We start from the raw sequence: 42,800 nt of genomic DNA on the forward strand, positions 1-42,800 counted from the left end.
CTCGGCGTCGCACTCGACCGGGAGAAGCTCGCCGCCCTGCACGCGCGCTGGCTCGACGACGACTTCCGCGCACTGCGGGAGCGCGACGACGCCGCGGCGATGCGGGCCGCCGACCCGGAATGGACGACTCCGGCCGTGCCGCGCTGGTAGGTCCACGACCGGTAACCGCGAGCCCCGGCAGGCATCGTCCGTTACGTTGCCTGCATGGTCGTACCCGTACAGCCCACCGTCGACCCGCTGAAAGCGGCCCGCAGAGCCGGGGATCCGGACTGCGACGTCTACCTCACCGGCACGGTCTTCCTCGACATCATCTTCACCGGCCTCGACTCGGCGCCCGTGCGCGGGACCGAGTCCTGGGCCCGCGGCATGGGATCGAGCCCCGGGGGCGTCGCCAACATGGCGACCGCCCTCGCCCGGCTCGGCCTGCACACCTCGCTCGCCGCGGCCTTCGGGGACGACCACTACGGGGAGTACTGCTGGGACGCCCTCGAACAGGGAGAGGGCATCGACCTCACCCCGTCACGCACCGTGCCCGGCTGGCACTCCCCGGTGACCGTCTCCATGGCGTACGAGGGCGAACGCACCATGGTGAGCCATGGCCACGAGCCGCCGCCGGACGCCGACGCCCCCGACGGAGGCGCCCCGTCCTGCCCGCCCCGCGCGCGTGCCGCCGTCGCCTCCCTGACGCCCGGCGCCCGCGCCCCCTGGATCGCGCAGGCCGCACGCAGCGGCACCCGCATCTTCGCCGACGTCGGCTGGGACGACACCGGCCGCTGGGACCTCGCGGCCCTGCCCGACCTGGCGCACTGCGAGGCGTTCCTGCCCAACGCGGAGGAGGCGATGCGCTACACCCGCACCTCCTGCCCCCGCGCGGCGGCCCGCGCCCTCACCGACCACGTGCCGCTCGCCGTGGTGACCCTCGGCGCGGAGGGCGCGTACGCCGTGGACGGGCGGACCGGCGAGACGGCGGAGGTCCCGGCCATCGAGGTCGAGGCGCTCGACCCCACCGGCGCCGGAGACGTCTTCGTCGCCGGGTTCGTCACCGGCACCCTCGCCGAGTGGCCCCTCGCGGACCGGCTCGCCTTCGCCGGCCTCACCGCCGCGCTCTCCGTCCAGGAGTTCGGCGGCTCCCTGTCGGCGCCCGGCTGGGCGGAGGTGGGCGCGTGGTGGCGCCGGGTCCGCGAATTCGACGACCAGGACCCCCTGGCCCTGCGGCGCTACGCCTTCCTGCAGTCCCTGCTGCCCGCCGCGGCGCGCCCGTGGCCGCTCCGCAGGGCCGTGCCGACGATCGGGTTCCGGTCGGCGTAGCGGAAGAGCTGAGGCGGAAGGGGGGAAAAGGCCTACGGCCTGTCCCGCGCCGCGTCGTACTCTTGGGAGAGCAAGGCTGTCGAGCGGCCACCAAGCCCCGCACGAGGAGGATGAGCAGGCCTACAGAGCCGGCCCATGACTCAGACACCCACGACTCACACCGACGCGCAGGACAGGGCCCGAGCCCACTTCGCCGTCCCGGCCAACCACCCGATGGTGACGGTTCTCGGCTCCGGCGACGCCCTGCTGCGGGTGATCGAGAAGGCCTTCCCGGCGGCCGACATCCACGTCCGGGGCAATGAGATCAGCGCCGTGGGCAGCGCCCCCGAAGTCGCTCTCATCCAGCGCTTGTTCGACCAGATGATGCTGGTGCTCCGCACCGGTCAGCCGATGACGGAGGACGCAGTGGAACGCTCGATCGCCATGCTGAGGGCGGACGAGAACGGCAACGGCGCGGAGGAGACCCCCGCCGAGGTCCTCACGCAGAACATCCTCTCGTCCCGCGGCCGCACCATCCGCCCCAAGACCCTCAACCAGAAGCGGTACGTCGACGCGATCGACAAGCACACCATCGTCTTCGGCATCGGGCCCGCGGGCACGGGCAAGACCTACCTGGCCATGGCCAAGGCCGTGCAGGCCCTCCAGTCCAAGCAGGTCAACCGCATCATCCTGACGCGTCCCGCGGTCGAGGCGGGCGAGCGGCTCGGCTTCCTGCCGGGCACCCTGTACGAGAAGATCGACCCGTACCTCCGCCCGCTCTACGACGCCCTGCACGACATGCTCGACCCCGACTCCATCCCGCGCCTCATGGCGGCGGGCACCATCGAGGTCGCCCCCCTCGCGTACATGCGCGGCCGGACGCTGAACGACGCGTTCATCATCCTCGACGAGGCGCAGAACACCAGCGCCGAGCAGATGAAGATGTTCCTGACCCGCCTCGGCTTCGACTCGAAGATCGTCATCACCGGCGACATCACCCAGGTCGACCTGCCGGGCGGCACCAAGAGCGGTCTGCGCGAGGTGCAGCGGATCCTCGACGGCGTGGAGGACATCCACTTCTCGCGGCTCACGTCCAACGACGTGGTCCGGCACAAGCTGGTCGGCCGTATCGTCGACGCGTACGAGCAGCACGACAGCCGCAGCAGCGGCAACAACGGGAAGTAGACCAGCAGCACCATGTCGATCGACGTCAACAACGAGTCCGGAACCGAGGTCGACGAGCAGGCGATCCTCGACATCGCCCGCTACGCCCTCGCGCGGATGCGCATCCACCCGCTCTCCGAGCTCTCGGTGATCGTCGTGGACACCGACGCCATGGAGCAGCTGCACATCCAGTGGATGGACCTGCCGGGGCCCACGGACGTCATGTCCTTCCCCATGGACGAGCTGCGGCCGCCCATGAAGGACGACGAGGAGCCGCCGCAGGGCCTCCTCGGCGACATCGTGCTCTGCCCCGAGGTCGCCACCCAGCAGGGCAAGGACGCCCCGACGCAGCACTCCATGGACGAGGAGCTCCAGCTCCTCACCGTCCACGGCGTCCTGCACCTGCTCGGGTACGACCACGAGGAGCCCGACGAGAAGGCCGAGATGTTCGGCCTCCAGGCCGCGATCGTCGACGGCTGGCGCGCCGAGAAGGGCCTCACCGGCCCGTCCCCGGCGCCCACGGTCTCGTAGCGCCATGAACCCTCAGCTGATCGCCGGCGCGGTCGCCCTGGTCGTCGTGGCCTGGCTCGCGGCGTGCGCCGAGGCGGGCATCGCCCGGGTCTCCAGTTTCCGCGCGGACGAGGCGGTCCGCTCCGGGCGGCGCGGCAGCGCGAAGCTCGCGCAGGTCGCCGCCGACCCGACGCGGTACCTCAACGTGGCGCTGCTCGTGCGGGTGGCGTGCGAGATGGCCGCGGCGGCCCTGGTGACGTACGCCTGCCTCCAGGAGTTCGACGAGACCTGGCACGCCCTCGCGGTCGCCATCGGCGTGATGGTCCTGGTCAGCTATGTCGCCGTGGGGGTGTCCCCGCGCACGATCGGCCGTCAGCACCCGCTGAACACGGCGACCGCCGCGGCGTACGTCCTGCTGCCGCTGGCCCGCGTCATGGGCCCGATCCCGCCGCTCCTGATCCTCATCGGCAACGCGCTCACGCCCGGCAAGGGCTTCCGGCGCGGCCCGTTCGCCTCCGAGGCCGAGCTGCGCGCGATGGTGGACCTCGCCGAGAAGGAGTCGCTGATCGAGGACGAGGAGCGGCGCATGGTCCACTCCGTCTTCGAGCTCGGCGACACGCTCGTACGGGAGGTCATGGTCCCGCGCACGGACCTGGTAGCCATCGAACGGTTCAAGACGATCCGCCAGGCCCTGACCCTCGCCCTGCGCTCCGGCTTCTCGCGCATACCGGTGACGGGCGAGAGCGAGGACGACATCGTCGGCATGGTGTACCTGAAGGACCTGGCCCGCAAGACGCACATCAACCGGGACAGCGAGTCCGAGCTGGTGTCGACGGCGATGCGCCCGGCCACCTTCGTCCCGGACACGAAGAACGCGGGCGACCTGCTGCGCGAGATGCAGCAGGAGCGCAATCACGTGGCCGTGGTCATCGACGAGTACGGCGGCACGGCCGGCATCGTGACCATCGAGGACATCCTCGAGGAGATCGTCGGCGAGATCACCGACGAGTACGACCGCGAGCTGCCGCCCGTCGAGGAGCTGGCCGACGGCTGCTACCGCGTGACGGCCCGCCTAGACATCGGCGACCTCGGGGAGCTCTTCGGGGTCGACGAGTTCGACGACGAGGACGTGGAGACCGTCGGCGGCCTCCTCGCCAAGCAGCTGGGCCGCGTCCCGATCGCGGGGGCCTCCGCGACCGTGCCGCTGCCGGACGCGCGCGAGCTGAAGCTCACCGCGGAGTCCGCCGCGGGCCGCCGCAACCGCATCATGACGGTGCTCGTGGAGCCCGTGGCCGCCGGTGCCGGGGCGGAGAGGGCGGGGGAGACCGGGTGACGCCCGAGGGCCTGCGCGCGTTCTGCCTCTCCTTCAACGGCGCGGTGGAGGACTTCCCGTTCACGCCGGAGACGTCCGTCTTCAAGGTGGCCGGGAAGATGTTCGCGCTCACGGCCCTCGACGGACGCCCGCTCACCGTCAATCTGAAGTGCGAGCCGGACATCGCCGCCCGGCTGCGGGCGGCGCATCCGGAGATCGTGCCGGGCTGGCACATGAACAAGCGCCACTGGAACACGGTGACCGTCGACGGCGGCCTGCCCGACCGGCAGGTCCGGGAGCTCGTCGAGGACTCGTACGACTTGGTGGTCGCGAAACTGCCCCGGGCGGAGCGGCTGCGGCTCGACCGTCCCTGAGGGGCGTGCGCGGCGCGGGAGCGCACCCGGCGAAGTGTCCCAACAGGCCCTCGCCATCGGGGTGGTGGGACAGGCAGAATGGAGTGACAGGCGGATCCGAAAACGCTCCCACTCCGGGCTGCCGGCCAAGGAACTCGGAGTGGAAACGTCTGTGCGATGGCGTCCGCCGCAGCTGGCCCCGGCCTCAGGCCGGGGTCAGTTCGCGTTCACACGTGGGGCAGCACCCACCTGTCGATGATCTCCTGGATCATCACCAAGAGGCTCACCCACGGGGCCGACAGTGCGGCCCGTTCGGTCCACGTGCGGATGGTGCGGCGCCCGTCAGGCTTTTCGGCCATCGGGCTGTACTCCTTCCTGGTTCCACGCAAGTCGTGGATACCGCGGCGAGCCACGAACGGGTGGCGCCAGGAAGGGGGAAATCAGCGGTGCCGACGGCACTCGGTGGAGTGGGTCCGCACCTGATCGGCTCTGTTCCCAACCTCCTTGCGACGACGGTCAGTTGAGCAGGCTACCCTCTGCCATATCGTAGCCTGGACGTGGCGACATGGGTAGTACTGTCGGACACGTTGCGCATCGTGGGCTCGCCAAGTGCGATATAGCTACTCGGCAACTGTCGGCCTCGGCTCCGCCGCTGCGGTTGCGCGTGCGTGCGCTACGAGGTCTCCTGGCAGTGGCGTGAACTGTCGTCCCGGAAGGTCTCGATGAGTAAGCTGCTAGTCTGCTATGTTGCACCTCGCACGGTCCGGTTGGGGGTGGAGCCATCATGAGCGCGCCAAGTGCGGCACTTCAGCGGCTGCGGCTGCGCACCGAGCTCCGAAAGGCGCGGACCGCCGCGCGTCTCACACAGCGGCAGGTCGCCGCGAAGATGGAGTGGAGCCCCTCCAAGCTGATCCGGATCGAGGCTGGCGAGGTCGGCATCTCCGTCAACGACCTGCGCCCCCTCCTGGACGCGTACGGGATCCGGGACCGCCGCAAGATCGAGGAACTGCTCGACCTCGCGCGGGGCAGCCGCAAGATGCCGTACACGGAGTACCGCGACCTGTACAGCAAGGAGTTCCTGCAGTTCCTGGCGCTGGAGTCGTCGGCGTCGATCGTGCGGGCGTACAACTCCCTCCAGGTGCCGGGTCCTTTGCAGACCGAGGAGTACGGCCGCGCGATCATGCGGGCGTACGACAAGGGGATCGACAACGAGGCGGTCGAGCGCGCCATCGAGGTGCGCCTTTCCCGCCAGGACACGCTGACGTCGGGTGACCGGGAGATCTTCTACATCCTCGACGAATCGGTCGTGCGCCGTCAGGTCGGCGGACGTGGCGTCATGCGGGCCCAGTTGGAGCGCCTCGCGGAGCTCGCCTCGCTGCCGAAGGTGAGCATTCAGATCCTCCCCTTCAGCGTCGGCGCGCACCCCGGTATCCAGGGCCCCTTCACGCTCTTCGAGTTCGAGGCGGACGAGATGCCGGACTCGCTCTACCTGGAAAACCCCCGGGGTGACTCCTACACCACCAACTCCCCCGAGGAGAGCGGGCGTTACCTGGAGAGGTTCTGGGAGCTGGAGGATCTCGCCGTCAAGGAGCGCAACGTCGACATGCTGCGGATGCTGGCGGCGCGGGCCGAGGAGGGTGCCGACGAACTGGAACGGCTGCTTTCGCCGGTCGAAGCCGCCTGACGCATCATCAATCCCACGGCACGCAACGGACCTTGGCGGGAAACCGGTCGTTCATATATGTATGTCGCGCCGTTATCCTGGAAGAGGTGCTACGTCCCTCTGCACCAGCCGTGCTGGGCCGGCTGGCCTTCCGCACCCGGGGTGGAGGAGAAGCGTGGTCAGCACATGGTCATGGCGCAAGAGCAGTGCGAGCGGGGATCCCCGAGAGGACTGCGTGGAGATCGCCTGGACCGGCAGGACGGTCCTGATCCGCGACTCCGCACGCCCGCGGGGCGCGGTCGTCGCGGTGGGCCCGGACACCTGGGTCGCCTTCCTGTCCTCGGTCGTCCGAGCCCCGATTCCGACGCGTGACGTGACGGCGGCCCGGCCCTGACGGGGCTGGGCCGGGTCACACCGGTCCGCGGGGCTCACGCGCGCTTGCGCCCGCCGAGCCCGACCGCCACCGCGGCCGCCGTCACGAGCACCACCGCCGCGTCGATCGCCAGGACCGTCCGCGTGCCCGACAGCAGGTCCGAGCCCGTCGTCGCGAGGACACCGAGCACCGGTATGCCGACGGTGAGGCCCACCTGCTGCGTGGAGGTGACCAGGCCCGTCGCCAGGCCCTGCTCCTCGTCGGGGACGCCCGACGTGACCGTCACGCCGTACGACACGATCGCGCCCAGGTGGAACATGCTCGCCACCGACACGGCCGCCGTGGCCAGCCACACCGACCGGCCGCCCTCACCGATGCCGAGCAGCGCGGCCCCCAGCAGGCCCTGGCCGACCAGCGACCCGACCAGCGTGCGGCGTGCGCCGAAGCGGCCGATGACCCGGGGCGCGTACACGCCGGCGACCACCGACAGGACGCCCTGCGCACCGAAGATCAGGCCGGTCTCGAAGGCCGAGAGGCGCAGCACCTCCTGGAAGTAGAGGGTCAGCACGAACACGACCGTCGACATCATCGAGAACGTGACCAGACCGCCGAGGTTGCCCCACGCCACCGTGCGGCGGCGCAGCATCGGCAGCGACACGAGCGGGGACGCGGCGCGCGACTCGACGTATCCGAAGGCCGCGAGCAGGAGGACGCCCGCCACCAGCGTGACGATGACGTCCGTGCCGCCGAAGCCGCGCTGGGCCGCCGTGGACAGGGCGTAGATCAGGGAGAGCAGACCGCCGGTGACCGTCACGGCGCCGGGGACGTCCAGGCGCGGGCGGTCCGGGGTACGGGACTCGGGCAGCAGGCCCGGCGCCAGCGGCAGCACGATCAGCGCGAAGAGGGTCAGCAGGCCCATCGTGGAACGCCAGCCGAGGGTGTCGGTCAGTACGCCGCCCAGCACCATGCCGACCGTGAAGCCGAGCGAGAGCAGCGTGCCGGAGATGCCGAGCGCGCGGTCGCGCTGCGGGCCCTCGGGGAACGTGGTCGTCAGGAGGGACATGCCGGTCGGCACGATGGCCGCCGCGCCCACCCCCTGCAGCGCGCGCCCGGCGAGGAACGACGCCGGGTCCCACGCGAACGTGGCGAGCAGCGAGGCGAGGCCGAAGAGCGCGAGACCCGCGAGGAACAGCTTGCGGCGCCCGAAGAGGTCACCGGTCCTGCCGAAGAGGAGCAGGAAACCGCCGGACGGCAGCGCGAAGGCGGTCACCGCCCACTGGAGCGCGGAGTGGCTCATGCCGAGGTCGGGGCCGAGCACGGGCAGTGCGACGTTCAGTACGGAGAAGTCCAGCGCGACCATGAACTGCGCGGCGCAGAGCACGAAGAGGACGAGCTTGTCGCGGGTGGAGAGCTTCGGGCCGCGCGGCTGCGGCGCCGGTGGTGCGGCCTGGGGGGACGGGGCAGTGGTGGTGTCGATCGCCATGGTCAAGAGCTTGCGTCGGCCGGAATAGACGTGGGGAGCGGGAACTTATGCTGGTGGTCGGAACACCAGTCAGGGCTTGGGGGAGCGCCATATGGCGGCAGCGGAAGCGGCGGGCACGGCATCGATGACGGCGTCCGACGGCGGCGCGTCCAAGGCGCGGCGGCTCGGGGAGCTCCGGGAGTTCCTGATGAGCCGGCGTGCGCGGGTCAGCCCCGCGGAGGCCGGGCTTCCCGACGGCGGGGCCCGCCGCCGCACCCCGGGGCTGCGCCGCGAGGAGGTCGCCGTGCTCGCCGGGGTCGGGGCGTCCTGGTACCAGTGGCTGGAGCAGGGCCGCGACATCTCCGTGTCGCCGCAGGTCCTGGACTCCGTGGCGCGCGTGCTGAAGCTGAGCGGCGCCGAGCGGCGCCATCTGTACGTGCTTGCCGGGCTCAATCCGCCGCGGCCCGAGGTCGCCAGGGACGACCGGGAGATGTGCGAGGGGCTGCACCGGCTCATCGACACGTGGATGCCGCAGCCGGCGCACATCATGGACGCGTACTGGAACTGCGTCATGTACAACGACGCGGCCGCGTCGGTGCTCGGGATGCGCTCGGAGACGTCCGAGAACTGTCTGCTCACCTTCTTCACCGACCCCATCTACCGGGCCCGCGCGCGGAGCTGGCAGCGGAACGCGCCGCAGGTCGTGGCGATGTACCGGGCCGCGTGCTCGGAGCATCCCGACGACGACGGGTTCGCGGCGGTGATCGCCGAGGCGAAGACGGTGAGCCAGGACTTCGTGGAGCTGTGGGAGCGGCGGGACATCCTGCCCGGCGGGCAGGTCGCCAAGGAGATCGAGCACCCGGTGGTGGGGACGCTGTTCCTGGAGTCGACGCAGCTGAAGGTGCCGGCCAGGCCCGACCTCACCATCGTGCTGCACACGCCGATGCCGGACGCCGAGGTGGACACCGCGGGGAAGCTGGCGTGGCTGGCCTCGCCCGAGGGGCGGCGCGGGTCGATCTACCCGGTGGCCGGGTAGCCGGTCCATCCGGTGGCGGTCCCGCGGGGCGTGCTCCGTATGCTCGGGGCATGACTGAGAGCGCCGCGCTTGACCCCGAGGACCGCAAGATCGTCACCCTGGCCCGTTCCGCGAGGGCCCGCAACGGCGTGCCCGAGGGTGCGGCGGTGCGGGACGAGACGGGACGCACGTACGTGGCGGGGACGGTCGCTCTCGACTCGCTTCGGCTGTCCGCGCTGAGGACGGCGGTCGCCATGGCCGTGGCGTCCGGTGCGGAGTCGCTGGAGGCGGCAGCGGTCGTCTCCGGGGCGGAGGCGGTCGCCGACGAGGATCTCGCCGCGGTACGGGACCTGGGCGGGGCCGGGACGCCGGTGTTCCTGGCGGGGGCGGACGGCGAGGTCAGGGCGCGGGTCGAGGCGGGCTGAGCCCTCCGCCCACCACCCTCCGGGCGGGTCTCCGCCCCCGAAGACGGACTCCCGGGGCTCCCTCTTCGGGCCGGGCGGTGCGGCGGGGCTCCGGGGATCAGGGACAATGGGCGCCATGAGCGTTCGTACCCCGTCTTCAGCCGAGCCGTCCGAGGCCGTCCACCGCGCCGGCTTCGCCTGCTTCGTCGGCCGCCCCAACGCGGGCAAGTCCACCCTCACGAACGCTCTGGTCGGCAAGAAGGTGGCGATCACCGCCGACCAGCCGCAGACCACGCGGCACACGGTGCGCGGCATCGTGCACCGTCCCGACGCGCAGATGATCCTGGTGGACACGCCGGGGCTGCACAAGCCGCGCACACTGCTCGGCGAGCGGCTCAACGACGTCGTGCGCACGACGTGGGCCGAGGTCGACGTGATCGGCTTCTGCCTGCCCGCGAACGAGAAGCTCGGCCCCGGCGACCGGTTCATCGCCAAGGAGCTCGCCTCCATCAAGAAGACGCCGAAGATCGCGATCGTCACGAAGACGGACCTGGTCGACAGCAAGACGCTCGCCGAGCAGCTCATCGCCATCGACCAGCTCGGCAAGGAGCTGGGCTTCGAGTGGGCCGAGATCGTGCCGGTGTCGGCCGTCGGCGACCAGCAGGTCGGCCTGCTCGCGGACCTCATCGTGCCGCTGCTGCCGGAGGGCCCCGCGCTCTACCCCGAGGGCGACCTCACGGACGAGCCCGAGCAGGTCATGGTCGCGGAGCTGATCCGCGAGGCGGCGCTGGAGGGTGTGCGGGACGAGCTGCCGCACTCCATCGCGGTCGTGGTCGAGGAGATGCTGCCCCGCGAGGACCGCCCCGCCGACAAGCCGCTGCTCGACATCCACGCGTTCGTCTACATCGAGCGGCCCAGCCAGAAGGGCATCATCATCGGCCCGAAGGGCAAGCGCCTCAAGGACGTCGGCATCAAGTCCCGCAAGCAGATCGAGGCGCTGCTCGGCACGCCCGTCTTCCTGGACCTGCACGTGAAGGTCGCCAAGGACTGGCAGCGGGACCCGCGCCAGCTGCGCAAGCTCGGCTTCTGAGCGGCATCCTCACCGCACTCCCCTGATCCGCGTCACCAGCACCGACCCCGTCAGCCCGATCACCGCCGCCGTCAGGTACAGCGCCCGGTAGCCGCCCAGGTGGGTCACGATCGGGGCCGCCAGGGCGGGGGCCGCCACCTGGGGGAGGGAGTTGGCCACGTTGATGATGCCCAGGTCCTTGCCGCGGTCCGCCGCCGCGGGCAGGACGTCCGTCATCAGCGCGAAGTCCACCGACGTGAAGACGCCGAAGCCGATGCCGAGCACCGCCGCCGCGACGATCGCGCCGGGCCAGGTCTGCCAGAGGGCCAGCATCGCCGTCGCCACCGCCATGAGCGCGCCCGACCACATCACGAACGGTTTGCGGCGGGCCGTCCGGTCCGACCAGGCGCCGCCCACGACGACGGTGGCGAGCATCGTCGCGCCGTTCACCGCCGTGAGGACCAGCACGCCCTCGTCCGGATCGGGGCGGTGCAGGCGGTCGCGGAGGAAGTAGAGAAGGTAGAGCAGCACCAGGGAGTTGCTGACGTTCAGCAGGAACCGGGTCAGCCACGCCCACGCCAGGTCCGGGTGGCGGCGCGGGCTCAGGCGGAAGCCCGCGAGGAAGCCCCGCAGGGACCACGGCGGCCGGTCGGCGGCCGACAGGCGCAGGTCCCGGTGGTGTACGACGTAGGGCAGGACGCCCACCACCGTGAAGACCGCGCAGGCCGCGTACCCCGCGCCCGTCCCGCCCGCCGCCGTCGCGAGCCCCGTCCCCACCACCACGCCCAGCAGCTGCGCCGCGCCCAGCCACCCGCCCACCGAGCCCCGCTGCAGACGCGGCACACGGTCGGGCACGGCGGCCGTCACCGCCGCGAACGCGGCGTTCAGGGTGAGCTGGACCAGGCACCAGCCCACCGCCAGCCGTCCCACCGAGTCCGCCGAGGAGAGCAGGAGGAGCGAGAGCGCGCCGCCGGCCGTGCCCGCCACGATCCACGGGGTGCGCCTGCCCCAGCGGGACGTCGTACGGTCCGAGAGCGCGCCGAAGAACGGGTTCGCGGCGAGGGAGACGACCGCGCCGACGCCCGTCACCCAGGCGAGGACGGTCTCCTTGGACGTGCCCGCCGGCGCGAGGTCCTCCGCCTGGACGGCGAGCAGGATCTGCAGCGGCCCGTACCAGCCCACCCAGATCGCGCCGTTGGCGAGCGACAGCGAGGCCGTCCAGCCCCGGCCGACCCGTTCGGCCGGCTCCCGCAGCGCAATCGACGTCATGGGCGGCGCGCCCGCAGGACCTCGTGCAGCCAGTGGTACGACGCCTTGGGCGTGCGCACCTGCGTGGCGTGGTCGACGTGCACGAGACCGAACCGCTGCCGATACCCCTCCGCCCACTCGAAGTTGTCGATCAGCGACCAGATGAAGTAGCCACGCACGTCCGCTCCCGCCCGCAGCGCGCGGTGCAGCGCTCGTAGATGGCCGTCGAGGTAGGCGATGCGGTCCTGGTCGTCGAGTCCGTCGTACGAGCAGCCGTTCTCGGTGATGACGAGGGGCGGGAGCCGGTCGCCGTACCGGTCGCGGAAGGCGGTGAGGAGTTCGGGGAGGGCGTCGGGGACGACCGGCCAGCCGAAGTCCGTGACCGGGAAGCCGTCGATCCGCCGCGGTGAGAAGGGGAGTTCGGGCGGGAGCGTGACCCCCGCGAACTCCGTCGCCGTGCCCTCGGGGAGCGGCGCGCCCACCTTCGTCGGCTGGTAGAAGTTGATCCCGTACCAGTCCAGCGGCTCGGAGATCACCTTCAGGTCCGCCGCGAGGTCCTTTGAGGGCATCAGCTCCCCGATGCCCTCCGGGTAGTCGCCGAGGAGCAGCGGGTCCGCGACGAGGCGGTTGAGGAGCAGGTCGTAGAAGTCGGCGGCGGCCGTGTCGTCCTCGGTGTCGGACGCGGGCCACGTCGGGCCGTGCGAGTTGGCGATGCCGATGTCGCGGGCGCCGGCCGCACGCAGCGCCCGTACGGCGAGGCCGTGCGCGAGGAGCTGGTGGTGGGCGGCGGGCAGCGCGTCGAACAGGAGCCGTTCGCCGGGGGCGTGCTGGCCGAGGGCGTGGCCCAGCAGGGTGTGTTCCGCCGGTTCGTTGAGGGTGATCCACTTGGTGACGCGGTCGCCGATGCGGGCCGCGACCACCGCCGCGTACTCGGCGAACCGCTCGGCGGTGCGCCGGTTCAGCCAGCCGCCCGCCTGCTGCACGACGAGCGGGGTGTCCCAGTGGAAGAGGGTGGGGACGGGCCGTACGCCCGCCGCGCACAGCTCGTCGACGAGGCGGTCGTAGAAGTCCAGGCCCGCCGGGTTCACCGCGCCCGCCCCGGCGGGCAGCACGCGCGGCCACGAGACCGAGAAGCGGTACGCGTCCACGCCGAGGTCGCGGACGAGCGCCACGTCCTCGCGGTAGCGGTGGTAGTGGTCGCAGGCGACCGCGGCCGTCGAGCCGTCCTTCACGTTCCCCGGCACGGCCGTGAACGCGTCCCAGACGGAGGCGCCGCGCTCGTCGGCGGCGCCCTCGATCTGGTGGGCCGATGTGGAGACGCCCCACAGGAAGTCGCGGGGGAACTCAGGGAACGGTGGTCTCGCCGGTGCCGCGCTCGCTGCCATGGGCGGGATCTTCCGTACCGGCCAGTACGGAAGTCAATGGTCGTGCGCGGAAAAAGTGAACACCCCTCAAGTTTCTGTCGGGCCTATGGCTAGGCGCCCTCCTTCAGTACGCGCGAGATCAGCTTCCGCTGCGGCTCCGTCAGCCGCGGGTCCGAGCAGTACACCGTCTGCCCGTCCACCGTCAGCTGGTAGTTGAAGCCGTCCGGCACCCCTATCGGCGGGGCGCCCCGTCCCTCGGCCACGGCCTGTTCGGCCAGGGCGTGCCATTCCGGGGCATCGGCCAGCTCCGAGGTGTCCACCTCGGCATGCCGGTCGATGCCCGCGAATCCTCCGGTCCGCTTCACCTGGATACGCATGGGTCCTGTCTACTCCACCGGGCGGGCGGCCGGTAGCACGTCATCAGTCGGTCGCGGGGACCTTGACCGTGGACCACGCGTCGATGACGGCCTTGAGCTCGTCCCCGTCGCCGTACTTCGTGCGGGCGGCGGCCACCGTCAGCTTCGCGAAGTCGGTGAAGGAGGCGTCCTGCGCCAGCTCGCCGCCGGTCAGGACGGTGTACCAGATCTGTCCGGCCCGCTCCCACGAGTGACCGCCGAGGGCGTCGGCGACCAGGTAGAACGCCCGGTTCGGGATGCCGGAGTTGATGTGTACGCCGCCGTTGTCGCGGCCCGTGCGCACATAGTGGTCCATGTCGGCGGGCTGCGGGTCCTTGCCGAGCACGTCGTCGTCGTACGCCGTGCCGGGCTCCTTCATGGAGCGCAGCGCCTTGCCGGTGACGCGCGGGGCGAGCAGGCCCGCGCCGATCAGCCAGTCGGCCTCCTGGGCGGTCTGGCCCAGCGTGTACTGCTTGATCATCGAGCCGAAGACGTCCGCCATCGACTCGTTCAGGGCGCCCGGCTGGCCGAAGTACGTGAGGTTCGCCGTGTACTGCACCACGCCGTGGGTGAGCTCGTGGCCGATGACGTCCACGGGGATGGTGAAGTCCAGGAAGATCTCGTTGTCGCCGTCGCCGAACACCATCTGTTCGCCGTTCCAGAAGGCGTTCCCGTAGTCCTCGCCGTAGTGGACCGTCGCGTTCAGCGGCAGGCCGTTGCCGTCGATGGAATTGCGGTCGTACGACTTCTGGTACAGCTCGAAGGTCGCGCCGAGGCCCGCGTACGCGCGGTTGACGGTGGCGTCCTTGCCCGGCTTGTCGCCCTCGCTCCGCACCTTGCGGCCCGGGAGCTCCGTGCGGTGTTTGGCGTCGTAGATCGTGCGGTGCGGCTTGCCCGCCGTGGCCTCCTTGGGCGGGGTGGCGCCGGGCGCGCCGATGACGGTCGTCAGACGGCGGTGCGTGCGCTCGATGGAGTCCCGCTCCAGGGTGCGGCGGGCGGGTCCGGCGAGCGCGGGGTCCTGGCTCTGGGCGAGCGTGTCCAGGACGTGGGGCGGCACGATGGTGCAGAAGACGGGCTCGAAGGCTCGTGGGTTGACGGTCATGGCGGCAATGTGGCACTGGGTCATGCCACTGTCACTACCTGCGACCATGATTGCTGAAATAGAGGGATTGATCAGCACTAGGGGTTTATCCGGCCACGGTCCCGCATACTGATACGGGCCCGCGCGATCGAGCGCGGCTCGGCTAGGCTGCGGCACATCATGCGATTCGGGCTGCTTCTCCTTAGCTGCCGCGGCGAGGGCCTGTAGTCGAGGCCGACCCCCTCCCCGCGGAGTTCGGCGTTGCGCTAAGACCGTCGGCCGTCCTTCAGGACACTTCCGAGGAGCCCCGCACATGCCGAACTTCCAGCGCCCCACTTCCATGCCGATCCACAAGTACGGGCAGTACGAGCAGGTCGACATCCCCGACCGCACCTGGCCCGACCAGCGGATCACGGTCGCTCCCCGCTGGCTCTCCACCGACCTGCGCGACGGCAACCAGGCGCTGATCGACCCGATGTCCCCGGCCCGCAAGCGCGCCATGTTCGACCTGCTGGTCCGCATGGGCTACAAGGAGATCGAGGTCGGCTTCCCCTCCTCGGGCCAGACGGACTTCGATTTCGTACGGTCGATCATCGAGGACGAGAACGCGATCCCCGAGGACGTGACCATCTCCGTCCTGACGCAGGCGCGCGAAGAGCTCATCGAGCGCACGGTGGAGTCCCTGAAGGGCGCCCGGCGCGCGACCGTCCACCTGTACAACGCGACTGCACCCGTGTGGCGCGATGTGGTCTTCCGCGGCTCGCGGGACGCCGTGAAGCAGATCGCCGTCGACGGCACGCGCCTGGTCATGGAGTACGCCGACAAGCTGCTCGACGACCGTACGACCTTCGGATACCAGTACAGCCCCGAGATCTTCACCGACACCGAGCTGGACTTCGCCCTGGAGGTCTGCGAGGGCGTCATGGACGTCTGGCAGCCCGACGCCGACCGCGAGATCATCCTGAACCTGCCCGCCACGGTCGAGCGCTCCACGCCCTCCACGCACGCGGACCGCTTCGAGTGGATGTCGCGCAACCTGTCCCGGCGCGAGTTCGTCTGCCTCTCCATCCACCCGCACAACGACCGCGGCACCGCCGTCGCCGCCGCCGAGCTGGCCGTCATGGCCGGCGGCGACCGCGTCGAGGGCTGCCTGTTCGGTCAGGGCGAGCGCACCGGCAACGTCGACCTGGTGACGCTGGGCATGAACCTCTTCTCGCAGGGCGTCGACCCGCAGATCGACCTGTCCGACATCGACGAGGTCCGCCGCGTGTACGAGTACTGCACGCAGATGGAGGTCCACCCCCGCCACCCCTACGCGGGCGACCTGGTCTACACCGCCTTCTCCGGCTCCCACCAGGACGCCATCAAGAAGGGCTTCGACGCGCTGGAGGGCCGGGCCGCCGCCGCGGGCAAGACCGTCGACGACGTCGAGTGGGCCGTGCCGTACCTGCCCATCGACCCCAAGGACGTCGGCCGGTCCTACGAGGCCGTCATCCGCGTCAACTCACAGTCCGGCAAGGGCGGCATCGCGTACGTCCTGAAGAACGACCACAAGCTGGACCTGCCCCGCCGCATGCAGATCGAGTTCTCCAGGATCATCCAGACGAAAACCGACGCCGAGGGCGGCGAGGTCACGCCCGGAGCGATCTGGAGCGTCTTCCAGGACGAGTACCTGCCGAACCCCGGGAACACCGAGGCGCAGTGGGGGCGGATTCAGGTCAAGAACGGTCAGACGACGACCGACACCGACGGCGTCGACCGCCTCACCGTCGAGGCCACGCTGGACGGCGAGGACACGGTTCTGACCGGTACGGGCAACGGCCCGATCTCCGCCTTCTTCGACGCGCTGCAGGGCATCGGCATCGACGTGCGCCTGCTGGACTACCAGGAGCACACGATGAGCGAGGGCGCGTCCGCGCAGGCCGCCTCGTACATCGAGTGCGCGATCGGCGACAAGGTGCTGTGGGGCATCGGCATCGACGCGAACACGACGCGCGCCTCCCTGAAGGCCGTCGTCTCCGCCGTCAACCGCGCGGCGCGCTAGTCCGCCGCCCGTCCCCGCCCGGCCCCGTCCGCCCTTCCGGCGGGCGGGGCCGCGTCATCTCCCGGCCATGTCGGACTCGCTCTCCTGTGCGAGGTGCTGACGCCGCATCATCGATGTGGCTAACATCACGCCAACACGGCAATGCAGCCGGGGAGTTACGGAGGTGCGTGATGCTGCCAGATCGGGGACGAAACGGCCGGAATTCCCGCATCCTCGCCAAGCCGGTCTCACGCGGGCGGGCGCTGTGCAGGCGCGTGATCGGCATGAACACGGCCTGGGACGCCGTGGGCGACGGCGAGTTCTTCTGCCCGGCGTGCGGCGGCGACCGCAACTACCAGCGCCTCACGGGCCGGCGCCGCTTCGTCCTGCTGGGCGTGCCCGTCCTGCCGCGGGGCACCCGCGGCCCCGTCATCCAGTGCGCCGCCTGCCAGGACCTGTTCGACCCGGACGTCCTCGACCACCCCACCACCACCCGGCTCTCCGCGATGCTCCGCGACGCCGTCCACACGATCGTCCTCGCGGTCCTCTCCACGGGCGGCACCGGATCGCGCACGGTCCTCGAGACGGCCGTCTGCGCGCTGCAGGGCGCGGGCCACGAGGACTGTACGGAGGACCGGCTCGTCGCCCTCGTCAACGCGCTCGCCACGGACGCCGGGCGCGCCACCGAACCCGACTGCGGTCCCGGCCTCGCCATCGAACTCCACGAGGCGCTCGGCCCGCTGGCCCCGCACCTCGCCCCCGCGGGCCGCGACGCGCTGCTCCTCCAGGGCGCCCGCATCGCCCTCGCCGACGGGCCCTACACCCCCGCCGAGCGCGATGTGCTCAGCACGGCGGGCTGCGCCCTGACGATCTGCTCGGAGGACGTGACACGCCTCCTCGCGACGGCACGGACGCCGTCCTGAGCCGATCCCGGCGCGCGAGCGCGAGGGCGGGGCTCGCCGGGCGGCGGTGACCCTCCCGAACACCCCGGCGTTCGCCGGGGTGTTCGTCCTGTTCCGGTACGTCCTCCCCGGCGTCCGGCGCTGGGGGCGGCTCCGGGAGGCGCTGCCCGTACTCCGCGGGGAGTAGTTCCGGCCGCCCGCCTCCCCACGGCGTAGCCCACGCCTCGCCCCTGGGCCCGAGGGAAATTCCAGCGGCTGACGGGAGGGTAGGGCGTGAACCTGTCACCGCTGTCGAAAGGGGCCCGTCATGGGGGCCGTACCAACCAACGCCGCACCGGCGCGGCGACGGCGCACCGTGCCCTGGGTGTTTCTGGGGCTGTGGATCGTCGTGCTCGCGATCGCCTCGCCGTTCGCGTCGAAGCTCGCCGACGTCCAGACGGACCGGGCCATCGACTACCTTCCGGCAAGCGCGTCCTCCACCGAAGTCGCCAACCTGCAGGACAAGTTGCCGGGCGGCGAGGCCACCGAGCTCGTGCTCGTCTACCACCGGGACGGCGGGCTCACCCCCGCCGACCGGAAGACGGCCGCGGACCAGGTCGCCGAAGTCGCCGACGCCCACAAGCTCGTCGGCAAGCCGGAGGCCGTCCCCTCCAAGGACGGCACCACCCTCATGTACCCCGTCGCGAGCACCGAGCCCGGACGGGACGAGGACAAGCGGGACGCACTGGTCAACGACGTGCGGGACATCACGCACGGCGAGGGCGGACTGAGCGTCGACGTCGGTGGCGCGGGGGCCCTCGACACCGATGCGAGTGAGGTCTACAACTCGCTCGGCGGCCCCCTGCTCTACACCACCGCCGGCGTCGTCGCGCTGCTGCTCATCATCATCTACCGCAGCCCGTTCCTGTGGCTCGTGCCGCTCGCCGTCGCGGGCGTCGCCGACTATCTCGCGATGGGCGTCGCGTACGGACTGAACCAGGCCTTCGACACGTCCGTCACCGGGCAGAGCTCGGGCATCATGACCATCCTCGTGTTCGGCGCGGGCACGGACTACGCGCTGCTCCTCGTCGCCCGCTACCGGGAGGAACTGCGCAGGATCGAGCGGCCCTACGACGCCATGGTCACCGCCCTGCGCGGCTGCGGGCCCGCCGTGCTCGCGTCCTCCGGCACCGTCGCCGCCGGACTGCTCTGCCTGCTCGCCGCCGACCTCAACAGCAGCCGCGGCATGGGACCGCTCGGCACCGTCGGCGTGCTGTGCGCGCTCGTGACCATGCTGACCCTGCTGCCCGCCGTGCTCGTCCTCCTCGGCCGACGCGTGTTCTGGCCGCTCGTACCCGCCTTCGGGACCACACCCAAGCAGCGGCGCAGCCTCTTCGCCGCGATGGGCACCTCCGCGGAACGCAGGCCGCTCACCGTGCTCGCGAGCGGAGCCGTGCTGCTCGGCGCACTCGCCCTCGGCGCGTTCAACCTGCCCGGCGCGCTCAAGCAGGAGGACTCCTTCACCAAGACCCCCGAATCCGTGTCCGCCGTGAAGACCCTCGCCGCCGCCTACCCCGCGCAGGGCACCCAGCCCATCACCGTGATGACGCCGGACGGGCGGGCCGACGACTCCCTGGCGCGCATCCGCGACACCGAGGGCGTGGGCCGCGCCGAGCGGGGACGTACCGCCGCGGGCTGGACCGAGATCACCGTCACCGCGAAGTCCGCGCCCGAGTCCGCGGGCGAGACCAAGACCATCGAGGCACTGCGCGACGGGCTCGACGGCTCGTACGTCGGCGGTCCCAGCGCGCAGCAACTCGACCTGGCGGACACCAACGTCCGCGACCGGAACATCGTCGTGCCGCTCGTCCTCGGCGCCGTCCTGCTCGTCCTGGTGGCCCTGCTGCGCAGCCTCGTCGCGCCGCTGCTGCTGCTCGCCGCGGTCGTCGCGGTGTGGGGCGCCTCGCTCGGCATCGCGGGCCTCGTCTTCGAGCCGCTCTTCGGGTTCGACGGCTCCGACCCGGGCCTCGGGCTGCTCTCCTTCGTCTTCCTCGTCGCACTCGGCGTGGACTACGGGATCTTCCTGATGCACCGGATGCGGGAGGAGTGCCTGAACGGCGCCGAACCGGGCGCGGCCGCGCTCACCGCGCTGCGCACCACCGGCGGCGTCATCGCCTCCGCGGGCCTCGTCCTCGCCGCCACGTTCGCCGTGCTGACCAACATGCCGCTGGTCCAACTCGTCGAGCTCGGCTTCATCATCGCCGTCGGCGTGCTGCTCGACACCTTCCTGGTCCGCACGTACCTGGTGACGAGCGCGAGCGTGGCGCTCGGCAGGAAGGTCTGGTGGCCAGGACCGCTGTCCCGGCCCGCCCCGGCCGCCCCGCCGCCGGCCCACGAGGCCGAGCCCGCCCGGGTCCCGTCGACTTGAGCCGGTCTTTCCCGGCGCCCCTCCTCTCCCGGAGGGGCGCCCGTATGCCGGAAGATGGAGCGGTGGAATCTCCTGAGCCCGGCCCCTGCGCGGGGCACGGCGTCCGCAGCGACCTCGTCGAGCGCGTACTCGGCCCGGCCGCCCCCGGCGAACGGCTGCGCACGGACGCTCTGTTCGCCCTCGCCATGGCCGTCAGCGCCGCCGTGACCGTGCAGGTCGTACGGGACAACGGACAGGCACCGGACATGGCCGGCTGGGTGCTGCTGCTCGTCGCCCACGTCGTCGTCGTGTGGCGGCGCCGCGCCCCGCTGCGCGTCATGCTCGCCCTGATGGCGGTCCTGCTGCCCTACCACTCCCTGGACAACAACCACACCGCGCCCATGGCCGTGTCGATGGTCGCGCTGTTCACCGTGGCCTCCCGCAGCCGGCCCTGCAACACGCTCCTCATCGGCGCCGGCGTCATGGGCGTCATGCTGGGCGTGAAGTTCCACGAAGGCATGGCCGAGGGCGCGCAGTCGCTGCGGATCTCCGGCTGGATCGTCGCGTTCCTGCTGCTCGGCGTGTACGTGCGCATCCACCGCCAGTACGTCGCCTCCGTGGTGGAGCGCGCCGAACGCGCCGAACGCACCCGCGAGGAGGAGGCACGCCGCAGGGTCGCCGAGGAGCGGCTGCGGGTCGCCCGCGACCTGCACGACCTGCTCGCGCACAGCATCACGCTCGTCGGCGTCCAGACGTCCGTCGCCGCGCACGTCCTGGCCGCCGACCCGGACCGGCTCGACCGTGCCGCGGTCGCCAAGGCGCTCGACGACGTCGCCGAGACCTGCCGCACCGCCCGCGGTGAACTACGCGCCACGCTCCAGGTGTTGCGCTCCGGCTCCGACGACGAGGACGGGGCGGCGGCGGACGAGGCACGCGGGCCGCTGCCGGGCCTCGACGGCCTGCCCGACCTCGCCGACGCGGCCCGTACCGCGGGTGCCCGCGTCGAACTCGCCGTGACGGACTGCGGGGCACCGGCCGCCGTGGGCGCCGCGGCCTACCGCATCGTGCAGGAGGCGCTGACCAACGTCGTACGGCACGCGGGGCCCGACATCACCGTGCGGGTGTCGGTGCGCCCCGAGGACGCGGCGCTGTGCGTGCGGGTCGCGGACGACGGGCGCGGCGGCCGCGCCCAAGGGGACGGTCACGCACCGGGGTTCGGACTCCTCGGAATGCGGGAGCGGGCCCGTACGGTCGGTGGGACCCTGGACGCGGGCCCGCGGCCCGAAGGGGGATTCCTGGTGTCCGCGGTGCTTCCGCTCGCATCCGTTCCCCTGGGAGGCCTGTCGTGACGGTGCCCATCCGCGTGCTCCTCGCCGACGATCAGACGCTGGTGCGGGCCGCGTTCGCGATGCTCGTCGACTCGGCGCCCGACATGGAGGTCGTGGGGCAGGCGGGCACGGGGCGCGCGGCGGTCGACCTGGCCCGCTCCGAACGCGCCGACCTCGTCGTCATGGACATCCGCATGCCCGACCTCGACGGCATCGAGGCGACACGGCTGCTCGCCGCCGACGAGGACCTGGCGGGCGTGAAGGTCCTGATGCTGACCACGTACGACACCGACGAGCACGTCGTCGACGCGCTGCGCGCGGGCGCGTCCGGCTTCCTGGTCAAGGACACCAGGCCCGCCGAACTCCTGGACGCCATCCGCACGGTGGCGGCCGGCGACGCGCTCCTGTCGCCGGGCCCCACGGCCCGGCTGATCGCCCGGGTGCTGCGGGCGCCGGACACCGGGGTGCCCGTCGAGGGCGGGCCCGACGGGCTCTCGGAGCGGGAGCGGCAGGTCCTGCGGCTCGTCGCGCGCGGCCTGAACAACCAGGAGATCGCCGACATGCTGGGCCTGAGCCCGCTGACCGCGAAGACGCACGTCAGCCGCATCATGGGGAAGCTGAGCGCCCGCGACAGGGCCCAACTCGTCATCATCGCTTACGAGTCGGGTCTTGTCGCGCCGGGCTCCGTGGCCTCGCCCTGAGCGACGGCCGGGCCGCGGGCGCCGCCCGGCCGGTATCGGACGCGCACCCCTCAGAGGGCGAGCCGGCGTCTCACAGCAGCCCGGCCGTGGCCAGGTGCTTGCCCACCCGCTCGGTCTCCGCCGCCGACAGCGGGATCTGCGGCTCCGCCGTGGCAGGGCAGTCGATGATCCCGCGCAGCCGCAGCGCCGCCTTGAACGCGCCGAGCGCCGCGGAACTGCCGCCCATCCGCGCCGGATCGCCCGCCGTCACCATCCCGAACAGCCCGCACAGCCGCTCCTGTTCGGCCCGCGCCCGCGCCCAGTCACCCTCACGGCAGGCGCGGTGGAGCCGCACGTACCCCTCCGGGTCGACGTTCCCGAGTCCCGGCACGACACCGTCGGCGCCCATCGCCAGCGCCGAGTCGACGGTGAGCTCCGACCCCGTCAGGACACCGAACCCGGCGAGCCCCGGCTCCGCCCGCTTGCCGAGGACCACGCGCCGGAACGCCCCCTCGTCGCCGCTGGAGTCCTTCAGGCCCGCCAGCACACCGTCCCGGCCCAGCTCCAGGACCAGTTCCGCGGGCAGCTTCGTGTGCACCGCCACCGGAATGTCGTACGCGACGACGGGCACCCCGCAGCCCTCCGCGACGAGCCGGAAGTGGCGGGCGATCTCGGCCGGATGGGTCCGTGTGTAGAAGGGCGCGGTGACGACGACCGCGTCCGCGCCCGCCTCGGTGGCGGCCCGCGCGCGGTCGAGGACGCGGGGCGTGGTCATGTCGATGGCCCCGGCCAGGACCGGGAGGCGCCCGCCCGCATGGCGGACGACGGTCTCGACGACCAGTGTGCGCTGCCGGTCGGTCAGGTACGCGACCTCGGAGGTCGAGCCGAGCACGAAGAGACCGTCGACGCCGCCCGCGACCAGGTGGTCGACGAGCCGGGTGAGGGAGGGGACGTCCACCTCGCGGTCCGGTGTCAGGGGGGTGCAGACGGGCGGGACGACACCGGTCAGCGGGGCGGGCATGGTCATGGATGCTCCCTTGGGGTGGCGCTGTGCGGGACGGTGGCGCTGTCCGTGGCTCCGGCCGTGGCGGCGGCCTGGGTGACGAGGTCGTGGGTCGATTCCCCCTCGGCCACGGGATGGAAACAGCGGAACCGGTGTACTTCGCCCGCCTGTCGGTTCTCCGGCATGGCGGTGGCGCACACCTCGTCCGCCTTCCAGCAGCGGGTGCGGAAGGGGCAGCCGCTCGGCGGCCGGGTCGCCGACGGCACGGGGCCGACGAGCGGGATCGGGTCGATGGGGTCGAGCAGCCCGGGCGTGGCGGAGAACAGGGCGCGCGTGTACGGGTGCCGGGCGCGGGTCAGGCTCTCCCCGGCCGGCGCCTCCTCGACGATCCGGCCCAGGTACATCGTGACGACGCGGTCGCTCATCCTGCGTACGGTCTGGATGTCGTGGGACACGAAGACGAGCGCGAGCCCCAGGCGCTCCTTCAGGTCGAGGAGCAGGTTGAGGATCTGGGCGCGTACGGACACGTCGAGGGCGCTCGTCGGCTCGTCGGCGACCACCAGGTCCGGTTCGAGGGCGAGGGCGCGGGCGATGGCGACGCGCTGGCGCTGCCCGCCGGACAGCTGTCCCGGCAGCCCGTCGGCGAGGCTCTTCGGCAGGCCGACCAGCGACATCAACTCCCGTACGCGCTCGTCCCGTTCCCTCGGGGTGCCTCGTCTGTGCACGTCGAGGGGGTCCCGCAGGATCCGGTTCACCGGGAGGCGGCGGTTCAGGGCGGTCGACGGGTCCTGGAAGATCATCCCGGCGCGGGTCCCGATGGAGGTCCGCCGTTCCGCGGCCGGCATCGTCCACAGGTCGTGGCCGCGGAAGGACACGGTGCCCTTACTGGGGCGCTGGGCGCCGACGACGACCTTGGCCAGGGTCGACTTGCCGCAGCCGGATTCGCCGACGATGCCCACGGTCTCGCCGGGGGCGAGGGCCACGGTTGCTTCTGTCAGGGCGTACACGTGGTCCCGGGAGAGGAGGCCTCCCGAGCGGGCCCTGTGCACTACGTGCACGTTGTCCAGTTCCACGATGGGGGGCTTGGGGGTCATTTCGGCTTCCGCTCCGTCGTGGCTGGTCGCGCAGTTCCCCGCGCCCCTGAGAAGCCCCCCGGAGGCGCGTCTGAAAGGCCCGCCGCGGTGGTTCGCAATGCCTCGTCCGCCGGGTGGTGGCAGGCCGTGGAGTGTGCCGGTGTACCCGCCAGCCGCGGAGGCGTCTCGCGGCACACCTCGCTCGCCAGCGGGCAGCGGTCCGCGAATCTGCAGCCCGGCGGGAAGTCCGCCGGGGACGGGACCACGCCCTTGATCTGCGTGAGGCGTTGCGCCGCCGACTCGAGCGACAGCACCGAACCGAGCAGGCCCCGCGTGTAGTGGTGGGCGGGGGACTCCACCAGGTCCGCCGTCACGCCCGTCTCGACGATCTGCCCTCCGTACATCACCACCACCCGGTCGGTGACGTCGGCGACGAGCGCGAGGTCGTGCGAGACGAGGATCAGCGCGAAGCCCAGCTCCTCGCGCAGCCGCAGCAGGAGCTGGATGATCTGCGCCTGCACGGTGACGTCGAGCGCGGTCGTCGGCTCGTCGGCGACGATCAGTTTCGGGTCGCGGGAGAGGGACATGGCGATCAGGACGCGCTGGCGCTGGCCGCCGGAGAGTTCGTGCGGATAGCTGCGCAGGGTGCGGTCGGGGTCCAGGCCGACGAGTGCGAGGAGTTCGGACGCCGAGCGCCGGCCACCTCTCCGTACGACCTGTTTGAGCTGCGCGCGGACCGTCATCGCGGGGTTCAGCGAGGACAGGGCGTCCTGGTAGATCATCGCCATGTCGTGGCCGAGCAGCCGCCGCCGGGCGCGCATCGGCAGGCCGGTCAGCTCCTGCCCGTCGAAGGTGACGCGGCCGCCGACCCGGGCGCCCTTCGGCTCCAGGCCCATGACCGTGAGCGCCGTCAGTGACTTGCCGCAGCCCGACTCGCCGACCAGGCCGAGGACTTCACCGGGCCGTACGTCGAAGCTGATCCCGTCGACGATGTCGACGCCCCCGTGGCGCTGCGGGAAGGAGAGGGTGAGGCCGGTGACGGCCAGCACCGGAGCACCCGTGGGGAGGGGGCGGGCGCGGGAGCGGAGCCGGTGGGCCGCCCGGGGCAGGCCGGGCAGTTCGAGGACGCGGCCGCTGCCGGGTTCGGGGGCCTCCAGGCGGTCCTGGGCGCGGTCCGTGCCGGTGACGTCGCGGGTCGAGGGGGCGGCCCAGGCGTCCGACACGCCTTCGGAGAGGACGTTCAGGGCGAGGACGGTGATCAGCATGAGGAGGCCGGGGAAGACCGTCGCCCACCAGCCGCCGATCAGCACCATGTTCTTGCCGTCCGCGATGACGCTGCCCCAGGACGGGTCGGGCGGCCGCACGCCCGCGCCGATGAAGGAGAGCGACGCCTCGAAGACGATGGCCTCGGCGACCTGCACGGTGCAGAAGACCAGGATGGGCGCGGCGCAGTTGACGGCGACGTGCCGGATCAGGATGTGCGGGGTGCGGGCGCCGACGATGCGTTCGGCGACGACGTAGTCCTCGCCGTACTGGTCGAGGACGTTGGCCCGTACGACCCGTGCGATCGGCGGGGTGAACAGGAAGGCGATGGCGCAGATCAGGACGGTGATGCCGCCGCCGAACACGGCGACGAGCACGGCGGCGAGCGCGATGCCGGGGAACGCCATGACGACGTCCAGGCAGCGCATCAGCGTCTCGTCGACGGCCTTGCGGGAGGTCGCGGCGACCGCGCCGATGACGGCGCCCGCGACGAGTGCGAGCAGGGTCGCGCCGAGCCCGATGGCGAGCGACCAGCGTGCCCCGTACATCAGCCGGCTGAGGATGTCGCGGCCCAGGCTGTCCTGGCCCATCCAGTGGTCGGCGGAGGGCGCTCCGGTCCCGCCGGCCTGGGGCTGCTGGTCGAGCGGGTCGTGCGGGGCGAGCAGCGGCGCGAAGAGGGCCACCAGGACGACGAGTGCGACGACGCCGACCGCGATGCGGGAGAGGACGGGGAGCTTGCGCAGGGAGCGGAGCCGGATGCCGGGCACGGAGAGCCGCTCGGCGAGGGCCTTACGAGTGTGTGGCTGGGCGGGCGTCAACTCGTCCCCCTCAGGCGTGGGTTGACCAGCAGGTAGAGGATGTCGATGACGAGGTTCACGACCACGAAGCCGACGGCGGTGGTGATGACGACGCCCTGCACGACGGCGGGGTCGCCGTTCTTCACGGCGTCGATCATCAGCTTCCCCATGCCGGGCAGCGAGAAGATCGTCTCGATGACGACCGCGCCGCCGAGCAGGTAGCCGACGCGCAGGCCGAGCACGGTGAGCGGGTTGATGAGGGCGTTGCGCAGGACGTTGCGGCCGACGACGACCACCGGGGGCAGGCCGTTGCCGATGGCTGTCCGTACGTAGTCCTTGTCGAGCTCCTCGACCACGGCGGTGCGGACGATGCGGGTGAGGCCCGCGGCCACGGGCAGCGAGAGCGCGAGGGCGGGCAGCGTCATGGTCCTGAGCCAGCCGGTGAAGGAGTCGGCGGGGTTGATGTAGCCGCCGGTCGGGAACCAGCCGAGGTCCACGGCCAGGTACTGGATCATCAGGAGAGCCAGCCAGAAGCCGGGCGCCGCGACGCCGGTCAGGGAGACGACGCGGATCAGCTGGTCGGGCAGCCGGTCGCGGTAGATCGCGGCGGTGATGCCGAGGCCGAGGGAGAGCACCACGGCGATGCCGAGGCCCAGGAAGGTCAGCTGCACGGTGAGGGGGAGCGCGGTGGCGATCTGGTCGACGACGGGGGAGCGGTTGAGGACGCTGATGCCCATGTCGCCCTGGAGCAGGTCGCCGACGAAGGCGAGGTAGCGGACGGGCAGCGGGTCGAGGAGCCCGTTCTCCTCCCGGAACCGGTGCAGCTGCTCGGGGGTCGGGTTGGCGCCCTGGAAGAACGCGGACGCCGGGTCGACGTCGGAGAAGCGCATCACGAGGAACACGAAGAGCACGATGCCGAGCAGCAGCGGCACGAGCAGGGCGACGCGGCGGGCCAGGATTCTGAGGACAGCGGTCACGGTGTGCGGCTCCTGAACTCGCTTTCCGTCATACCCACTTGGCCTGCAGCAGGTTGATGCCCGGGTACGGCTGGGCCTTGACGCCGGTGATCTTCTTGGGGTCCCAGGCCGTCATGAGTTCGTTGTGCACGACCGGATAGAGCACGGCCTGCCGCGCCACGGTGTCGATGTAGTCCTGGATCATCGCCCGCTTCTTCGACGCCTCGGGTTCGCGGGTGGCCTGGTCCATGTCCTTGAAGAGCTTCTTCGCGACAGCGTTGTCGGCCCAGCGCGCGTAGCCCATCCAGATGTTCTCGGGGCCGTAGTTGTAGTGCATGATCAGGTCGGCGTCGAGCCCGAACTGGTTGGGGTTGGAGGCGGCCGCGACGACCTGGAAGTCCTTCTTCTGGTCCAGCTTCGTGAAGACGGCGGTGGTTTCCTGGGGGTCGAGGGTGACCTCGACGCCGAGCTTCTCCCAGCCGTCCTGGATGGTGGGCAGGCAGTCGACGATCCAGCTCACGTTGACGGCCATGAGGTTGACCGTGAGCTTGCCGACTCCGGCCTCCTTGAGGAGCTTCCTGGCCCTGTCCAGGTCGTATCCGTACACGGTCCCGGCGGGCCGGTAGGTGGGGTTGGACTCGTTCAGGAAGGACGTCGCCGCTCTGCCGTGACCCTTGAGGGCGGCCTGGATCATCTTGTCGCGGTCTATGGCGTAGTGCAGGGCCTGCCGGACGCGGACGTCGTCGAACGGCTTGTGCGCGGTGTTGAACAGCAGGAAGAGGTTGTTCATCCCGGCGCCGCCCTCGACGCTCATCCCGCTCTTCTTCAGCTGCCCGATGTTGGCGTACGGGATGTTGTCGGCGATCTCCGCCTCGGCGCTGCCGCCGGAGATCTTCGCGACGCGCGGCGCGGCGTCCACGATGGTCAGCCAGTTCATCTTCTTGAACGCGGCCTTGCGCGGTCCGTTGTAGTCGTCGAAGGCCTCGAAGGTCGTGTTCGACTTCGGGTGGTGCGAGGCCATCTTGTACGGCCCCGAGCCGACGGCCTTCCCCTTGGTCGCGTCGTCCCAGGCGCCCGGCTGCGAGAAGACGTGCTTCGGCATGATCTTGGCGAGGGAGAGACGGGCGGCGCCGTCCGGGAACGGGAACTTGAGGATCAGCTCGACGGAGGTGGCGTCGACCTTCCTGACCTCCTTGAGCCACCCCGCGAAGAACCCCTTCGCGAGGGTCTGGGTCTTCGGGTCGAGGATCCGCTCGAAGACGAACACGACGTCGTCGGCGGTGACGGGCTTGCCGTCGTGCCACTTCGCCCCCGGGCGCAGCGTGAACTTCCACGTCGTCGCCTTCAGGTCGTTCGGGAGCTCGGTGGCGAGCGCGGCGTACGGCTCGCGGCTGATCGGATCGGTCCCGAGGAGCCCCTCGTAGATGTGCTCGTTCCCGGCCATCGCGAAGGCGGACGCGGTCTGGGTCGGATCCCAGCTCCCGTCGTTCCCGTACCCGATGACGGCGGTGAGCGTCGCACTGCCGCCCTGCCCGCCGCCACCCGTCTCGTTGGTGGACTCGGGCCCCGACGAGCAGGCGGAGAGCGTGGTGGTGACGGCGGCGGCCGCGCCCAGCGCACCCGTGTACTTGAGGAAGGACCGGCGGTCCGGCGCGGTCCGAGGGATCAGATCACTCACGGTGTGTCTCCCTTGCCTCCCTGAGAGGTCCCACGTCCTACGTCGTGGGTGGCGTGGCGACCATAGGAGCGGCGAGGGGCCTGGTCAAGGGAGCGCGCAGGGATCCGAACGGGACGAACTCGTGCCGGAGGTGGGACGTGGGATGTCCGCCGTGCCTACGATGGCGCGCATGGCCGATGAGCCGATCCGAGAGCGGCGTGTGAGCGGGCAAGTGCGGCGTGAGGTCGTCGAGTTGATCCTGGAAAGAGGGCTGCGGCCGGGCGCGCCGCTGCCCACGGAGGCCGAGCTGATGGTCGCGCTCGGCGTCAGCCGCAACTCCGTTCGGGAGGCGCTCAAGGCCCTCCAGGCCCTGGACATCGTGGAGATCAGACACGGCCACGGGACCTACGTGGGGCAGGCCTCGCTCACCCCGCTCGCCGACGGCCTGACCTTCCGCGCGCTCGTCAGGCTCCGCGACGACACCCGGGCGCTGGTGGAGATCCTCGAACTGCGCGAGGTCCTGGAGGAGGGGCTGATGCGGCGCGTCGCCGGGGCGCTCGGTGAGGCCGAGCTGTCCCGCCTGGAGTCGTTGGTGCACGGGATGGAGGAGGCGGCGGCCGCGGGAACGGCCTTCCCCGACCTGGACCGCGAGTTCCACGAGACGCTGTACCGCCCGCTGGGGAACGAACTGGTGCCGCAGCTCCTCGGCGCGTTCTGGCACGTCTTCCACCGGGTGGCGGGGGCGCGGGGCTGGGCGAGCGATCCGGCACCCGAGCTGACGGTGGCCCGGCACCGGGACATCGTGGCCGCGCTGCGCGCGAAGGACGCGGGGCGCGCCCAGCGGGCGATGGCCGACCACTTCCGGGGCATCGGGGCGCGGGCGGGGCAGGGGATGCGGGGGGTGGGGTAGTGGACGGGGGCTACCCGGCGCTCTCCCCCGGGGTGGCGGCGAGGGCGTAGGCGAGGCCTTCGGCGGTGCCGGTCTCCAGACCGGAGCGGTACTCCTCCTCGTACGCGGTGTCGCCGATGGACGTCCTGATCGCGCGTTCGGACTCCGCGCGGGCGGCGACCAGTTGCGGCATGCCCAGCTGGGACGGGCCGATGGCCTGCCACATGCGCTGGCTGATGCCGAGCAGACGCGCCGCGTGCCTGCCCCTGTCCCGGGCGGCGGCCGTCGAGGCCAGCAGGTCGATGGCCATGACCGCACCGAGGCTGTCGTGGAGCAGTGCCTTGCCCTCCAGCGCGCGGCGGGCGTGGACCGCGGCTTCGGCGGGGGAGCCGAGGCCGGCGGAGGCCAGTGCCCTGGTGTATCCGGCCCAGGCGCCCAACCACCGCTCGCCGAGCCGCTCGGTCCGGGCGCACAGCTCTTCGGCGTGGGTCGCCGCGCCGGTGAAGTCCCCGCGGTGGACGCGCACGAACGCGCGCGTCACCTTGATCAGGAGCCAGGCCTCGGGAAAGCCGCCCTCGGCGTCCACGGGCTCCGCTGCGGTGTCGAGCACGACGGAGGCCCCCAGCTGGTCCCCGCGCAGGGCCAGCGCGGCGCCTTCGAGGTAGGCGGCGGCATGGGCCCCCGGGGCGTCGGCGCCCCCGACGGTCTCGCGCAGCGCGTACGCGAGCCGTTGCGTGGCGTCGAGGTCACCCTGCCCGAGCGCCGCGAGACCGTACGCCCACTGGGCCTTGGCGCGCTCGGCGGCCGGTCCGGGGCACAGGTCGAGCGCCCGCCCCAGGTAGTGCCTCCCCTCCCGGGGAAACCCGCAGGCGAACCAGAAGAACCACAGCGCCCCGCCCAGCTCGAGCGCCGTGCGGCCGTCGCCGCGCGACAGACAGAAGTCCAGCGCCGTCCGGAGGTTGGCGTGGTCGGCGGTCAGCCGCGCGGACCAGCCGACCTGACGCGGGCCCAGCCACTCGGCCTCGGCCCGCAGCACCAGCGCGCGGTGGAAGTCCAGGTGTCTGCGCCGGGCGGGCTCCTCCTCGCCCAGCTCGCGCAGCCACTGCGCGCCGAACTCGCGCACCGTGTCCAGCATGCTGAACCGCACGGACCCCGAGCCGTCCCCACGACGGCGTACGAGGGACTTGGCGACCAGGCCGTCGAGCAGCCGCCCGACCTCTTCGGCGGGGAGCGGGCCCCCTGCTCCGACGGCCCGCGCGCCGTCCGCCTCGAAGCCGCCGGTGAACACCGAGAGCCGGGCCCACAGCAGCCGCTCCAGCGGCTCGCACAGCTCGTGGCTCCAGCCGATGGTGGTGCGCAGGGTGCGATGGCGCGGCGGGGTGGTGCCATGGGCGCCGTCCCGCGCGATCAGCGCCTCGAAGCGGTGCTGCAACCGGTCGGCGAGCTCTTCGATGGAGAGGCCGGGCAGCTGGGCCGCCGCCAGCTCGATGGCCAGCGGAATCCCGTCGAGGCGGTGGCAGACGGCCGCGGCGGTGGCCCGCCGTGAGTCGGTCAGCGCGAAGTCGGGCACCGAGGCGGCCGCCCGGTCGGCGAAGAGCGTCAGCGCGTCGCCGTGCTCGGTGGCGGTGCCCGCCCCCGTGGGAGGGTGCGCCACCGGCAGCGGGGCCACCTCGTGGCGCCGCTCGCCAGGGATGCCGAGGGGCTGTCTGCTGGTGACCAGGATGCGCAGCTCCGGTGCCGCGTCGAGCAGTGTCCGCGTCAGGCGGGCACACTTCGCGACGAGGTGCTCGCACGAGTCCAGGACCAGCAGCAGCCTCTTGTCGGCGAGCCATCGGGCGACCAGCTCCTCGGCGGGACCGGCGGCCTGGTCGACGAGGCCGAGCTCCTCGAGGAGGACGTTGCCGAGCAGGGACGGTTCCCGCAGCGGTGCCAGCTGCACCAAGTGCACCCCGTGCGTGAAGTCCGGCTCCATCCGGCGGGCGACCCGCAGCGCGAGCCGTGTCTTGCCGACGCCGCCCACGCCGGTCAGTGTCACGAGGCGGTCGGTTTCCAGCAGAGTGACCAGCGACCGCAGTTCGCCGGAACGCCCGACGAAACTCGTCGTCTCGGAGGGGAGCTTCACGTCACACAGTGTGCTCCTCCCCGGCGCCGAGGGGCGTGCTTGCCCCGAGATCGGCCCGACATGAGTGACGCCCCGGGCAAGACGCGCAAAAGTCGGCACGAAGAGATCAGCACCGGTCATCGTCTCGCCTGCTCCGGTCAACCAGTCGTGCAGCCACGGCCGTTCGGCCATAGTGGCCGTTCACCGAGCGGGGCTACGGAGAGTCAGGGGGCCTGCGCATGGCCACCCTCAGGGGATGGCGCGAGCGATGGAGGGTCCGTGTGCGGTTCGTCGTCCGGCGGGCGGCCGCCGTCGCCTGCGGGGCCGTACTGCTCGCGCCGACGATCTGGTCGGCGCACGGCTCCGCGGCGCCGCCGCACTTCTTCCTGGACCTGTCGGCCCTGACGGTGGGCGGCGCGCTGGCCGTCCGCGCCGGCGCCCGGCACGCGTCGGCCACGGCCGCCCTGGCCCGTGTCACCGAGGTGGCGCGGGCGGCGGAAGGGGCGATCCTGCGCCCCGTCGCCACGCGCCTCGGCGGGGTGGAGGTGTGCACGCAACACCACTGCCCCGTCCAGGGGGCGACGGTCGGCGGTGACGTGTACGACGTCGCGCACACGCCGTACGGCCTGCGGGTGCTGATCGGGGACGTGCGCGGCCACGACCTGGCGACGGTGCGGATCACGGCCGAGGTCATCGGTGCCTTCCGCGACCAGGTGTACGTCACGCCCCACCTGGCCGACCTGGTGCGGGCGGTGGACGCCCGGATCTCCCCGGTGCTCGGTCCGGAGGACTTCGTCACCGCCCTCTTCGCCGAGTTCGCCCCCGGCGAGGTGCGGATCGCCAACTGCGGGCACCCGGCGCCGCTGCGGGTGGGCCGGCAGACCAAGCTGCTCGAACCTCCGGAACACGCGCTGCCGCTGGGGCTCGGTCCGGCGCCCGCAGCGCACCGCGCTGGCTGCAGCCCGGTGACCGGGTGCTGTTCTACACGGACGGGCTCAGCGAGGCCCGCGACGCGGACGGCACCGACTTCCCGCTGCTCGAAGGGGTCGCCCAGGCGCTGGGCGAGCCGCTGCCCGCCGACGCGCTCGACGCGCTGTACGCACGGCTGACCGGGCACACGCGGGGACCGCTGACCGACGACGTCGCGTTCGTGCTCTGCCAGCCCGCCGACCGGCCTTCCGTCCTGTGGGAAGGGGATCCGTGCGGTCGGGCGGCAAGGGGCGCCGGACCGGGCGGGCACCGTGAGCCGCACTCGGTCAGGGGCGCGGGCCCGCGCTGTTGATCATGGGGCCAAGCTCGCGGGACAGGGCCACGGTCAGCGCGCGGAAGATGTGCACCTCGGGGTTCTCCTCGGCCGCCCGTACCGCGAGGTAGCTGCTCTCCCACGGGGCGTCGAGGATCGGGACGAACGCGGCGCCCGGCCAGGCGTAGTAGCGGGCGAAGGACTTCAGGCCCGACCCTGCCGCACGGCCCGTGATCACGCCGGTCAGGACCTCCTGCGGCGTCACCGCGTACTCCGTGCTGCGGCGCCGGGCCTCCTCGCCGAAGTAGAGGTAGTCCGTGAAGGGGCGCGGGGTGTGGCCGGGGACGCGGAAGAACGGGAGGGCCGCGACGTCCGCGAGCGTCGCGCCGGTCTGCCCGGCCTCCGCGAGCGGGGAGTGCTCCGGGACGACCACGATGCGCTGCTCTGTCGTCAGGACGTCGGCCACCACCCGCTCGTCATCGGGGCCCGGACGTACGAAGGCCACGTCCACGCGGTCCTCCGTCAGCGCCGTCACATGCTCGGTGAAGTCCAACTGGCGGATTTCCACGCGGACGTCGGGGCGGGCGCGCCGGTACGCGTTGATCGCCGCCGGGGTCAGCTCCGCCGAGCCGTGCCCCATGATGCCGACCCGCAGCGGCCGGCCCGCCGCGCCCGCGCCGGGCCGCACCGTCTCCGCCATGTCGTCGAGCGCCGCGTTCGAAGCGGCGAGCAGGACACGCGCGTGACCCGCAAGGCGCACGCCCGCCGGGGTGGGCGACACCGGGCTCGTGCCCCGGTCGACGAGCAGCGTGCCGAGCTCCGCCTCCAGACGCCGGACGTGCTGCGTCACGGCGGGCGGGGAGAGGAAGAGGCGGGCCGCGGCCCGCCCGAAGTGACCCTCCTCCACCACCGCGAGGAACGACGACAGAAGTCGCAGATCGAGCGGCGCGGAGGACATGCGTACCAGCGTAGACCCGGAGGTCAGCGGCGTGCGCGCCGTCTTCACGAATCGTGAACGGGGGAGGCGGGCGCGGGCGCGGCGCGCCTACTACTGGATGCCATGAGCACCACCACCACTCCGTCCGCCACCCCGTCCGCGTCCCGCGCCGACGGGTCTCTCCCCGCTCCTCCCCGCCGGTACGGGCTGCGGGCGGCCTGGATCATGATGGCCTCCGGGTGGAGCGCCAACCAGTTCTCCGCGCTGCTCGGCGCCTACCGCTCCGAGCTCGGCCTCTCCGAGTCCGCCGTCACCGGCCTCTTCGCCCTGTACGTCGTCGGGCTCATCCCGGGCCTCCTGGTGTGCGGGCCGCTGGCCGACCGCGTCGGGCGCCGCCCGGTCGCGCTGACGGCACTCGCGCTGAACCTGCTCTCCACCGGCGTGCTGATGCTGGGCGCGGGCGCCACGGGGTGGCTGTGGCCCGGGCGGTTCATCACCGGGGTGAGCGCGGGTGCGCTGCTCGCGGCGGGCGGCGCGTGGATCAAGGAGCTCTCCTCGGAGCCGTACGTCCCCCTCGGCACGAGGACCGCCTCGACCGCCTCGCGCCGCGCCGGGCTCTTCGTCTCGGCCGGGTTCGCCTCCGGCGGCCTCGTGGCGGCACTGATCGCCCGGTGGGCCGAGGCGCCGATGGTCACGGCGTACGTACCGCACCTGCTGCTCGCGGCGGGCGCGGGCCTGGCCGCGCTGACCGCCCCCGAGACGGGCACCCGGCACCGGGTGACACACAAGCACCCCGGCATCGGACGCCCCTTCCGGCGCGGCGTCCTCCCCGTCGCCCCCTGGGTCTTCGCCGCCCCCAGCGTCGGCTTCGTGACGCTGCCCGGCCTCGTGCACGGCGGCCTCGTCCACACCGGCGTCGCCACCGCCCTCGTGCCCGGCACCGGCCTGCTCGTGCAGCCCCTCGCCCGCCGCGTGGCGAAGCGGCACCGGCTCGCGACCGCCGTCGCGGGCCTGCTCGTCGTCACCGCCGGCTTCGGCGCCGCCGCGCTCGCCGCCGTCACGGAGGACCGCACGACCGCACTCGCCGCCGCCGCGGTCCTCGGCGCGGGCTACGGCTTCGTCCTGACGTACGGCCTCACCGAGGTCACCGCCCTCGCCCCGCCGCACCGCCTGGCCCGCCTCACCGCGTACTTCTGGACGGCGGCGTACGTCGGGATGTTCGCGCCGTACGCGATCACGCTCCTGTCCGGCGCGGTGCCGCCCCCGGCCCTCCTCGGCGCGGCGGCCGTCCTCGCGGCCCTGTCCTGTGTGCTCCTGATCACCCTCCACGCACGGCGTCCGGATCCGGCACGCGGGTAGCAGCGCAGCGAGCCGCGGTCTCGCGGTGCGGTCGTGCGCGGCGCGTTCCCGCACCGGTACGTATCCTCGGCACGCTCCACCCACCGAAGTCCACGACGCCCGCCGAAGCGGCACCTGCGAGAGGCACCACCATGACCACCGAGCTGAGCCCCGACGCCCCGGCCCTCGACGGCCTGCTGGAGCAGGCCCGGAAGGACTACGACGCCCTCGCCGCACGCGGGCTCTCCCTCGACCTGACCCGGGGCAAGCCCGCGCCCGAGCAGCTCGACCTCGCCGAGGACCTCCTGAGCCTGCCCGGCGGCCGGCACACCGCCGCCGACGGCACCGACGTCCGCAACTACGGCGGGCTCCAGGGTCTGCCCGAGCTCCGGGAGATCTTCGCCGAGCTGCTCCAGGTGCCCGCCGGCCAGCTGCTCGCGCTCGGCAACTCCAGCCTCGAGCTGATGCACGACTGCATCGTGCACGCCCTCCTCGGCGTGCTGCCCGGCGCCGAGTCGCGCTGGGTGGACCAGGAGCGCGTCGCGTTCCTGTGCCCCGTGCCCGGCTACGACCGGCACTTCGGCCTCTGCGAGCGGTTCGGCATCGACATGATCCCCGTGCCGATGACGGCCGACGGACCCGACATGGACGAGGTCGAGCGGCTCGTCGCCGAGAACCCCGCGGTCAAGGGCATCTGGTGCGTGCCCAAGTACAGCAACCCCGACGGCGTGGTCTACAGCGACGAGACCGTGGCGCGTCTGGCCGCGATGCCCACCGCCGCCCCGGACTTCCGGATCTTCTGGGACAACGCGTACGCGGCCCACCACCTCACCGACGAGCCCGCCGAGATCGCGGACCTGCTCGCCGCCTGCGCCGCCGCCGGGCACGAGGACCGCGCGTTCGTCTTCGGCTCCACCTCCAAGATCACCGCCGCGGGCGCGGGCGTCGCCTTCTTCGGCTCGTCGCCCGCCAACGTGAAGTGGCTCCTCGCCAACAACCAGAAGCGGTCGATCGGCCCCGACAAGGTCAACCAGCTGCGGCACGTCATGTTCCTGAAGGACGCGGACGGCGTACGCGCCCACATGGAGCGCCAGCGCGCCCTGCTGCAGCCGAAGTTCGAGACGGTCGCGCGGATCCTGGACGAGGAACTCGGCGGGACGGGCCTCGCGACCTGGACCTCCCCCAAGGGCGGCTACTTCGTCACCCTCACCGTCCCGGACGGCTGCGCCAAGGACGTCGTGCGCCGCGCCGCCGAGGCGGGCATCGTGCTGACCCCGGCCGGCGCGACGCACCCGCACGGCGACGACCCGCGCGACGCGGTCATCCGCGTGGCGCCCAGCTACCCCGGACTCGCGGAACTCGACCGGGCGATCAAGGGACTCACGGTGTGCGTGCGCCTCGTCGGGTACGAGAAGCAGGCCAAGGCGGCCCGCTGAGGTTCAACCGGACGTGTGCGGGGGACTGTGCGGGCCCTTCGCGGCCGGTCGCGCGGTTCCCCGCGCCCCTTCGGGGCCCGGACCCCGTACCAGGAACGGGCTCAGCAGTCCCGGCACCGCACGCTCCGCGAACTCCAGGCCCTCCGCTTCCCCCACGTCGTACGCCGCGTACGCCTGCGCGCCCGCGGCCGTCGTCGCGCTCAGCGTCACCAGGCCCGCGCGGCGCTGCAGCACGGACTGCTTGACGGTCCAGCCGATGACCCCGCCGCGCCGCAGCGCCACCGTGGAGCGGCGCAGGGTCCCGGACCGCACGACGAGATAGTCGGCGTCGAGCGCGTGCCCCAGAGCGCGGTACGCGTCGCGGGCGAGCGCCACCGCGACCGGCACGAGCACCACCGCGGTGCCCACCCCCACATACGTGAGCACCCGCACGTCGAGCAGCGCTCCGAGCAGCAGCAGGACCAGCGCGGGCGCCAGTGCCGCCGACACCGCCCACCGGATCCGGCGGGACCGCGCCGCCCGCGGATGCGGCGCGAGCTCGGCCGCCGTGGGCGTCACCGGCTCCCGCAGGACCCGCGCCGCCACCTCGTCGGCGAGCCGCCGGGGCGCGGCGGGCAGCAGCGTGCTCGGCCCCGCCTGGTCCTCCTCGTCGCGGCGCGAGAGACCCGTGGCCACCGCGTCCACCCGGGCCGCGCCCGAAAGACGCAGGCCCAGCGGCTCCACCACGGCGACACCGCGCAGCCGCGCCTCCTCCAGGGAGACCGAGCGGGTCGTGAAAAGACCGCGCCGCACCCGCAGCGTCCCGCCGGGCTCCCGCTCCAGGCGGTAGTTCCACCACATCTCGATCCACAGCCCGAGCGCTCCCACCGAGCCGGTGGCGAGACCGATCGCGATCAGCGCCAGCACCATGCCCGGCACGGACATCCCCCGGAACGCGTCACCCACCCACTCGATGACGTCCTGCTGCACACCGAACCACTCACTGACCTGCATCACCGCGCCGCCCGCCGCGGCGGCGAGCGCGGAGGTGACGAACGAGAGCGGGGCGTACCGGATCCAGCGCGGGTCGAGGGAGGCGAGCGTGCCCTGCGCGTCGGAGGCGCCGCCCGGCACCGCCCGGCTGAGCAGCTCCCGCCGCAGCCGCTCGCCCTCCGCCCTGCGCACGGGCCGCAGTTCGAGGGTGGCCTCCTGGCCCGCGCTCTGCTCGCCGGTGCCTATGCGGACCTCCACCAGGCCGAGGAGGCGCAGCAGCGGATGGGCGACCAGGTCGACGGAGCGTATGCGCTCCCGGCTCAGGGAGCGGTGCTTGACGAAGAGGATGCCGCTGCGCAGCTCCGCCCGGTCGGGCCCGACGCGGTACCGGCTGTGACGCAGCCGCAGCGCCTCGATGCCGACACCGCTCGCGATGACGAGCAGGCTGAGGCCCACCGCCCAGGCGATCACGGGCCCCATGGCCACCCAGCCCTGGAAGCTGAGGGTGACCGGCACGCCGACGGCGGTCACGATGCCGCCCGTCATCTGGACGGTGACGAGCAGCGAACGCCGGTCGAGCCGCCGCCAGCCCATCTCCTCCTCGGCGTCCGGTCCCGCCGCCGGCTCCGTGGCAGCGAGCCCGCTCACGTCGCGTCCCCCGGCGTCGCCTGGGTGACGAGCGCCAGCCGCTCCGCGAGTTCGGCGGCCGTCGCGTGATCGAGCCCCTCGACCTTCAGGGCGCCCCGCGCGGACGCCGTCGTCACGGTCACCGTGGTCAGCCCGAAGATCCGCTGGACGGGCCCGCGCATCGTGTCGACGGTCTGGAGCCGCGACATCGGCGCGATCCGCCCCTCCATCCAGAAGAACCCGGTCCGCACGTACACCGCGTCGTCGGTGACCTCCCAGCGGTGGACCTTGTACCACCACAGCGGCAGCAGCACGCCGACGAGCAGCCCCGGCACCGCGATGACCACGGCGGGCAGCAGCAGCCAGAAGCGGGCCGGCGCGATCAGCGCGCCGAGCAGACCGAGGACGGCCACGGGCGCGGCCACCGTCAGCAGCAGCTGCGTACGCCACCAGGCGACGGCGCGGCGGTCCAGGGGGTTGCGCGGCGGACGCAGCCGCGGATTCTGCTTCCGGTCGCCTTGGTCAAGAACCATGAGACGAAAGGTACTTGCCGCAGGTCGAGGCCCGCTCGTCGGCGCCACGCGGGCGCTCTGAGGGCTGGGCTCAGTGCTGCTGCGCCTTCTGCGGCGTCGCCTCGCTCGGCCGCACGATGACGTACCCCTCGCCCTCCAGCTTCAGCTGCACGGCCTCGCCCGAACCACCGCGGATCATCGAGCCGATGGACTGCGACCGGTGCAGGGAGGTGGAGAGGTGGGCGGTCCAGCCGACCACCGCGTCCGTGTCGACGTACACGGGCTGCTGCGGCGAGACCGGGATCACCAGCGGCGTGCCCTCGCAGACCAGGCCGAGGCGGCCCGCGCCGGTGAAGACGCTGTTGAACAGGCCGCCGCCGGTCATGCCCGCGCCCTTCACCGTCTTGATCTCGTACGACAGGGTCGCGTCGAAACAGAGGACGTTGCGGCCGTTGACGGTGAGGACGTCGCCGGGCTCGATGTCGACGATGAAGCAGTTCTGCGCCTCGTGCGCGAACCACGCCTCGCCCTGGCCGCGCACCGCCATCAGCGGCAGCCCCTCGCCGGTCACCGCCCGCTTGAGCATGCCACCGACGCCCTGGCTCTTCCGCTCGAACTGCAGCTCGCCCCGGTAGGCGATCATCGCGCCCTGCCGGGCGTGCATCTCACCGCTGACCGCGTACTTGATGGACTTGGCGTTCTGGAGGGTCATGCCGGGCGCGTGGGCCGGCTGGGCCATGTGGTCGCTGGAGAACAAGTCACTCTTCATGCCCACATCTTGAGCCACTGCGGACCGACCGCCAACACTTCGGCGGGCGCCGAAAGGTCACGCCCTTACGGTCGTTGGATGACGACCCCCGCGTACGCATACGAGGAATTCCGCGCCCTGCACCGCGCCGGTGCGCCCCTGCTGCTGCCGAACGCCTGGGACCACGCGTCCGCCGCGGCTCTGACCGCCGCCGGGTTCCGCGCGGTGGGGACGACCAGCCTGGGCGTGGCGGCCGCGGCGGGCCTCCCCGACGGTACGGGCGCGACCCGGGCGGAGACGGTCCGGCTGGCCCGCGGCCTGACCCGCCTGGACGCGCTGATCAGCGTCGACGTCGAGGGCGGCTTCAGCGACGACCCGGGGGACGTGGCCGCGCTGGCGGCGGAACTGGCGGAGGCGGGCGCGGTCGGCATCAACATCGAGGACGGCCGCGCGGACGGCACGCTGCGGGACGCGGGGCACCAGGTCGAGATTCTGGCGGCGGTTCGGGAGGCGGTGGGCGGCCGCCTGTTCGTCAACGCCCGCACGGATACGTACTGGTTGCGGGACGCGGGGAGGGTCTCGGAGACGGGGGACCGACTGGAGGCGTACCGCGGGGCGGGCGCGGACGGGGTGTTCGTACCGGGCCTGCGCGACCCGCACGTGATCGCCGAGCTGACGTCGGTGGTCCTGGGCGACACCCCGCTCAACGTCCTCCACGCCCCCGACGGGCCGTCGATGCCGGAGCTGGCGGAGGCGGGCGTCGCGAGGGTCAGCTGCGGCTCGCTGTTGTTCCGGGCGGCGCTGGGGGCGGCGGTGACGGCGGCGCGGTCCGTGGCGGACGGCGCGGGCGGCCTCCCGTCGGCCGAGGACGTCCCCTCGTACGCGGAGACGCAGGCGTTGGCCGACGGGTTCGCCTGACGGGGCGCGGGTCGGTGGGGGCTGGCCGCGCAGTTCCCCGCCCCTTAAGGGGCGACCATCGCCACGAACGCGGACCAGGCGCCGGCGCCGATCACCAGGGCGGGACCCTGGGGAACCTTGCTGTCCCGCACGGGGACGACCCCGGGGACTCCGTCGACGACCTCGACGCAGTCCTCCCCGCCGTTGCCGCCGCTGTAGCTGCTCTTGCGCCAGCGGGCGGCGCCCACGAAGTCGTACGCGACCTCGACGCATGACTCTCCGCCGCTGCCACCGCTGTAGCTGCTCTTGCGCCAGCGGGCGGTGCTCAGGTCGTACTCGCGCATCGTCTGTAATCCTCCGACACCGACTCGATCAGGTCCAGGGACGCCTCAGGCGACAACGCGACGGCCCTGAGCAGATCGTAAGTCGCCTGCGTCCGCTTCACCACCGCCGGATCGTCCAGGAGATTCCCCGAAAGCACCGCCTCTGTATAGACCGTTGGCGGGGCGTCCTCGAACTCCATGAGCGTCATCATCTTGCCCATCTCGGGGTGTGCCCCGGCTGCGAACGGCAGCACCTGCACCAGCACCTTGCGCTCGCGCATCATCGTTGCGATGTGGTCGAGCTGCTGGGCCATCACGGTGGGGCCTCCGACGGGGACGAGCGGCACGGTCTCGTGCAGGATCGCCCAATATGTCGGCCGGGCCGCGTCCTTGAGCAGCAGCGCGCGGTCCATGCGACCCCTGATCAGCTCCTCGATGTACTCGTCGGTGGCGAACGGATTGCTGCCCAGGAAGACCGCTCGCGCGTAGTCGGGGGTCTGCAGAAGTCCCGGCACTACCGTTGGCGCGAAGTCACAGATCTCCGTCGCCAGCAGCTCCAACTCCGCCGCGTGAGCGAAGTACTCCGTAAACGGCTGATCCTTGATGAGCTTGCGCCACAATCGTTCGAAAAAGCCGTCGGTTTGTAGCACCTCATCAATACGTTGTGCCACATCCAACTGTGGTTTTCGAATCGCCTGCTCGAACTGGCCGATGTAGCCCCCGGATACGAATACGCGGACCCCCAGCGCCGACTGGCTGAGCCCCGCGTCCTCCCGTCTCCGCTTCAGCTCCGCGCCGAAGAATTCCCATGCCGCCTGCCTCGAACCATTGGCCATGGCCAACCGCCTTTCGCTGCCTCGCAGTTGTAGAGGGCAGACCCCTGCCGAGTGTAGGTCGCGTGCGCCACCGTAGGGGCGAGAAGAGTGAAATCCGAAGGCAAAGGGGAGCCACGTGAAGGCGGACGGAAAGCAGCACGCAGTGGCATGTATCGAACAGGCGGAGGACACCGTGAAGGAATTGCGCGCCGCGCTCGCGCGAGTGGGAATTACCCTGCCGTCATTGAGGATGGACCCCGCGTCGATCGCGAGGGACGCCCCGTGTCCGCGGATCGAATTGGGGGGTTGTTCGGTCGAGGCGACCGCACGTCTCGCCGCCGCGCTGAGGAGTGCGCCATGAATGACCTTCCGCTGAACCTGCCCGTCGGGGCGTACGTGGTGGACACCCGGAGCGGGGAGGTGGGACGGGTGATGGGCCACGAGGGGCCGTACGTCCAGCTGCGCCCCTACGGAGGGGGCCGCGAGTGGGACTGCGCCCCGGAGGCCGTCCGTACGGCCACGACGGCGGAGCGGCTCCGCGCGGCGACGGCGTACGCGAACGCCCGGAGCCGGGGCGAGGTGCCCTGACGGTCAGCCGTATCGGCCGGTCACAGACCGGCCTCCGCTTCCGCGTCGTTCCGGATGCGGCGGATCTCGGCGATGGCGTCCGCGGGGCCCTGCTCCGACGCGTTCACCAGCCGTTCCAGTTCGCGCAGGCGGGCCGCGCACTGCGGATGGCGCTCGATCGCGACGAAGACGGCCCACGAGTGGAGGAAGACGTGGAGGGGGCCAGGCTCTGCGTCTGCTGGGCGTTCGTCGTCGCCTCGAACAGGTGCTGGGTGAGCGCGGGCACTCGGCTCGGTGCGATCCGGGCCACCGCGGCACGCAGCGCGTCGGGTGTCAGCTCGGGCATCGCGGAATCAGTGGCCCGTAGGGCTCGTCGGGCTGTGCGCTCACAGAGGCCTCCGGTGCCGACGGGGCGACCCTTCGTACGCTACCGGGCCCCGTTGAGAGAGTGGGCGTATGTGGGTGAACCGGCCCCGGATGAGCACCCGGGCCCGGCAGCTCGGCGGCGTACGCGAGAATGGACCCCATGAGTCTGTTCCGCGACGACGGCATCGTGCTGCGCACCCAGAAGCTCGGTGAAGCGGACCGCATCATGCTGCTGTCTCCCGGGGGACGACCCCCGTACCC

41 protein-coding genes and 1 pseudogene (1 of these 42 cut by a window edge) are annotated in these 42,800 nt (G+C 72.1%); 23 read left to right on the top strand and 19 right to left on the bottom strand.

Annotated elements, in window-relative coordinates; all coding sequences use genetic code 11:
* The 6 genes from AC07DO_RS02530 to AC07DO_RS02555 all read left to right on the top strand — a co-directional run.
* Positions 1–150: the final stretch of a glucarate dehydratase family protein gene (locus AC07DO_RS02530; protein ID WP_479056469.1), read on the top strand. 1,155 nt of this gene lie to the left of the window's left edge; only the last 150 of its 1,305 coding nucleotides appear in the window; its start codon lies beyond the left edge, outside the window; its stop codon occupies positions 148–150.
* Positions 151–204: 54 nt separating this feature from the next.
* On the top strand, positions 205–1,308 hold the full coding sequence (locus tag AC07DO_RS02535) for a carbohydrate kinase family protein (protein WP_479056471.1): 1,104 nt from the start codon (positions 205–207) through the stop codon (positions 1,306–1,308).
* 135 nt (positions 1,309–1,443) lie between these two features.
* A complete protein-coding gene (locus AC07DO_RS02540) occupies positions 1,444–2,472 on the top strand; it encodes a PhoH family protein (protein WP_479056473.1) in 1,029 nt (342 codons plus the stop codon).
* Positions 2,473–2,484: 12 nt separating this feature from the next.
* Positions 2,485–2,982, top strand: coding sequence for an rRNA maturation RNase YbeY (gene ybeY, locus AC07DO_RS02545; RefSeq protein WP_479056476.1), 498 nt, complete (start codon positions 2,485–2,487; stop codon positions 2,980–2,982).
* 4 nt (positions 2,983–2,986) lie between these two features.
* Positions 2,987–4,294, top strand: a complete 1,308-nt coding sequence (locus AC07DO_RS02550) for a hemolysin family protein (protein ID WP_479056478.1) — start codon at positions 2,987–2,989, stop codon at positions 4,292–4,294.
* A complete protein-coding gene (locus AC07DO_RS02555; protein WP_479056480.1) occupies positions 4,291–4,647 on the top strand; it encodes an MmcQ/YjbR family DNA-binding protein in 357 nt (118 codons plus the stop codon). Before AC07DO_RS02550 ends, AC07DO_RS02555 begins: the two co-directional genes overlap by 4 nt.
* Before the next feature lie 206 nt (positions 4,648–4,853).
* Here AC07DO_RS02555 and AC07DO_RS02560 read toward each other — a convergent pair whose 3' ends face one another.
* Positions 4,854–4,985, bottom strand: a complete 132-nt coding sequence (locus tag AC07DO_RS02560) for a hypothetical protein (protein ID WP_479056482.1) — start codon at positions 4,983–4,985, stop codon at positions 4,854–4,856.
* 425 nt (positions 4,986–5,410) lie between these two features.
* Here AC07DO_RS02560 and AC07DO_RS02565 point away from each other — a divergent pair, with 425 nt between their 5' ends.
* On the top strand, positions 5,411–6,310 hold the full coding sequence (locus AC07DO_RS02565) for a helix-turn-helix domain-containing protein (protein WP_479056483.1): 900 nt from the start codon (positions 5,411–5,413) through the stop codon (positions 6,308–6,310).
* A gap of 154 nt (positions 6,311–6,464) precedes the next feature.
* Positions 6,465–6,683, top strand: coding sequence for a DUF397 domain-containing protein (locus tag AC07DO_RS02570; RefSeq protein WP_479056485.1), 219 nt, complete (start codon positions 6,465–6,467; stop codon positions 6,681–6,683).
* A 34-nt stretch (positions 6,684–6,717) separates the two neighbouring features.
* Here the strand turns inward: AC07DO_RS02570 and AC07DO_RS02575 are convergent, their stop codons facing one another.
* Positions 6,718–8,145 carry an MFS transporter gene (locus AC07DO_RS02575; protein WP_479056486.1) on the bottom strand — a complete coding sequence of 476 codons (1,428 nt, stop codon included), beginning with the start codon at positions 8,143–8,145 and terminating at the stop codon, positions 6,718–6,720.
* A gap of 91 nt (positions 8,146–8,236) precedes the next feature.
* Between AC07DO_RS02575 and AC07DO_RS02580 the strand changes: the two genes are divergently transcribed.
* The 3 genes from AC07DO_RS02580 (at position 8,237) to era (ending at position 10,633) form a co-directional block, all read left to right on the top strand.
* Positions 8,237–9,160: a helix-turn-helix transcriptional regulator gene (locus AC07DO_RS02580; protein WP_479056487.1), complete on the top strand. Its 924-nt coding sequence runs from the start codon at positions 8,237–8,239 to the stop codon at positions 9,158–9,160.
* 50 nt (positions 9,161–9,210) lie between these two features.
* A complete protein-coding gene (locus AC07DO_RS02585; RefSeq protein ID WP_479056489.1) occupies positions 9,211–9,564 on the top strand; it encodes a cytidine deaminase in 354 nt (117 codons plus the stop codon).
* A gap of 106 nt (positions 9,565–9,670) precedes the next feature.
* On the top strand, positions 9,671–10,633 hold the full coding sequence (gene era / locus AC07DO_RS02590; protein ID WP_471422752.1) for a GTPase Era: 963 nt from the start codon (positions 9,671–9,673) through the stop codon (positions 10,631–10,633).
* Positions 10,634–10,642: 9 nt separating this feature from the next.
* On the opposite strand, the gene AC07DO_RS02595 is transcribed toward era, so the two are convergent.
* The 4 genes from AC07DO_RS02595 to AC07DO_RS02610 form a co-directional block, all read right to left on the bottom strand.
* The gene (locus AC07DO_RS02595; protein WP_479056491.1) at positions 10,643–11,881 is read right to left on the bottom strand and encodes an MFS transporter; all 1,239 of its coding nucleotides are present in this window, start codon (positions 11,879–11,881) and stop codon (positions 10,643–10,645) included.
* Positions 11,878–13,245 carry a GH1 family beta-glucosidase gene (locus AC07DO_RS02600; RefSeq protein WP_479056493.1) on the bottom strand — a complete coding sequence of 456 codons (1,368 nt, stop codon included), beginning with the start codon at positions 13,243–13,245 and terminating at the stop codon, positions 11,878–11,880. The genes AC07DO_RS02595 and AC07DO_RS02600 overlap by 4 nt, the downstream gene beginning before the upstream one ends.
* Positions 13,246–13,334: 89 nt before the next feature.
* Positions 13,335–13,601: a protealysin inhibitor emfourin gene (locus tag AC07DO_RS02605; protein ID WP_479056494.1), complete on the bottom strand. Its 267-nt coding sequence runs from the start codon at positions 13,599–13,601 to the stop codon at positions 13,335–13,337.
* A 43-nt stretch (positions 13,602–13,644) separates the two neighbouring features.
* On the bottom strand, positions 13,645–14,721 hold the full coding sequence (locus AC07DO_RS02610; protein WP_479056495.1) for a M4 family metallopeptidase: 1,077 nt from the start codon (positions 14,719–14,721) through the stop codon (positions 13,645–13,647).
* A gap of 292 nt (positions 14,722–15,013) precedes the next feature.
* On the opposite strand from AC07DO_RS02610, the gene leuA reads away from it, so the two are divergent.
* The 5 genes from leuA to AC07DO_RS02635 all read left to right on the top strand — a co-directional run bounded on the left by leuA (position 15,014) and on the right by AC07DO_RS02635 (position 22,040).
* A complete protein-coding gene (gene leuA, locus AC07DO_RS02615) occupies positions 15,014–16,744 on the top strand; it encodes a 2-isopropylmalate synthase (RefSeq protein WP_479056496.1) in 1,731 nt (576 codons plus the stop codon).
* Positions 16,745–16,914: 170 nt separating this feature from the next.
* Positions 16,915–17,646, top strand: a complete 732-nt coding sequence (locus AC07DO_RS02620) for a TerB family tellurite resistance protein (RefSeq protein ID WP_479056497.1) — start codon at positions 16,915–16,917, stop codon at positions 17,644–17,646.
* Positions 17,647–17,932: 286 nt separating this feature from the next.
* Entirely contained in the window at positions 17,933–20,032 is a 2,100-nt protein-coding gene (locus AC07DO_RS02625) for an MMPL family transporter (protein ID WP_479056498.1), read from the top strand.
* Positions 20,029–21,360 (top strand): sensor histidine kinase, encoded by a 1,332-nt coding sequence (locus AC07DO_RS02630; protein WP_479056500.1) that lies wholly within the window; start codon positions 20,029–20,031, stop codon positions 21,358–21,360. The genes AC07DO_RS02625 and AC07DO_RS02630 overlap by 4 nt, the downstream gene beginning before the upstream one ends.
* A 2-nt stretch (positions 21,361–21,362) precedes the next feature.
* Positions 21,363–22,040, top strand: coding sequence for a response regulator (locus tag AC07DO_RS02635; protein ID WP_479057502.1), 678 nt, complete (start codon positions 21,363–21,365; stop codon positions 22,038–22,040).
* 70 nt (positions 22,041–22,110) lie between these two features.
* Here AC07DO_RS02635 and AC07DO_RS02640 read toward each other — a convergent pair whose 3' ends face one another.
* From AC07DO_RS02640 to AC07DO_RS02660, 5 genes are read right to left on the bottom strand one after another with little or no spacing between them, the layout of a single operon-like run.
* The gene (locus AC07DO_RS02640) at positions 22,111–23,046 is read right to left on the bottom strand and encodes a dihydrodipicolinate synthase family protein (protein ID WP_479056501.1); all 936 of its coding nucleotides are present in this window, start codon (positions 23,044–23,046) and stop codon (positions 22,111–22,113) included.
* Complete coding sequence (locus AC07DO_RS02645) at positions 23,043–24,116, bottom strand: oligopeptide/dipeptide ABC transporter ATP-binding protein (RefSeq protein WP_479056502.1); 1,074 nt, start codon at positions 24,114–24,116, stop codon at positions 23,043–23,045. The genes AC07DO_RS02640 and AC07DO_RS02645 overlap by 4 nt, the downstream gene beginning before the upstream one ends.
* On the bottom strand, positions 24,113–26,176 hold the full coding sequence (locus AC07DO_RS02650) for a dipeptide/oligopeptide/nickel ABC transporter permease/ATP-binding protein (protein WP_479056503.1): 2,064 nt from the start codon (positions 26,174–26,176) through the stop codon (positions 24,113–24,115). The genes AC07DO_RS02645 and AC07DO_RS02650 overlap by 4 nt, the downstream gene beginning before the upstream one ends.
* A complete protein-coding gene (locus tag AC07DO_RS02655; RefSeq protein WP_479056504.1) occupies positions 26,173–27,132 on the bottom strand; it encodes an ABC transporter permease in 960 nt (319 codons plus the stop codon). Before AC07DO_RS02655 ends, AC07DO_RS02650 begins: the two co-directional genes overlap by 4 nt.
* Positions 27,133–27,160: 28 nt before the next feature.
* Positions 27,161–28,789 carry an ABC transporter substrate-binding protein gene (locus AC07DO_RS02660; protein WP_479056505.1) on the bottom strand — a complete coding sequence of 543 codons (1,629 nt, stop codon included), beginning with the start codon at positions 28,787–28,789 and terminating at the stop codon, positions 27,161–27,163.
* Between the two features lie 160 nt (positions 28,790–28,949).
* Between AC07DO_RS02660 and AC07DO_RS02665 the strand changes: the two genes are divergently transcribed.
* The gene (locus tag AC07DO_RS02665; protein ID WP_479057503.1) at positions 28,950–29,678 is read left to right on the top strand and encodes a FadR/GntR family transcriptional regulator; all 729 of its coding nucleotides are present in this window, start codon (positions 28,950–28,952) and stop codon (positions 29,676–29,678) included.
* A 10-nt stretch (positions 29,679–29,688) separates the two neighbouring features.
* Here AC07DO_RS02665 and AC07DO_RS02670 read toward each other — a convergent pair whose 3' ends face one another.
* Positions 29,689–31,779: an ATP-binding protein gene (locus tag AC07DO_RS02670; protein WP_479056507.1), complete on the bottom strand. Its 2,091-nt coding sequence runs from the start codon at positions 31,777–31,779 to the stop codon at positions 29,689–29,691.
* Between the two features lie 218 nt (positions 31,780–31,997).
* Here AC07DO_RS02670 and AC07DO_RS02675 point away from each other — a divergent pair.
* Both AC07DO_RS02675 and AC07DO_RS02680 read left to right on the top strand, forming a co-directional pair.
* A pseudogene (locus tag AC07DO_RS02675) lies at positions 31,998–32,681 on the top strand (PP2C family protein-serine/threonine phosphatase); the annotation flags it as partial.
* A gap of 50 nt (positions 32,682–32,731) precedes the next feature.
* Entirely contained in the window at positions 32,732–33,040 is a 309-nt protein-coding gene (locus AC07DO_RS02680) for a SpoIIE family protein phosphatase (protein WP_479056508.1), read from the top strand.
* Here AC07DO_RS02680 and AC07DO_RS02685 read toward each other — a convergent pair.
* Positions 33,015–33,959, bottom strand: coding sequence for a LysR family transcriptional regulator (locus tag AC07DO_RS02685; RefSeq protein WP_479056510.1), 945 nt, complete (start codon positions 33,957–33,959; stop codon positions 33,015–33,017). The genes AC07DO_RS02680 and AC07DO_RS02685 overlap by 26 nt on opposite strands.
* 102 nt (positions 33,960–34,061) lie before the next feature.
* Between AC07DO_RS02685 and AC07DO_RS02690 the strand changes: the two genes are divergently transcribed.
* Both AC07DO_RS02690 and AC07DO_RS02695 read left to right on the top strand, forming a co-directional pair.
* Positions 34,062–35,297 carry an MFS transporter gene (locus AC07DO_RS02690; RefSeq protein ID WP_479056511.1) on the top strand — a complete coding sequence of 412 codons (1,236 nt, stop codon included), beginning with the start codon at positions 34,062–34,064 and terminating at the stop codon, positions 35,295–35,297.
* A 131-nt stretch (positions 35,298–35,428) separates the two neighbouring features.
* Complete coding sequence (locus AC07DO_RS02695; protein WP_479056512.1) at positions 35,429–36,712, top strand: aspartate aminotransferase type Ic; 1,284 nt, start codon at positions 35,429–35,431, stop codon at positions 36,710–36,712.
* A gap of 3 nt (positions 36,713–36,715) precedes the next feature.
* On the opposite strand, the gene AC07DO_RS02700 is transcribed toward AC07DO_RS02695, so the two are convergent.
* The 3 genes from AC07DO_RS02700 to AC07DO_RS02710 form a co-directional block, all read right to left on the bottom strand.
* Positions 36,716–38,278, bottom strand: a complete 1,563-nt coding sequence (locus AC07DO_RS02700; RefSeq protein ID WP_479057504.1) for a PH domain-containing protein — start codon at positions 38,276–38,278, stop codon at positions 36,716–36,718.
* Positions 38,279–38,328: 50 nt separating this feature from the next.
* A complete protein-coding gene (locus AC07DO_RS02705; protein WP_479056514.1) occupies positions 38,329–38,844 on the bottom strand; it encodes a PH domain-containing protein in 516 nt (171 codons plus the stop codon).
* 70 nt (positions 38,845–38,914) lie between these two features.
* Positions 38,915–39,592, bottom strand: coding sequence for an AIM24 family protein (locus AC07DO_RS02710; protein ID WP_479056515.1), 678 nt, complete (start codon positions 39,590–39,592; stop codon positions 38,915–38,917).
* 78 nt (positions 39,593–39,670) lie between these two features.
* Here AC07DO_RS02710 and AC07DO_RS02715 point away from each other — a divergent pair, with 78 nt between their 5' ends.
* On the top strand, positions 39,671–40,489 hold the full coding sequence (locus tag AC07DO_RS02715; protein WP_479056517.1) for an isocitrate lyase/PEP mutase family protein: 819 nt from the start codon (positions 39,671–39,673) through the stop codon (positions 40,487–40,489).
* A 44-nt stretch (positions 40,490–40,533) separates the two neighbouring features.
* Here AC07DO_RS02715 and AC07DO_RS02720 read toward each other — a convergent pair whose 3' ends face one another.
* Together AC07DO_RS02720 and AC07DO_RS02725 are read right to left on the bottom strand one after the other, a co-directional pair.
* Complete coding sequence (locus tag AC07DO_RS02720) at positions 40,534–40,812, bottom strand: DUF397 domain-containing protein (RefSeq protein WP_479056518.1); 279 nt, start codon at positions 40,810–40,812, stop codon at positions 40,534–40,536.
* Positions 40,794–41,627, bottom strand: coding sequence for a helix-turn-helix domain-containing protein (locus AC07DO_RS02725; RefSeq protein ID WP_479056520.1), 834 nt, complete (start codon positions 41,625–41,627; stop codon positions 40,794–40,796). The genes AC07DO_RS02720 and AC07DO_RS02725 overlap by 19 nt, the downstream gene beginning before the upstream one ends.
* 336 nt (positions 41,628–41,963) lie before the next feature.
* On the opposite strand from AC07DO_RS02725, the gene AC07DO_RS02730 reads away from it, so the two are divergent.
* Positions 41,964–42,194: a hypothetical protein gene (locus tag AC07DO_RS02730; protein WP_479056521.1), complete on the top strand. Its 231-nt coding sequence runs from the start codon at positions 41,964–41,966 to the stop codon at positions 42,192–42,194.
* A gap of 103 nt (positions 42,195–42,297) precedes the next feature.
* On the opposite strand, the gene AC07DO_RS02735 is transcribed toward AC07DO_RS02730, so the two are convergent.
* Complete coding sequence (locus AC07DO_RS02735; protein WP_479056522.1) at positions 42,298–42,519, bottom strand: hypothetical protein; 222 nt, start codon at positions 42,517–42,519, stop codon at positions 42,298–42,300.
* Positions 42,520–42,800: the final 281 nt, after the last annotated feature.

Source organism: Streptomyces sp. NPDC045678 (assembly GCF_056432085.1).

Coding starts and splice junctions, on each gene's coding strand:
- AC07DO_RS02710 (WP_479056515.1), bottom strand. CDS start 39,592: ATGAAGAGTGACTTGTTCTCCAGCGACCACATGGCCCAGCCGGCCCAC.
- AC07DO_RS02610 (WP_479056495.1), bottom strand. CDS start 14,721: ATGACCGTCAACCCACGAGCCTTCGAGCCCGTCTTCTGCACCATCGTG.
- AC07DO_RS02645 (WP_479056502.1), bottom strand. CDS start 24,116: ATGACCCCCAAGCCCCCCATCGTGGAACTGGACAACGTGCACGTAGTG.
- era (WP_471422752.1), top strand. CDS start 9,671: ATGGGCGCCATGAGCGTTCGTACCCCGTCTTCAGCCGAGCCGTCCGAG.
- ybeY (WP_479056476.1), top strand. CDS start 2,485: ATGTCGATCGACGTCAACAACGAGTCCGGAACCGAGGTCGACGAGCAG.
- AC07DO_RS02540 (WP_479056473.1), top strand. CDS start 1,444: ATGACTCAGACACCCACGACTCACACCGACGCGCAGGACAGGGCCCGA.
- AC07DO_RS02690 (WP_479056511.1), top strand. CDS start 34,062: ATGAGCACCACCACCACTCCGTCCGCCACCCCGTCCGCGTCCCGCGCC.
- AC07DO_RS02600 (WP_479056493.1), bottom strand. CDS start 13,245: ATGGCAGCGAGCGCGGCACCGGCGAGACCACCGTTCCCTGAGTTCCCC.
- AC07DO_RS02560 (WP_479056482.1), bottom strand. CDS start 4,985: ATGGCCGAAAAGCCTGACGGGCGCCGCACCATCCGCACGTGGACCGAA.
- AC07DO_RS02715 (WP_479056517.1), top strand. CDS start 39,671: ATGACGACCCCCGCGTACGCATACGAGGAATTCCGCGCCCTGCACCGC.
- AC07DO_RS02620 (WP_479056497.1), top strand. CDS start 16,915: ATGCTGCCAGATCGGGGACGAAACGGCCGGAATTCCCGCATCCTCGCC.
- AC07DO_RS02595 (WP_479056491.1), bottom strand. CDS start 11,881: ATGACGTCGATTGCGCTGCGGGAGCCGGCCGAACGGGTCGGCCGGGGC.
- AC07DO_RS02605 (WP_479056494.1), bottom strand. CDS start 13,601: ATGCGTATCCAGGTGAAGCGGACCGGAGGATTCGCGGGCATCGACCGG.
- AC07DO_RS02550 (WP_479056478.1), top strand. CDS start 2,987: ATGAACCCTCAGCTGATCGCCGGCGCGGTCGCCCTGGTCGTCGTGGCC.
- AC07DO_RS02705 (WP_479056514.1), bottom strand. CDS start 38,844: ATGGTTCTTGACCAAGGCGACCGGAAGCAGAATCCGCGGCTGCGTCCG.
- leuA (WP_479056496.1), top strand. CDS start 15,014: ATGCCGAACTTCCAGCGCCCCACTTCCATGCCGATCCACAAGTACGGG.
- AC07DO_RS02695 (WP_479056512.1), top strand. CDS start 35,429: ATGACCACCGAGCTGAGCCCCGACGCCCCGGCCCTCGACGGCCTGCTG.
- AC07DO_RS02585 (WP_479056489.1), top strand. CDS start 9,211: ATGACTGAGAGCGCCGCGCTTGACCCCGAGGACCGCAAGATCGTCACC.
- AC07DO_RS02535 (WP_479056471.1), top strand. CDS start 205: ATGGTCGTACCCGTACAGCCCACCGTCGACCCGCTGAAAGCGGCCCGC.
- AC07DO_RS02575 (WP_479056486.1), bottom strand. CDS start 8,145: ATGGCGATCGACACCACCACTGCCCCGTCCCCCCAGGCCGCACCACCG.
- AC07DO_RS02725 (WP_479056520.1), bottom strand. CDS start 41,627: ATGGCCAATGGTTCGAGGCAGGCGGCATGGGAATTCTTCGGCGCGGAG.
- AC07DO_RS02730 (WP_479056521.1), top strand. CDS start 41,964: ATGAATGACCTTCCGCTGAACCTGCCCGTCGGGGCGTACGTGGTGGAC.
- AC07DO_RS02665 (WP_479057503.1), top strand. CDS start 28,950: ATGGCGCGCATGGCCGATGAGCCGATCCGAGAGCGGCGTGTGAGCGGG.
- AC07DO_RS02565 (WP_479056483.1), top strand. CDS start 5,411: ATGAGCGCGCCAAGTGCGGCACTTCAGCGGCTGCGGCTGCGCACCGAG.
- AC07DO_RS02580 (WP_479056487.1), top strand. CDS start 8,237: ATGGCGGCAGCGGAAGCGGCGGGCACGGCATCGATGACGGCGTCCGAC.
- AC07DO_RS02700 (WP_479057504.1), bottom strand. CDS start 38,278: ATGGGCTGGCGGCGGCTCGACCGGCGTTCGCTGCTCGTCACCGTCCAG.
- AC07DO_RS02735 (WP_479056522.1), bottom strand. CDS start 42,519: ATGCCCGAGCTGACACCCGACGCGCTGCGTGCCGCGGTGGCCCGGATC.
- AC07DO_RS02625 (WP_479056498.1), top strand. CDS start 17,933: ATGGGGGCCGTACCAACCAACGCCGCACCGGCGCGGCGACGGCGCACC.
- AC07DO_RS02685 (WP_479056510.1), bottom strand. CDS start 33,959: ATGTCCTCCGCGCCGCTCGATCTGCGACTTCTGTCGTCGTTCCTCGCG.
- AC07DO_RS02720 (WP_479056518.1), bottom strand. CDS start 40,812: ATGCGCGAGTACGACCTGAGCACCGCCCGCTGGCGCAAGAGCAGCTAC.
- AC07DO_RS02640 (WP_479056501.1), bottom strand. CDS start 23,046: ATGACCATGCCCGCCCCGCTGACCGGTGTCGTCCCGCCCGTCTGCACC.